General features: G+C 71.5%; 48 protein-coding genes (1 of these 48 running past the window's edge). 30 read left to right on the top strand and 18 right to left on the bottom strand.

Features of this window, described 5'->3' with window-relative positions; translation table 11 throughout:
- From OHA98_RS14485 to OHA98_RS14510, 6 genes are all read right to left on the bottom strand, one after another.
- Positions 1-821, bottom strand: the 5' portion of a protein-coding gene (locus tag OHA98_RS14485) for an STM4011 family radical SAM protein (RefSeq protein WP_266925876.1). Its footprint begins 109 nt before the window's first position; only the first 821 of its 930 coding nucleotides appear in the window; the start codon lies at positions 819-821; its stop codon lies off the left edge, out of view.
- Between the two features lie 8 nt (positions 822-829).
- Positions 830-2,194, bottom strand: a complete 1,365-nt coding sequence (locus OHA98_RS14490) for an STM4012 family radical SAM protein (protein ID WP_266925878.1) — start codon at positions 2,192-2,194, stop codon at positions 830-832.
- Complete coding sequence (locus tag OHA98_RS14495) at positions 2,194-3,003, bottom strand: STM4013/SEN3800 family hydrolase (RefSeq protein ID WP_266927916.1); 810 nt, start codon at positions 3,001-3,003, stop codon at positions 2,194-2,196. Before OHA98_RS14495 ends, OHA98_RS14490 begins: the two co-directional genes overlap by 1 nt.
- 67 nt (positions 3,004-3,070) lie before the next feature.
- Positions 3,071-4,216: an STM4014 family protein gene (locus OHA98_RS14500; protein ID WP_266925880.1), complete on the bottom strand. Its 1,146-nt coding sequence runs from the start codon at positions 4,214-4,216 to the stop codon at positions 3,071-3,073.
- Positions 4,197-5,144, bottom strand: coding sequence for an STM4015 family protein (locus OHA98_RS14505; RefSeq protein ID WP_266925882.1), 948 nt, complete (start codon positions 5,142-5,144; stop codon positions 4,197-4,199). Before OHA98_RS14505 ends, OHA98_RS14500 begins: the two co-directional genes overlap by 20 nt.
- Positions 5,145-5,149: 5 nt before the next feature.
- The gene (locus OHA98_RS14510; protein WP_266925884.1) at positions 5,150-6,109 is read right to left on the bottom strand and encodes an STM4015 family protein; all 960 of its coding nucleotides are present in this window, start codon (positions 6,107-6,109) and stop codon (positions 5,150-5,152) included.
- A gap of 177 nt (positions 6,110-6,286) precedes the next feature.
- Between OHA98_RS14510 and OHA98_RS14515 the strand changes: the two genes are divergently transcribed.
- Positions 6,287-6,613, top strand: a complete 327-nt coding sequence (locus OHA98_RS14515) for a hypothetical protein (protein WP_266925886.1) — start codon at positions 6,287-6,289, stop codon at positions 6,611-6,613.
- 165 nt (positions 6,614-6,778) lie between these two features.
- On the top strand, positions 6,779-7,780 hold the full coding sequence (locus OHA98_RS14520; RefSeq protein WP_266925888.1) for a DUF6745 domain-containing protein: 1,002 nt from the start codon (positions 6,779-6,781) through the stop codon (positions 7,778-7,780).
- A 97-nt stretch (positions 7,781-7,877) separates the two neighbouring features.
- Here OHA98_RS14520 and OHA98_RS14525 read toward each other — a convergent pair whose 3' ends face one another.
- On the bottom strand, positions 7,878-8,489 hold the full coding sequence (locus OHA98_RS14525) for a TetR/AcrR family transcriptional regulator (RefSeq protein ID WP_266925890.1): 612 nt from the start codon (positions 8,487-8,489) through the stop codon (positions 7,878-7,880).
- Positions 8,490-8,844: 355 nt separating this feature from the next.
- Here OHA98_RS14525 and OHA98_RS14530 point away from each other — a divergent pair, with 355 nt between their 5' ends.
- The 3 genes from OHA98_RS14530 (at position 8,845) to OHA98_RS14540 (ending at position 12,571) form a co-directional block, all read left to right on the top strand.
- A complete protein-coding gene (locus tag OHA98_RS14530) occupies positions 8,845-9,471 on the top strand; it encodes an RNA polymerase sigma factor (protein ID WP_266925892.1) in 627 nt (208 codons plus the stop codon).
- The gene (locus tag OHA98_RS14535) at positions 9,468-10,271 is read left to right on the top strand and encodes a hypothetical protein (protein WP_266925894.1); all 804 of its coding nucleotides are present in this window, start codon (positions 9,468-9,470) and stop codon (positions 10,269-10,271) included. The genes OHA98_RS14530 and OHA98_RS14535 overlap by 4 nt, the downstream gene beginning before the upstream one ends.
- 266 nt (positions 10,272-10,537) lie before the next feature.
- On the top strand, positions 10,538-12,571 hold the full coding sequence (locus tag OHA98_RS14540) for a hypothetical protein (protein WP_266925896.1): 2,034 nt from the start codon (positions 10,538-10,540) through the stop codon (positions 12,569-12,571).
- A 195-nt stretch (positions 12,572-12,766) separates the two neighbouring features.
- Here OHA98_RS14540 and OHA98_RS14545 read toward each other — a convergent pair whose 3' ends face one another.
- The 4 genes from OHA98_RS14545 to OHA98_RS14560 form a co-directional block, all read right to left on the bottom strand.
- Positions 12,767-14,440, bottom strand: coding sequence for an alpha/beta hydrolase (locus tag OHA98_RS14545; protein ID WP_266925898.1), 1,674 nt, complete (start codon positions 14,438-14,440; stop codon positions 12,767-12,769).
- A gap of 175 nt (positions 14,441-14,615) precedes the next feature.
- Positions 14,616-15,863 carry a Glu/Leu/Phe/Val dehydrogenase dimerization domain-containing protein gene (locus tag OHA98_RS14550; protein ID WP_266925900.1) on the bottom strand — a complete coding sequence of 416 codons (1,248 nt, stop codon included), beginning with the start codon at positions 15,861-15,863 and terminating at the stop codon, positions 14,616-14,618.
- Positions 15,860-17,515, bottom strand: a complete 1,656-nt coding sequence (locus OHA98_RS14555; protein WP_266925902.1) for a thiamine pyrophosphate-binding protein — start codon at positions 17,513-17,515, stop codon at positions 15,860-15,862. The genes OHA98_RS14550 and OHA98_RS14555 overlap by 4 nt, the downstream gene beginning before the upstream one ends.
- Positions 17,516-17,610: 95 nt before the next feature.
- Positions 17,611-18,192: a carboxymuconolactone decarboxylase family protein gene (locus OHA98_RS14560; RefSeq protein WP_266925904.1), complete on the bottom strand. Its 582-nt coding sequence runs from the start codon at positions 18,190-18,192 to the stop codon at positions 17,611-17,613.
- 378 nt (positions 18,193-18,570) lie between these two features.
- Here OHA98_RS14560 and OHA98_RS14565 point away from each other — a divergent pair, with 378 nt between their 5' ends.
- From OHA98_RS14565 to OHA98_RS14600, 8 genes are all read left to right on the top strand, one after another.
- Positions 18,571-19,830 carry an MBL fold metallo-hydrolase gene (locus OHA98_RS14565; RefSeq protein ID WP_266925906.1) on the top strand — a complete coding sequence of 420 codons (1,260 nt, stop codon included), beginning with the start codon at positions 18,571-18,573 and terminating at the stop codon, positions 19,828-19,830.
- A gap of 148 nt (positions 19,831-19,978) precedes the next feature.
- Positions 19,979-21,346 carry an AMP-binding protein gene (locus OHA98_RS14570; RefSeq protein ID WP_266925908.1) on the top strand — a complete coding sequence of 456 codons (1,368 nt, stop codon included), beginning with the start codon at positions 19,979-19,981 and terminating at the stop codon, positions 21,344-21,346.
- Position 21,347: 1 nt separating this feature from the next.
- Positions 21,348-21,974, top strand: coding sequence for a TetR/AcrR family transcriptional regulator (locus OHA98_RS14575; RefSeq protein ID WP_266925910.1), 627 nt, complete (start codon positions 21,348-21,350; stop codon positions 21,972-21,974).
- A gap of 272 nt (positions 21,975-22,246) precedes the next feature.
- The gene (locus tag OHA98_RS14580) at positions 22,247-22,639 is read left to right on the top strand and encodes a hypothetical protein (RefSeq protein WP_266925911.1); all 393 of its coding nucleotides are present in this window, start codon (positions 22,247-22,249) and stop codon (positions 22,637-22,639) included.
- Between the two features lie 63 nt (positions 22,640-22,702).
- Positions 22,703-23,920: an acyl-CoA dehydrogenase family protein gene (locus OHA98_RS14585; RefSeq protein ID WP_266925913.1), complete on the top strand. Its 1,218-nt coding sequence runs from the start codon at positions 22,703-22,705 to the stop codon at positions 23,918-23,920.
- A complete protein-coding gene (locus OHA98_RS14590; RefSeq protein WP_266925915.1) occupies positions 23,920-24,846 on the top strand; it encodes a hypothetical protein in 927 nt (308 codons plus the stop codon). The genes OHA98_RS14585 and OHA98_RS14590 overlap by 1 nt, the downstream gene beginning before the upstream one ends.
- Positions 24,847-25,797 carry a ThiF family adenylyltransferase gene (locus OHA98_RS14595; protein WP_266925917.1) on the top strand — a complete coding sequence of 317 codons (951 nt, stop codon included), beginning with the start codon at positions 24,847-24,849 and terminating at the stop codon, positions 25,795-25,797.
- A 21-nt stretch (positions 25,798-25,818) separates the two neighbouring features.
- Positions 25,819-26,880 carry a TauD/TfdA family dioxygenase gene (locus tag OHA98_RS14600; protein ID WP_266925918.1) on the top strand — a complete coding sequence of 354 codons (1,062 nt, stop codon included), beginning with the start codon at positions 25,819-25,821 and terminating at the stop codon, positions 26,878-26,880.
- Here OHA98_RS14600 and OHA98_RS14605 read toward each other — a convergent pair.
- Entirely contained in the window at positions 26,869-27,342 is a 474-nt protein-coding gene (locus OHA98_RS14605; protein WP_266925920.1) for a MarR family winged helix-turn-helix transcriptional regulator, read from the bottom strand. The two genes, OHA98_RS14600 and OHA98_RS14605, sit on opposite strands and share 12 nt — an antisense overlap.
- 103 nt (positions 27,343-27,445) lie before the next feature.
- Between OHA98_RS14605 and OHA98_RS14610 the strand changes: the two genes are divergently transcribed.
- From OHA98_RS14610 to OHA98_RS14660, 11 genes are all read left to right on the top strand, one after another.
- Positions 27,446-28,954 (top strand): MFS transporter, encoded by a 1,509-nt coding sequence (locus tag OHA98_RS14610; protein WP_266925922.1) that lies wholly within the window; start codon positions 27,446-27,448, stop codon positions 28,952-28,954.
- Positions 28,955-29,271: 317 nt separating this feature from the next.
- Positions 29,272-30,414 (top strand): thiamine pyrophosphate-dependent dehydrogenase E1 component subunit alpha, encoded by a 1,143-nt coding sequence (locus OHA98_RS14615; protein WP_266925924.1) that lies wholly within the window; start codon positions 29,272-29,274, stop codon positions 30,412-30,414.
- Positions 30,411-31,442: an alpha-ketoacid dehydrogenase subunit beta gene (locus OHA98_RS14620; protein WP_266925926.1), complete on the top strand. Its 1,032-nt coding sequence runs from the start codon at positions 30,411-30,413 to the stop codon at positions 31,440-31,442. The genes OHA98_RS14615 and OHA98_RS14620 overlap by 4 nt, the downstream gene beginning before the upstream one ends.
- Positions 31,426-32,727, top strand: coding sequence for a dihydrolipoamide acetyltransferase family protein (locus OHA98_RS14625; protein ID WP_266925927.1), 1,302 nt, complete (start codon positions 31,426-31,428; stop codon positions 32,725-32,727). The genes OHA98_RS14620 and OHA98_RS14625 overlap by 17 nt, the downstream gene beginning before the upstream one ends.
- Positions 32,728-32,853: 126 nt before the next feature.
- The gene (locus tag OHA98_RS14630) at positions 32,854-33,999 is read left to right on the top strand and encodes a class I SAM-dependent methyltransferase (protein ID WP_266925929.1); all 1,146 of its coding nucleotides are present in this window, start codon (positions 32,854-32,856) and stop codon (positions 33,997-33,999) included.
- Between the two features lie 192 nt (positions 34,000-34,191).
- Positions 34,192-34,926 (top strand): Crp/Fnr family transcriptional regulator, encoded by a 735-nt coding sequence (locus tag OHA98_RS14635; protein ID WP_266925930.1) that lies wholly within the window; start codon positions 34,192-34,194, stop codon positions 34,924-34,926.
- A 374-nt stretch (positions 34,927-35,300) separates the two neighbouring features.
- On the top strand, positions 35,301-37,295 hold the full coding sequence (locus tag OHA98_RS14640) for an ATP-binding protein (RefSeq protein ID WP_266925931.1): 1,995 nt from the start codon (positions 35,301-35,303) through the stop codon (positions 37,293-37,295).
- 7 nt (positions 37,296-37,302) lie between these two features.
- Positions 37,303-37,737, top strand: a complete 435-nt coding sequence (locus OHA98_RS14645) for a roadblock/LC7 domain-containing protein (protein WP_266925933.1) — start codon at positions 37,303-37,305, stop codon at positions 37,735-37,737.
- 2 nt (positions 37,738-37,739) lie between these two features.
- Entirely contained in the window at positions 37,740-38,111 is a 372-nt protein-coding gene (locus OHA98_RS14650; RefSeq protein ID WP_266925935.1) for a DUF742 domain-containing protein, read from the top strand.
- Positions 38,089-38,712, top strand: coding sequence for an ATP/GTP-binding protein (locus OHA98_RS14655; RefSeq protein ID WP_266925936.1), 624 nt, complete (start codon positions 38,089-38,091; stop codon positions 38,710-38,712). The genes OHA98_RS14650 and OHA98_RS14655 overlap by 23 nt, the downstream gene beginning before the upstream one ends.
- Positions 38,709-39,290 carry a GAF domain-containing protein gene (locus OHA98_RS14660; protein WP_266925938.1) on the top strand — a complete coding sequence of 194 codons (582 nt, stop codon included), beginning with the start codon at positions 38,709-38,711 and terminating at the stop codon, positions 39,288-39,290. Before OHA98_RS14655 ends, OHA98_RS14660 begins: the two co-directional genes overlap by 4 nt.
- Positions 39,291-39,377: 87 nt before the next feature.
- On the opposite strand, the gene OHA98_RS14665 is transcribed toward OHA98_RS14660, so the two are convergent.
- The 5 genes from OHA98_RS14665 to OHA98_RS14685 all read right to left on the bottom strand — a co-directional run bounded on the left by OHA98_RS14665 (position 39,378) and on the right by OHA98_RS14685 (position 47,636).
- Entirely contained in the window at positions 39,378-41,360 is a 1,983-nt protein-coding gene (locus OHA98_RS14665) for a DUF2264 domain-containing protein (RefSeq protein ID WP_266925940.1), read from the bottom strand.
- 25 nt (positions 41,361-41,385) lie between these two features.
- Positions 41,386-43,800: a polysaccharide lyase 8 family protein gene (locus tag OHA98_RS14670; RefSeq protein ID WP_266925942.1), complete on the bottom strand. Its 2,415-nt coding sequence runs from the start codon at positions 43,798-43,800 to the stop codon at positions 41,386-41,388.
- A 34-nt stretch (positions 43,801-43,834) separates the two neighbouring features.
- Entirely contained in the window at positions 43,835-45,223 is a 1,389-nt protein-coding gene (locus OHA98_RS14675; RefSeq protein WP_266925944.1) for a M60 family metallopeptidase, read from the bottom strand.
- Positions 45,224-45,495: 272 nt separating this feature from the next.
- Entirely contained in the window at positions 45,496-46,590 is a 1,095-nt protein-coding gene (locus OHA98_RS14680) for a LacI family DNA-binding transcriptional regulator (protein ID WP_266927917.1), read from the bottom strand.
- A gap of 59 nt (positions 46,591-46,649) precedes the next feature.
- On the bottom strand, positions 46,650-47,636 hold the full coding sequence (locus OHA98_RS14685) for a hydroxyacid dehydrogenase (protein ID WP_266925945.1): 987 nt from the start codon (positions 47,634-47,636) through the stop codon (positions 46,650-46,652).
- A gap of 340 nt (positions 47,637-47,976) precedes the next feature.
- Between OHA98_RS14685 and OHA98_RS14690 the strand changes: the two genes are divergently transcribed.
- From OHA98_RS14690 to OHA98_RS14715, 6 genes are all read left to right on the top strand, one after another.
- Positions 47,977-49,017, top strand: coding sequence for a sugar ABC transporter permease (locus tag OHA98_RS14690; protein WP_266925946.1), 1,041 nt, complete (start codon positions 47,977-47,979; stop codon positions 49,015-49,017).
- Positions 49,018-49,129: 112 nt separating this feature from the next.
- Complete coding sequence (locus OHA98_RS14695; protein ID WP_266927918.1) at positions 49,130-49,990, top strand: carbohydrate ABC transporter permease; 861 nt, start codon at positions 49,130-49,132, stop codon at positions 49,988-49,990.
- 49 nt (positions 49,991-50,039) lie between these two features.
- A complete protein-coding gene (locus OHA98_RS14700; protein ID WP_266925947.1) occupies positions 50,040-51,713 on the top strand; it encodes an extracellular solute-binding protein in 1,674 nt (557 codons plus the stop codon).
- Positions 51,710-53,176, top strand: a complete 1,467-nt coding sequence (locus tag OHA98_RS14705; protein WP_266925948.1) for a M1 family metallopeptidase — start codon at positions 51,710-51,712, stop codon at positions 53,174-53,176. Before OHA98_RS14700 ends, OHA98_RS14705 begins: the two co-directional genes overlap by 4 nt.
- The gene (locus OHA98_RS14710) at positions 53,173-55,386 is read left to right on the top strand and encodes a right-handed parallel beta-helix repeat-containing protein (protein ID WP_266925949.1); all 2,214 of its coding nucleotides are present in this window, start codon (positions 53,173-53,175) and stop codon (positions 55,384-55,386) included. The genes OHA98_RS14705 and OHA98_RS14710 overlap by 4 nt, the downstream gene beginning before the upstream one ends.
- Before the next feature lie 41 nt (positions 55,387-55,427).
- Positions 55,428-56,618, top strand: a complete 1,191-nt coding sequence (locus tag OHA98_RS14715; protein WP_266925951.1) for a Gfo/Idh/MocA family protein — start codon at positions 55,428-55,430, stop codon at positions 56,616-56,618.
- 132 nt (positions 56,619-56,750) lie between these two features.
- Here the strand turns inward: OHA98_RS14715 and OHA98_RS14720 are convergent, their stop codons facing one another.
- Entirely contained in the window at positions 56,751-57,650 is a 900-nt protein-coding gene (locus tag OHA98_RS14720; protein ID WP_266925953.1) for a transketolase family protein, read from the bottom strand.
- Positions 57,651-57,671 lie beyond the last annotated feature (21 nt).

The following is a 57,671-nucleotide window of genomic DNA, read 5'->3' on the forward strand; positions in this document are numbered from 1 at the left end:
AGCACACCGCCCGCGAACACGTCGTACAGCGGCAGCGTCTCCAGATGCACATAGCCGATGTGGCAGTCGCACACATCGAGCGGGCAGCCCCGCGGACCGAGCGCCCGGCGGTAGCTGCCGTCGTAGAGACTGCCCAGCTCCGCGCGGACGAAGTGACACCGCCGCACCGTGCCGTCACCGTCCACGGAGATGACCGACTCTCCCGTGCGACAGGGCAGCCCGGCCGACCGGTGCGGATGCCTGCTGTACGGGAACAGCGGGTCCAGCGCCGTCCAGCGGTCCGCCTCCTCGTCCGTGTAGGTGTGCCCCTCGGCGGCGTTGACCCAGAGATAGACCTCGTCGGGCAGCGCCGCCCGCAGCCGCCGCGCCTCGTCGAGATGGGCGTCGAATCCGACCACACCCACGCTGTAGCGCACCTTGCGAGCGGTGAGCTCCCGGCACTTGCCGAGGAAACGCTCGTACGGCGTCTGACCGGGGTGGTACGTGCACCACAGCGCGACCCGGTCCGTATCGGCCCCGGCCAGCCAGTCGGTGCGGCCGCTCAGATTGGTCTGGATGGCCACCCGGGCGATGTGCGGCAGCCGCGACAGCTCGACCAGCGCCCGCCGGTACCAGGACCTCACCAGACCCTCGCCCCACGGTGTGAACAGGACGGACAGCCGGTCGCCGGTCTGCGCCGCGGCCCACGCGGTGAACCGCTCCAGAGCCGCCCGGTCCGCCGTCAGCTGTTCCCGGCTGTCACGCCGCTTGGCGAACGGGCAGTACGGACAGTCGTAGTCGCAGGAGGCCAGCGGGCCCCGGTAGAGAATCGTCAGGTCCATGGCGGGCCTCACTTCCGTTCGTACGCGGCCATCGCGGCCCGTACCGCGGGGGAGAACAGCTCGGGGCCCAGCGCGTCGGAGTGGGCCAGCCCCTCGGGGGAGAGCCGCAGCAGATCCCCGCCGGCGCTCCCGTCCAGCCAGCCGCGCGCCGCGAAGCGGTCCAGCTCGGCCGGGAAGTCCTCGCGCGGATCCGTGCCGAACCGCTGCCGGTACTCCTCGGGCCGCAGACCCGCGGCCTGGAGCAGCGACTGGAGGAGATGGCGCCTGCGCGCCTCGTCGGTGTCCACATACCGGCCCACCTCGGCCCGGGAGAAGTCCTCGGTCGCGGTGAACCCGTCGATGATGCCGCGGATCTCCCGCATCTCCACCGCGTAGTCGAAGGAGTAGTGAAGCGACGCGGTGTACGAGCGGGCTCCGCAGCCGAGACCGATCATGCCGTCGGTCTGGCAGGCGTAGTCGTCGGGGCCCTCCGCCGGGGCGTCGGCACGGCGGAACATCCGCATCGACACCTGCTCGTAGCCATGGGCCAGGAGATGGTCGCGTCCGGCCCGGTAGAGCCGCAGCCGCTGTTCGTCCCAGGAGTCCGCGGCACGCTCCTCGGCCGCCGGGTCCGCGGCCGTCCCGAGACGGCCGAGGCCGGTCAGCGGGCGTACGTACAGCGGATAGAGGTAGAGCTCCTCGGGGCGCCAGGCCAGCGCGGCGTCCAGGGAGGTGCGCCAGCTCCGCTCGGTCTGCCCGTCGATGCCGTAGATCAGGTCGATGTTGAGGACCGGCACCCGGGCGTCACGGATCCGGCCGAGGGCCGCCTCCACATCGGCGCGGTGCTGCGGGCGGACCGCCGCGCGGGCCTCGGCGTCGACGAAGCTCTGCACACCGATGCTGATCCTGGTCGCGCCGCGGTCGGCGAGCACGGCCAGCCGGTCCGCCGTCGCGGTCGACGGCGAGGTCTCCACGGACAGCGGCACCGCGCGCAGGTCGGCGCCCATCCGCTTCTCCGCGATGTCGCAGAGCCGCTCCAGCTCGCCGGCGGTCAGGAAGGTCGGCGTACCGCCGCCGAACGCGGCGGCGGCGAACCGCACCGGCTCCTGATCGCCCAGCGCGTCCCGGACGGCGGTCGCCTGCCGGTCCAGCGCGTCGAGATAGCGCGTGGTCAGCTCCTCGGGCGCACCGATCCGGGTGAAGAGATTGCAGAAGCCGCAGCGGACCTCGCAGAACGGTATGTGGAGATAGAGGGAGAGCGCGTCCTTGGGCTCCGCCGCCCACAGCTCACGCAGCGCGGGCCGGCCGGTGAGCGGCCGGTAGGCCGTCTTGTGCGGATAGGCGTAGACGTAGCTCTCGTACGGCCTGACGGCGGGCAGGGTCGGGCTGGTCATCATGCGTCCCCGGGCTCAAGGAAGAAATGGGCGTACGGCACCGTCCAGACGGCTTCGTGGCCGAGCCGGTGGCCGGTGAAGCCGTCGTCCCCGTAGGCCGTGCCATGGTCGGAGCAGACGATCGCGAAGCAGCGGCGGCGGCTGCTCGCCGCGGCGAAGAGCCGGCCGATGTGCCGGTCGACGTACTCCAGGGCGGCGGCGTGCGTGGCACGGGAGTCGCCCGCCTCGTGGGTGGCGCCCGGCCGGTGGAACCAGTTGGGCTGGTGCAGCGCCGACACATTGACGAACAGGAAGAGCCGCCGCTCCGGCGGGAGTCCGGCCACGACCTCCTCGGCGCGGGTCACCTGCTCCTCGAAGGAGGTGGGCGAGGCGACACCGAAGCCGGGCTCCCAGTGGCTCTCCTGGAACATGCCGGGCAGCACCGATCCGAGCGGCCCCTGCCGGTTGAAGAAGCCGACGCCGCCGATGCACACCGTGCGGTAGCCCTCGGCGGCCAGGGCGGACACCAGGTCGGGGGTGTCGAAGACGAAGGTGCCGTCCGCCGTCGTCTCACTGCCCGCGAACCGTGCCGCGAACAGCCGCGGATGCGGCCCCGGGGAGGCGGGGGTCGGCAGGAACCCGGCGAAGATCGCCTGGTGCGAGGCGTAGGTGAAACTCCCCGGCGCATGCCGCTTCTCCCAGACACCACCGGGCAGATGCCGGGCCAGATGCGGGATGCGTCCGGCGGCGGCCAGCTCCACGGCGACGTCGTAGCGCAGGGTGTCGAGAGTGACGAGCAGCAGATCGTGACGTCCGACGATCCCGCTCATGGCGGGTTCCCCGGTGTCCGGGGCACCGGTGTCCGGGGTGTGGCCGTCAGGGGTGCGGCGGGCGGGGTCAGGGGGCAGCGATGACACGGTGGTTCCTTGCTCTGTCCAGTACGGCGGCGACCTGCGCCGCATAGGTGTCCAGTCCTTCGGCGCCGCTGCCCGGCAGTCCGGTCAGACCGGGCAGCAGATCACCGAAGGCGTTGACCTCGCCGATGGCGAACCGCCGCCAGCCGGTGGCCGGCAGCAGATCGACGCCCACGCACAGCGTCCGGGGGAAACAGGCGGCGGCGCGCTCACACATCGCGAGCGCCTCCGGCCAGCTGCCGCCCGCCGCCGCGACAGCGGCCCGGACCTCGTCCAGATCGCCCCGGACGCCGCCGAGATGCAGATTCGTCATCGGGGACCGGCTGGTCCGCACGACGGCGTGCGTCGCGCGGCCGGCGACGACCACGACCCGCAGATCCGCGGCCCGCCCCCGCTGGGAGGCCTTGGGCAGCCAGCGCTCGACATGCAGTCCGTCCGGGGCGAGCGCGTCGACGATCGCGGCCACCTCGTGCTCCGTCTCGTACCGCCGCACCCGGAGCGAATTGAACAGCCGCCCCTCCGCGTCCCGTTCCACCGAGGTGCTCGCCCGGACCCGGCCGGGACCGGCCGTCTCCACGGCCAGCACCCCCGAGGCGGACGAGCCGTGGGCGAGCTTCACGAACACCCGCGGCATGCCGCGTGCCGCCATCAGCTCGCGCACATCCTCCCAGCCCCGCACGACCGGTGCGGCGGGACCGGACGTCGGTGACGCAGGCACGGCGACTCCGGCGCCGTCCAGCACGGCATGACACAGCCGCTTGTCGAACAGCGCCGCGATGTCCCCGGGATCGCCGAGCAGGGTGGCGCCCGCCGCCGAAGCGGCCCGCGCCACCTCCCGCACGGCCTCGGTGAACGCCGCGTACCAGCGTGAGGTCCCCTCCACGCGCGAGGGATCATCCACCCCGCGCAGCAGCCGCTCCACCTCGGCGTCCTCACCGGGCGAGTCCATCCGTACGGTCTCGCCCGGCCGGAACGTCACCTCACCGGTCAGCACCTGGAGCCAGGACACGACACGGACGCCGGGCAGCCCGGCGGCGCGCACGGCTTCCCGGAAGAAGGCGACGCGCCGGTTGTCCGGATTGCCGACGACCGCGAGACGTGGCGCGTGGCTACTCGCTGACCGCGACATACCGTTCCTCTTCGTCCTCATCCACGTACTCCGCCTCGCCACTGACCGAGGCGGGTGCGCAGGCCGCGCGGATGCGGTCGAACACCTCGTCGCTCAGGTAGTGGTGATCCAGGTCGAGCGTGGACAGATGGGTCAGCGGCTGCCCGGCCAGGAGCGCCGCCCCGCCGAGGTCGCCGAGGGTGCCCATGGAGAGCGACAGCGACTTCAGCTGGGCCACGACGGGAGCCGAGGCGACCGCCGCCGCGATCTCGTCCTGGATCTCGCTGTTCTGCAGCCCCAGATGGCGAAGCCGGGGGAACGTGCCGCCCGACAGCAGCGGGCCCAGGTCCTCGACCGTCGCGTCGCCCCCGTACCACGTGGACCCGAACCAGATCTCCAGCCGCTCCAGAGCCGGGAGTTCCGAGGAGGTGACCGCCCGCACGACATGGCCGGGCAGCCCACCGGACTCGAAGCACAGGGACCTCAGGCTCTCGTGGCGCACCGGAGAGAGCCGCAGCCCCGCCGCCCCCGCGGTCTCCCCGCAGCCGCGCACCAGCAGCTCCTCCAGGAGCGGAAAAGCGGTGAGCACCGGGGTGATGTCCGACATCATCAGCCAGGAGATCTCGCACTGCTCGCTCTCCACATCCGCGAGGAACAGGGCCCGCAGCGCGGGGAAGCGGTCCGCGTGTCCGGCGATCAGCTCCACCACGGGTTCGATGCCGGTGTAATTCCCCTGCCACCACGGGCCGATCACCAGCGCCCGTACCTGCTCGGTGTCGACCGTGTCCAGGAAGTGCTGCCACAGCACGGGGAACGTCAGGGAACCCTGCCAGCCGCAGTCCAGCCGCCAGGCGACCGTGTGCGCGGGCGGCAGCTCCGAGGGGTCCCCCTCGCCCGGCTCCGGAAGCGTATGGACGCGCAGGTCGAAGAAGAGCTCGCTGTCGGTCATCGTGGTCACTCCGCCACGGCGGTGTAACGGCCCTCGGGGCCACCGTCGCCCCAGGGCTCGCTGCGCTCGGAGAGGTCGACCCGGACCCCGTGGGGCACCAGCGAGTCGGTGATCCGGCGTTCCATCGCCTCGGAGAGGAAGTGGTGGTGCAGGTCGAGCACTTCGAGGTGGGTGAGCGGCTGGCCCTCCAGGAGCGCCGCGGCGCCCTCGTCGCCGAGCGTGCCGTTCGACAGGTCCAGCGTGCGCAGCCGGGCGACGACCGGGGCCGAGGCGACGGCCGCCGCGATCTCGTTCTCCACCTCGCTGTTGCGCAGGCCCAGATGGTGCAGCCGGGGGAAGCGGGTGCCGGACAGCAGCGGCGCCAGGTCCGCCACGTCGGCATCGCCGCCGTACGCCGAGACCCCGAGCCACAGGTCGAGCTTCTCCAGCGCGGGCAGCTCGCTGTCCAGCACGCCCCGTACCACCTGCACGGGCAGACCGCCCGCCTCGATGGTGAGCGAGCGCAGCCGCTCGTGCCTGGTCGCCGGGAACTCCAGGTCGGTGCCGCCGCGCACCCCGAACTCCACCAGCGAGGGGAACGCGGTGAGCAGGGCGGTGACGTCCGACTGCTCGATCCAGGAGATCTCCGCCTCCTCCAGCACCAGGTCCCCGACGAAGATCCCCTCCAGCGAGGTCAGCCGGCCGGCCGCGGCGATGACAAGGCCGATCGGCACGGAGGACGTTTCCTCGTACGACTCGCCCCACTGGCCGATGATCAGAGCACGCACCCCGGCCGGATCGACGGCGTCCAGGAATGCCGCGAACTCCTGCTCCCAGGTCCGGTCGGCGTCCTCGTCGTCGTACGGATCGACGCTGATCCGCCATGCGGCGGCGTCGGCGGCCGGACGGGGTGCTTCGGAGGCGTCACGCTGGAAGTCGACGGCCGGAAGGCCGCACAGCTCGCTGAGATGGTCCACACCGGACATGGCCCTGAGCTCCTGATGCTGGGAACGGGTTGTTGTCCGCAAGGTCTATCAAGCCCCACTGACAACGCGGTGACCGGGACCTGTCCGGGGTGCCGCCGCCGGTCGATTGTCAGACCCTGCCCTTAGCGTTTTCCTCGTGTTCGGCACAGCGGGTGCCGCGACCGAGGGGAGACGTCTGTGTACCGGCAGGGCGATGTACTGATCATGGCGGTGGAGGAGTCGGCGGTGCCCGCCCCCTTCCTCAAGGCGTCGGGCGAACTGCGCGACGGGCGGGGGCGCCTGGTGCTCGCCCTGGGCGAGGTCACCGGGCACGCGCACGCCGTGCAGGGGCCCGGCCGGCTGATCCGGGAGGCCGGTCCGTTCGGCCCGATGCTCCTTCATCTCCCCGAGGGCGGCCGGGTGGTGCACGAGGAGCACGCGGTGATCCCGCTGCCGAAGGGCTGGTTCCGGGTCGTGCGCCAGCGGGAGTACGCGCCGGGGGCGATCCGCATCGTCGCGGACTGATTCCGCCGGACCGGCAGGCGCCGGCACGACGCGGGCAGACGAGCGAGCACCGGGAACCGGGCTCCGCGGACCGGGGGCCGGACACCGGCTCCGCTGCCGGGAACGCGATTTCCGCGATTCCACGGACGAGATACGAGACACGAGAAACAGGGGACGGGACAACCGATGCAGCATGTGAACTCTTGGCGGACCGTGGCGGCGGCGACGGGCAGGGCGGACCGGGCCGCGGCGGAGGAGGGCGTGCGGCTCGCCTACCGCAGCGCGGGCCTCGCCGAGCCGGGACGGATCATCTGGGCCGACTCGCCGCGCGCGGCGGTCGGCGTGGTGGAGAAGCTGGCCGACGCCGGCCGTTCGGTCCGCGATGACATCCGCACCCGGCCCTGGGCCGAGGAACGCCGCCGGATGTACGACGAGTTGGGCCCCGCGGGCTGGTCCGCGCTCTGGTCCGCCACCGGGGCCCAGCTCTGGGAGACCACGGCGGCCCTCGCCGAACGGATACGGACGGGTGTCGTCGCGGACCTCGCCGCACGGCCGGAGGACGAGTCCGGTGTCCGGCTGCTGCTGCTCGACGCCGTCCTCGGACAGCACGACGCCGCCTGGCTCGCCGCCTTCGACGGGCGCGGCGAGCGGTTGACCGGCCTCGCGGAGGTCGCCCGCAACGCTGGCTGGTGGTGGCCGTACGAGAACGCCGTGGTGATCAGCGAGCGCCCCGAGGCGCTGCACCGGGACGAGGCGGGACGACTCGACCACGGGGACGGTCCGGCCCTCAGCTACGCGGACGGCTTCGCGCTGTACGCGTGGCGGGGGATGCCGGTTCCCGCCGAATTCCTGGCGGAACTGCCGGCCCTGACCCCGGAGCGGATACGCGCCGAGGAGAACGCGGAACTGCGCCGCGTGATGCTGGAGTACTACGGCTACGACCGCTACCTCACCGAATCCCGCGCCGAACCGGTCCACCGCGACGAGACGGGCATCCTCTGGCGGATCGCGCTGGACGGGGACGAGGACGTGGTGATGGTCGAGGTGGTCAACTCCACTCCCGAACCGGACGGCACGCACCGCACCTACTGGCTGCGGGTACCGCCGTCGACGCGGACGGCGAAGGACGGAGTCGCGTGGACCTTCGGAATCGACGGCGCGGCCTACGCGCCGGTGCGCCAGACCTGATCCGGGACGCCCCGGGCCGTGCCGGGGCAGTGGAGGGAAAGGCGCGGGAGAAGCGGGGGAGAAGCGAGGGAGAGACGGGAGAGGCGGGGGAGAGGCGTCAGGCCGTCAGGGTCGCGTGGTCGATGCCCAGTTCGCGGGCGAGTGCCTCATCGGTCCACCGCAGCATCGTGGTCCGGGAGAGCGGACCCGCGTACGACGTCATCTGCACGGCCAGGCCGTCGAGCAGGGCGGTCAGACGCCAGGCGACCGACTCCGGGTCGTCGCAGTGGAACTCACCGGCGGCGGCGCCCTCTTCGATGACCGCGGCCAGCTCGGCCTTCCACCGCTGGTCGAGCTCGCCCGCCACCTCGCGCAGCGCCGGCTCGCGCAGGGAGGCCGCCCAGCCCTCGATCCACAGACGCCAGCCCTTGGCCTGGCCGGTCGGCGCGTACCAGCGGACGGCCGCCCGCAGGCGCCGCACCGCGCTGGTGCGGCGGGCCAGCAGCTTGCGCAGATGGGCGAGGTCGGCCTCGGCCGCGTACGCGAAGGCGGCGGCGACCAGTTTCTCCTTGGTCGAGAAGTGGTAGAGCACCAGCGCGTTGCTCACCCCCAGTACGGAGGCCACATCGGCGATCCGTACGGAGGAGACCCCGCGCACCTGGATCTGTTCGACCGCGGCGCGCAGCAATTCCTCACGCCGCTCCGCCACGCCCAACCGCACTCTTGCCACGCGGCCACCCTAACCAATGCCCGGACCGTGTCCGGAAAGCGAGGTTCGGCTCGTCGCCGGCCTCCGGAAGCCTCTTCGCCCCTCCGGGAGCGTGGCATCACGCGTCCGGTGCGGGACCGGCGCGGAGGCGGCGGAGGCGGCGAAGGCCGGTTCCACGCTTCCGCCATGGGCCGCAGGGGCGCTCGGACGCCCCTGTCGCAGGCCTGATCCGTAAAAACACCAGGTCCTCGCTGTGACGTTTCTGTGTGCCGCCACGCAGAGGTAGGCGAGGGACGTCGGCCCCGGGGCGGGCGGACGGGGCGAATTGTGTCGCGTCGGCATGCGCCGGCGAGGCGATCGGTACGAAGAGGAACGTGTGGCCAAGGTCGAGGAACAGCGCCGCGGGCAGGTGTACGACGCCGAGCTCGGGGCGGCCGTTGAGCGGGCCCAGCAGGGAGACGAGGAAGCGTTCGCAGCGGCCTACCGGCTGACCCATCCCGGTCTGCTCGGCTATCTGCGGGGAATGGTCGGCGATGACGCCGAGGACGTGGCCTCCGACGCCTGGCTGGAGATCGCCCGCGATCTCTGGCGGTTCCGGGGAGACGGCGCGGGGTTTCGCGGCTGGACCGCGACGATCGCGCGGAACCAGGCGCTGGATCATCTGCGCAAGCAGAAACGGCGCCCCGGAACCGCCCTGCTGGAACAGGACATGCTCGAACTGCCGGGCGGTCACGACACCGCCGCGTCCGCCTTGGAGACCCTCTCCACACAGGAGGCGCTGGAACTCATCGCCACCCTGCCGAGGGAGCAGGCGGAGGCGGTCCTGCTGCGAGTCGTCGTCGGACTCGACGGCCCCGCGACGGCGCGCGTGCTCGGCAAGCGGGTCGGTGCCGTCCGCACGTCCGCGTACCGGGGACTGAAGAGACTCGGCGAGCAGTTGACCGGTAACAGAGTGCTGGGTGCGTCGCGCGGGCGGCGGAGCGGGCGGGGAGACGAGGCATGACACAGGAACCGCGGCACGGGTCCGGGGCATCGGTGCCACCCGGGCCGGACGGGGCGGGGGCAGCCGCCCGGAGTGCGGAAGAGGCCGGGCGGGATGCGGAACAGCGGGCACTCGCCGCCTTCCGGGAGGCGCGCGGCCAGTGGCCGGACGGGACGGTGCCGCCGTGGCGCAGACGCGGGCGCGACGACTGGCGGCCCGCGCAGGGGCGACGCGGTGGAATTCCGGTGCGTGCGGCGATCGGCGGCTTCGCCGTCGCGGTGACGCTCGGCGGGGCCGCGCTGGCCGCCGGTTCGGGCGCGCTGCCGACGCCGTTCGGCGACGGGGGACCCGGCGGCCGGGCCCCCGTCCGGCCCGCACACAGCGCGTCGGCCCCCTCGTCCGCCGGTCCGGAATCACCTCGCCCGGGTACGCCCCCGCCCCGCACCGGCGCCACGGGTCCGGGGCCGACCGGACCGACCGACTCCGGACGCCGCGCCGGTGGACCGGGGCAGGCACCGGACGGCGCGGCGCGGGCACCGGGCGACACGGCGCTCTGCCAGGTGTACGAGCGGTCGCGCGGCATCGGAAGGGCCGGAGACCCGACCGCCCTGGAGCGTCTGGAGAAGACCGCCGGAGGCGCGTCGGAGGTGGCGGGCCACTGTGAGGCGCTGCTCCGCCGGGCGGCCGACGGCACGGAGGGGAAAGCGGGCGCCGGCAGCGGTGCGCGGACGGGCCCGAAGCGCGAACCGGGGCCGGGAGCCGGGCGTGAGCCGGCACCGAAGGCCTCGGGCGCCGCCCGTGCCGGCCCCGCCGATCGCTGAGGCGGGACGAGCGGACGGGCGGACAGGTGGGACGAGGGACGAGCGGACGCGTGGACGGGCGGGACGAGGGACGAGCGGACGCGTGGACGGGTGGGACGAGGGACGAGGGACGAGCGGACGCGTGGACGGGTGGGACGAGGGACGAGGGACGAGCAGGTCCGGCGGGACGCTTCAGGGGTGCGGGGCGGCCGCAGGAATTCCGCCCTCGTCGAGGAGCCCGCCGCGACCGGTGTGATGGTTTCGTCCCGGCCGACGCTGGGCTGTACATGAACACGAAATTCGAACATGTGCCCGATATTGCGCGTCGTCTCGCCCTCGTCCTGGCTCTTGCCGCCGTGCCTGTCGCCGCGGTCTCCCCGGTGGCCCACGCCAAGGGAGCCGAGGCCGCGGAGGTCGTGGTGAGCGCACCGGACAGGTACACGCCCGTGCAGGACGTGCTGTACGCCGCCGGGGACACCGGCTATCTCCACCGGCGGGAGACGGACGACGGATCCACCGCTCCGTACCAGTGGCGCGGATACGACGGGTCGGAGCGGACCGTCGAGGGCTTCACCGGTCAACTGCCCGGCCAGCAGGGCTACTACGGAGCCGGTACGGACATCCTTCCCGTGCCCGTCGGCGCGAGCGGCGTGGTGCAGCTGCGCGACCCGGCGACCGGGGAATCGACGCCGCTCACCGTGCCGGACGGTCAGTACACCGTGGCTTCCTTCGGGCGGACGGTACTGACGTTCTCGTACAACGAGGTGTGGCAGGTGGACAAGCTGCACATTCTCCGGCTCCAGGACGGCACGACCACCGACACCCCGGTCGACCCACCGTCAGGACTGCGATTCGACCGGTACCCGGTCGCCGCCGGGGACGGGCAGCTGGCCGTCGTGAAGTTCACCCGCGGGCACACCCTCGGCATCCTCGACCTGACCAGCGGCACGCTCACCGCCGTCCCCACCCATGTGGTCGTCGACGAGTCCTGGTCCATCCAGGCCGCCGTCTCTCCCACCCACATCGCCTGGTACCAGCAGGGCATGAGCCAGGCACGGGTGATCCGCCGTGACGACCCGGCCGGGACACAGACCGCGGTCGCCGTACCGTCCTCCGGCGAAGGCACCCCCGTCGTCGGACTGGCCGGGGACTGGCTCCTCACCGCCTACCGGCCGCAGACCCCCACCGAGCAGAACCCTCCCGCACGTCGGGGAGGCCCGCTCAGAGCGACCCCGATCGCCGGCGGCACACCGCTGACCCTGCTGGCCTCGGCCCAGCCCGGCCTCGCCCAGATCCCCGGCGGCGGAGCGGTGACGGTCGGCGGCGCGGACGCCGGTGACTGGGCGGTGCGCCGTATCGAGACCGCGTCGGACGGCCGCCCGACGCTGCGTACGCTCTCCGAGGTGCCCGCCGCACCCGCCGTACTGCGCGGCATCGCGCTGGCCGGCGGCCAGTTGGTCACCAAGGAGGAGGACAGCGCACCGCGGCCCTCCTACCAGACGCGGAAGGTGACCCTGACGGGAACGCCGTCGGCCGGGGAACGCTCCGAAGTCACCACCGCCCCTCTCGGCGACAACTACGGCCAGCCGCTGGGCGCGGGCGACGGCTCCGTCGTCCACGTCCGGTACGACGAAGCCACCCAGCGGGATGTCCTCGTCCGCGCCTCGGCGACGGGTACACGCACCGAGGTCGTCCCCTTCGACCGCGTCATGCCGCCGACCTCCGGCCGCGGTCTGCGTGACGCCGCCGGGAGGTACGCGGTCTACGGAGGCGGCGACGAGCGGATGGTCGTCGACTTCGAAGCGGCCGACGGCGGCGCCGTGGTTCAGCAGCTGAAGACCCCGGCCGCCGCGCTCCAGGGGACCACGCTGTGGACCACCGACGGCACCGCGGGACGGATCGAGGCCCGCGACCTGGTCTCCGGCGCCGTCACCCCGTACACGGTCGGCGCCCCGTGCGTGATCCGTGACCTCCGGGTCGTCGGGCGCTGGGTGTACTGGGACTGCCTGGGCCAGGACACGACCGGCGACCTGTCGACCCCCTTCGGCGTGTACGACCTGAAGACCGGTGACGGCATCAGTCTGCCCAAGCGCGGAAAGCTCGGGGACGGGTTCCTCGTCAACCACGACACGGCCGCCGGCGAGCTGCGGCTCACCGACTTCCGCACCGGCACCGCCGCCGCGCCCCGGACGCTCACGGACCTGCCCGCCGTACCAGGCTGGAAGAACTACGACGTGGACAAGTTCGGCGACGGTATCGCCTGGCTGGACGCCGACGGCACGGCCCACGTCACATCGAGCGGTACACCCGCCCGGAGCTGAGTTTTTGATCCGGGCGCGGGCGGCGGCACCTGCCGCCGTCCGCGCCCTGCGGCGCCGATGACGTACGAGGGGGCGGGACCCCGCCAGGAGGTCCCGCCCCATTGTTCCAACGGGTCATGCGCCAACGGCCGTGCGGCGACGGTGCGTCAACGGTCCCGGGCGACGGTCACATGCGCCGACGGGCCGCTTCCGGGCTCAGAACCGGTCCGGGGCACGCAGGGGGAGCGGAGAGCCGGGGAGCACGTCCCGCGTCCGGTTCTCGCGTGCCTCCGCGTTCTGGCCGGCCGTCGCCTCGCAGGTCACGTCTTTCGCCGGGAGCCTGCCGGTGAGCAGGTAGCGGGCGACCGTGCCGTCCGTGCACGCGTTGCCGTTCGGGTAGACGGCATGGCCCTCGCCGCCGAGGACGGTGAGCATGCTGGAACCCTTCAGGTCGGCGTGCAGGGCCTGACCGCTGGGCAGCGGGGTCTGCGAGTCCCACTCGTTCTGGACGATCAGGGAACCCACCTTGTTGTTCACCTCGGTCGCCGGTTCCACGGACTTGTCCCAGAACGCGCAGGGCTTGATGCTGGACGCGAAGTCACCGTAGAGCGGATACCGGCCCTTGTCCTCGATGGCGTCCCGGCGGTAGCTCTCGGAATCGCGGGACCACGCCGCCGAGTTGTCGCCGCACACCACGGCCCAGAAGCTCGCCGACATGTTGTCGGACGGCGCCTCGGCGGCATCGGCGGCGTCCGCCGTCCCGGTCCCTGCGGATCCCGCGAACGGAGCGAGCTTCTTCACGGAGGCGGTCCTGCCCGCCGCCGCCTTCTTCAGCTCCACGACCCCCTCGGTGGCGTATTCCGGGGTGAAGACCGCCACCCGCATACCGCTGCGGATGTCATCGCCGGTGAGCGGCTGCCCCTCCACCTCGATGGGCGTCTCGTCGGCCTGTGCCACCAGGTCCCAGAGGGTCCGGTCGACCTCCTTCGGGGTGTCGCCGAGGCCGTACTTCGCCGAACGCCCGGCGGCCCACTCGGTCCACCGGTCGAACGCGGGCTCGGCGCCCTCGGCCCACCACTGGATCATCCCTCGCCAGGCGCGCGCCGGATCGACCGCGCTGTCCAGCACGAACCGGTCGGCCCGGCCCGGGAAGAGCTGGGTGTAGACGGCGCCCAGGTAGGTGCCGTACGAGTACCCCAGGTACGAGATCTTCTTCTCACCGAGGACCGCCCGGAGCAGATCCATGTCGCGGGCGGTGTTGCGCGTGGTGATGTGGGGGAGCGTGTCGCCCGCGTTCTTCCTGCACTTGTCCGCGACGGTGCGCGCCCAGGCGACGTCCTTGTCGAACGTCTCCTCCTTGTACGGCCGCAGCCAGTTCTCCTCCTCCGGCTCCAGGCCGCAGGAGACCGGGCTGCTCCGCCCCACCCCGCGCGGGTCGAAGCCGATGAGGTCGTACTTCTGCCGGGTGGATTCGGGCAGACCCTCCTTCATCCCCAGCGGCATGGAGAGCCCCGGCCCCCCGGGGCCGCCGGGGTTGGAGAGCAGGACACCGTGCCGCTTGCCGGGCGTGGTGCTCCTGATCCGCGATATGGCCATGTCGATCCGCTCGCCCCCGGGAACCCGGTAGTCCAGCGGGACCTTGATCGTGGCGCACTCGAACTCCGCAGGGGAGTCGGCTTCGCACCGCTTCCACCGCGGCTTCTGCTTCGCATACCGGTCCAGCGCGCTCCGGGCGGCGGGCGAGGAGGCGGCGGCCGAGGAAGCGGCGGGCGAGGAGACGGCCGACGGGGTGCCGGCCGGAGCGGCCGTGGCCGTCGAGGTGGCGAGCGCGGGAGCCAGCGTTGCCGTGACGCTCACGGCTAACAGGGGCACGAGACGTCGTCTGCGCACGAAATTCGATCCTTCCGGTCATGTGTTCGGACAGGAAAGATCCTTCAGGAACCGGCCACGCCCGCGGATCCCTCGTCGAGGCGCACCTCTCTCCACCCTGGGAATGACACAACATCCCTGGGTGGTCCCCTGGTTGTAGGGGAAGGACGGCTGACGGTCGGTTTCCGGCCCCGGCCTACCGGTACCAGCCGAACCGCTCCGCCATCAGCGGCAGGCGCTCTGCGACGATGGCGTGTGCCGCGGCCCTGGGTGTGGAGCCGTCGGCGTCCGCGCGGGCCAGCATCCGGTCGATCAGGTCCCGCATCGCGCGACGGGTGTGCGCGAAGGCCTGGCCGGCGTCGGGGCCGATGTCCCCGAACAGGGTCCACCACCACCAGGCGTTCGTCCCGGAGTTGACCACGACATCGGGCAGCACTGTGATCCCCCGCGCCGTCAGCAGTTCCTCGGCCTCCGCGAGCACCGGCATGTTCGCGGCCTCCACGACCCAGCGCGCCGTGATGCCGGCCTGGTTCGTCGCGTCGACGGCGTACGAGACGGCGGCCGGGACCAGCACCTCCGCTTCCACCGTCAGCCAGGCGTCGCGCGGCAGCTCCAGGTCGCCTTCGCGCAGAACGCCGCGGTCCACCGTCCCATGGGCGTCCCGCGCCATGAGGAGTGCCTCGATGTCCAGACCCTCCGGGTTGGCGATCGTGCCCTTCACATCGGCGACGGCGACGACCTTCAGGCCGGCCCGCGCGAGAAAGCGCGCCGTGGCTCCGCCCATGGTGCCGAGCCCCTGGACGGACACCCGGGTGTTCTCGTACGGAACGCCCGCGCGGTCCAGCGCGGCGAGTGCCGACTCCGCGACGCCGCACCCTCCCACCAGTTCGTCGAGTCCGATCCCGTCCACGGTGACCGCGAAGGCGGCGGCCAGCCGTTGCCGGGCCGCCGTCTCGTCGTCCAGGAGCGGGTAGACCGCCTGGATGGAGGAGACGAGCCCGGCCTCCGCCGCCGCCCGGTCGACGAGGTCCTGGGTGAGTCCGAGGTCCTCACCGGTCGTCCAGACGTTCTCGATGTAGGGGCGCACGGCCCGCAGGTAGCGGACGAGGACGCCGTACGCCGCCGGGTCGCGCGGGTCGCAGTCGATGCCGCCCTTGGCGCCGCCCAGCGGGATGTAGCGGGCCCGGGTGTCGGCGGCGTCGTAGTGCAGCGCCTCCTTCATCGTCATGCCGCGGGCCAGTCCCGCGACCTCCGCCCGGGTGCAGCCCTCGCGCATCCGCAGTCCGCCGCTGGAGACGCCGCGCACCAGCCGGTCGACGACCAGATAGCCGTTGCGGCCGGTGACGTGGTCCGTCCAGGTGAGGGAGATCAGGGGGTCCTGAGGATGCGGTGCGGCAGGTGCGAGGGGTACGGCGGAAGGGGTCGACGCCGTCGGTGCGCTCATCGGACAGGCTCCTCGGTCACGGTGATCAGGGTGGGCCCAGGGGTGGCCAGGGCCAGGGAAAGAGCGCGGGCGAGGGCCGCGGGGGAGTCGGCGTGGCTGCCGCGGCCGCCGTAGGCACGGGCCAGTGCGGGCAGGTCGACGGGGGGCAGGTCGACGGCGACCGGGTGGTCGCCGCGGGCCGCCATTCCGTCGCGGATCTCGCCGTAGCCGCCGTTGTCGAAGACGACGACGGGCAACGGCAGCCCCAGCTGCGCCGCGGTGGCCAGCTCCTGCACGGAGAACTGCAGGCCGCCGTCACCGCTCAGTGCCACGACCTGGCGCTGCGGGCAGGCGGTCTTCGCCCCGATGGCGGCGGGCAGCGCGTACCCGAGCGTGCCGAAGCCGGTCGGGTGCAGGAAGCGCCCCCCGGGGCCGACCGGGAGATGCGGCAGCGCGCCGTAGTAGCAGCACTGGGCGCTGTCGGAGGTGAGGACCGCGTCCGGGGCGAGCACCTCGCGTACGGCGCGGAGATACGGCAGCCATCGGGCGTCGCGGTCCGCCGTCTCCGCGTCCCGCCCCGCGCGCAGCGCCGCCACCGGGCCGGCGGGGTCCGGCGGCCGGACGTCCCTGCCGGCACGGTCCGCGGCCCCGGAATCCCCGTCCGACGGTTCCGCGAGCACCTCCAGCAACGCCGCGACGGTGCTGCGGGCATCGCCGGTCAGCGGGTGCTGGGCGGGCGGTCCCGTGTACATCTGCGCCGGGTCGAGATCGATCCGGATCAGCGTCCCGGAGAGGGCGGGCGGCGCGGACCAGAGGTCGGACTCGGCCAGCTCCGTGCCGATGGCGAGCACCGCGTCGCAGCCGGTCAGCCACCGCTGGACGGAGGGGCTGTGCAGGGACACCCCCAGCGCCAGCCGGTGCGTCTCGTCGACGATGCCCTTGCCGTTGGCCGTGGTGACGACGGGGGCGCCGAGCCGTTCGGCGAGGGCCAGACACCCGGCCGCCGCGTGCCGGGCGCCGCCGCCGAGCACCAGTGCGGGCCGCTCGGCCGACCGCAGGACCCGCGCCGCGTCGCGCACCGCGTGTCCGCCCGCGCCCGGCCGGGCCATCGGTGGGGCGAGCCGGACCGGTCCGGCCGGCTCCACGGCCTCCAGCAGGTCGAGCGGCACCTCGATGTGGACGGGGCGCGGGCGCTCGTGGCGCATCAGGGTGAACGCCCGCGCCACGGCGGAGCCGATCTCCTCGACCGAGGACACCCGGTGGCTGAACGCGGCGACTCCCCGCAGGGCCTCGGTCTGGCTGCGCATCTCGTGCAGCAGACCGGTCGCCTGCCGGGGGTGACGCAGTGGCATGCCGGGCGACACGACCAGCAGCGGAACGCTGTCGGAGTAGGCCTGGCCGACCGCCGCGGCGATATTGAGCAGGGCCGGACCCGTGGTGGTGATCGCCACCCCGGGCCGCCCGGTGACCCGCGCGTACGCGTCGGCCGCGTATCCCGCGCCCTGTTCGTGGCGGGGCGCGACATGGCCGATGCCGTACGGCCCGAGATGCCGGTAGATCTCCAGGTTGTGTGTGCCGGGGATGCCGAACGCCTGCGTCACGTCGTGTGCCGCCAGCGCGCGGACGATCGCCTCGCCGCCGGTCAGCGACGTGCGGCCGGTCTGACCGGACATGCTGCCTCCCTCCGCGAACGGGTCGCGTTACTGAACCGTCAGTCAGTATCGGGAAGTGCCGGCACCCCTGTCAAAGCGATTACGGCCGCATGTGGTCACCGCTGACCGGCGGCTTTGCCCTGTGCCGGACCCCGCACCTCGCAGTGGTCCTTGAAGCCCTGGCTGGTCAGACCGAGGGCGGCGTTGGTGCGCGCGCGCATGTTCTCGACGGAGATCATGGTCGTCAGCTCGACCAGCGCCGCCTCGCCCAGCGAGGTCCGCAGCCGGTCCACCAGTTCGTCGCCGACCTGTGGCGGGGTGGCCGTCATGGCCTCCGCGTACTCCATGACGTCACGTTCCAGCGGGCTGTAGAGCGTGCTCCCGCGCCATTCCGGTACGTCCCGCAGCTTGCGGGCGTCCATCCCCCGCTGCCGGTTGGTCCAGTAGCCGAAGTCCATGCACCAGCCGCACCCGACCGACGAGGCGGTCACCATGACGGCGAGTGCCTTGAGGTCCGGGTCCAGGGCCTTCCACCGGCCCACGGCCAGTTCGAAGCGCAGGCCGGCCCACAGCACCCGGGTGTGGTGGGCGGTGGCCCGCACGGGGTCGATGACCTTGCCGTACGTACGGTTCGAGTACCAGGACACGCAACGGTAGAGGACGCCGCGGGGCGGGTCGAGCGAGATACGAGCTGTCATGACCGGTCTCCTGATGAGCTGCGGCGCGGGGCCTGCGCCCCGGGCGCCGGATACGGACGCTTCACCGAGGGGACGTACGGCGGCCCGCAGGATGTGACATCGGGCGGCGGACGGGCGGAATCCTGCGGTGGGTACGGACGTTGGAGTCGGCATGACGGAATGCGAACCCGCGCGGGAGGCGCCGCCGCGACTCATCGGCGAACGGGACGGCCGGGTGCTGCCGGCCCCGCCTGCCGGCCAGGTGTACGGGCGGCCGCGTGCCTGAAGGACCACCGGCCGCTCACGGCACCGGGTGCGCTGCTCCGTTCACCGCTCTGCTCTCGCCCTGTCGTACAGCCCGACGATAATGAAACGACACCGACTCCCTCAGGAGATGCTGTGACCGGCGCCGACTACTTGCTTCCGTTCCGTACGAAACTGCGTTCGATGCGTACCGAGGCCTTCGGTGCCGATCCGGCCGGAGCCAGGATGGAGCGCATCCGCCGCTCGCCCAACTTCGCCGACGGAGTGTTCCAGAACCCGGTGGGGGCGCGGACCAGACCGTCCGGCTCCACGCTGGAGTTCGCCAAGATCTATTTCCACAAGGAGCAGCGGGCCCGCAGGGCGCCGGCCGGCACCGTGCCCGTGCACCCCACCACCCTCGCCGATCTGGCCGAACCGCCCGCCACGGGTCTGCGGCTCACCTGGATGGGCCACTCCAGCGTCCTCGCCGAGATCGACGGCCGACGGGTCCTGTTCGACCCGGTGTGGGGCGAGCGCTGTTCCCCGTTCGCCTTCGCCGGGCCCAAGCGCCTGCACCCGGTGCCGCTGCCGCTGGCGGCGCTCGGGCCGGTCCATGCCGTCGTGATCTCCCATGATCACTACGACCATCTCGATCTGCCCACGATCCGGGCCCTGGCGGGCACGGACACGGTCTTCGCCGTCCCGCTCGGTGTGGGGGCCCATCTGGAGCGGTGGGGGGTGCCCGCCGACCGGATGTACGAGCTCGACTGGAACGAGACCGCGAAGGTCTCCGGGATCAGCCTGACCGCCACCCCCGCACGCCACTTCTGCGGCCGCGGGCTGCGCAACCAGCAGCACACCCTGTGGGCGTCCTGGGCGGTCGCGGGACCCGAGCACCGGATCTACCACAGCGGCGACACCGGCTATTTCCAGGGCTTCGAGGACATCGGTGCCGAGCACGGCCCGTTCGACGCGACGATGATCCAGATCGGCGCGTACAGCGAGTACTGGCCTGATATCCATATGACACCCGCCGAGGGCATGCGCGCCCACCTGGACCTCCAGGGCGGCCGGCCCGACGGGGTGATGCTGCCGATCCACTGGGCCACGTTCAACCTCGCTCCGCACCCGTGGGCCGAGCCCGGCGAGGGCACCCTCGCCGCGGCCGACGACGCCGGCCAGCGGCTCGCCCTGCCCCGTCCGGGCGAGCCCTTCGAACCGGCGGGGCAGTACGTTCCCGTCGAGCCCTGGTGGCGTGCGGTGGCGCCGCAGCCGATCGAGTACCGGCCCGCCGGGGCGGCGCGGACGGCACAGGACGTGCCCGGGATCGCGCCGGGCGAGTCCGGGACGGGGCACGGGGCGGCCCCTGCGGCCGAAGCGGATTCCGGGCGGGCGGAGGTCGCCCCGACGCCGTAACGGCCGGGGACGGACACAGGACGGCCGCAAGGTACGGGGCCGGCCGCCGGAAGGCACAGTTTTGAGCAGTCCGGAAAGGGCCGGCTGCGTACGCTCGGCTCTCGCGTGCCGGTGGTGACCGGTGGGCGGGAACCGAGGGGGCCGGAGAATGAGCGACACACTGCCCGGAACGAGCCGTGCGGGAGTGGGGGATGCCGGGGACCGCATCGAGTTCGCGTCGCGCGACGAGATCACCGCGCTGCAACTCACCAGGCTCCGCGGCACCCTTGCTCACGTCTACTCCCGGGTTCCCCACTACAGGTCCGTCTTCGACGGAGTGGGCTTTCATCCCTCGGAGCTGCGCGAGCTGTCCGATCTGGCCCGGATCCCGTTCACGACCAAGGAGGACCTCCGGGCGAACTACCCCTTCGGCATGCTGGCGGTGCCGCGGCGGGACGTGGCCAGGCTCCACGCCTCCTCGGGCACGACGGGGCTCCCCACCGTCATCGGGTACGACCGGGAGGACATCTCCATCTGGTCCGACGTCATGGCCCGTTGCCTGCGGGCGGGCGGGGTGAGACCCGGTGACACGGTGCATGTCGCCTGTGGGTACGGGCTGTTCACCGGTGGGCTGGGCGCCCACTACGGGGCGGAACGGCTGGGGTGCACGGTGGTTCCGGCCTCGGGCGGAATGACCGAGCGGCAGGTCCGGCTGATCGCGGACTTCAGACCGGACGCCGTCGTGGTGACGCCCTCCTATCTGCTGGTCCTCGCCGACGCGATGAAGGCCGGCGGGATGGATCCGGCGGCCTGCTCCCTCTCGTACGCCCTGCTCGGTGGGGAACCGTGGACCGAGGGCATGCGCACCGAGATGGAGCAGGCCCTCGGTCTGGAGGCGACCGACCTCTACGGCCTGTCGGAAGTGATGGGCCCCGGGGTCGCCTGTGAATGCGTCGAGGCCAAGGACGGCCTCGTGGTCTGGGAGGACCACTTCTTCCCCGAGATCGTGGACCCGGTCGACGGAACCCCGCTGCCGGACGGGCAGTTCGGGGAACTGGTGCTGACGACCCTGAGCCGGCGGGCCATGCCGGTGGTCCGCTACCGCACCCGCGATCTGACCCGGCTGCTGCCCGGTACGTCACGGTCCATGCGGCGTCTCGAGAAGATCGCCGGACGCAGTGACGACATGATCAGTGTGCGGGGAGTCAACGCCTTCCCCTCCCAGTTCGAGGAGCAGATCCTCCGGGTCCGCGGTCTGGCCGCGCACTACCGGTGCGAGGTGAGCAGGGTCGGACGGCTGGACGAGGTGACCCTGCGGGTCGAGGCGGCGGAAGGGCGGGCGGGCGACGGGGAGGCCGGGGACGGTGGGGCCCGGATGGCGGCCGAACTGCGCAGACGGGTCAAGGACGGGATCGGTATCTCGGTGGGCGTCGAGATCCTGGCGCCGGGGACCCTGGAGCGCTCGACGGGCAAGGCCGACCGGGTGCTGGACCACCGCGGGCACACCGGAGCCGTGGCCGGTCCGGCGGGCAGTTGACGTGCTGCCCGCCGCATCGGCGCGCGGCACGGGCGGCCGGTCCGCCCCGTACACCGTGGAAACGCTGCTCGCCGTCTCCGTCGAGGTGTTCAACGAACGGGGCTACGACGGGACGACGATGGACGATGTGGCCCGCGCGGCCGGAATCTCCAAGTCCTCCCTCTATCACCATGTGCGGGGCAAGGAAGAACTTCTCGAACGTGCGGTCCGGCGCGCCCTCGAAGAGCTCTTCCGGGTCTTCGACGACGCGGAGGCCCAGCGGGGCCCTGCCGTGCTGCGGCTGGAGTACGTCGCCCATCGGGTCGTCCGGATGCTGGTCGCCGAACTTCCGTATGTCACACTCCTGTTGAGACTGCGGGGCAATACCGGCGCGGAGCGGGCGGCACTGGCCCGGCGCCGCGAGTTCGACCGCCGGGTCACGGGCCTGGTGGAACGGGCGGTGGCCGACGGGGACCTGAGTGATGCCGTCGAACCCCGGCTCGCCACCCGACTGCTCTTCGGGATGATCAACTCGGTGGTGGACTGGTACCGCCCGCACATCGCCGCAGCCGGTCCGGCGGCCGTCACGGGGCGCGAACTCGCCGACGCCGTCGTGCGCCTGGCCTTCCAGGGCCTGCGCCACACCTGAGCCCGGCGGTCCGCCCGTTCTCCCCCACCGTGAGCGCTGCCGTGCGGTCCTGAAAGGGCCCGTGCGGCAGCGCGCTTTCCGCTGCCCGGACATTCCCGGGACGGCCGGCCCATAGCCAGAATTGAGCATCAGGCGCGTGACGCAGGTCGCAGAAGACCTTGCCGATTCTGCTCAGATTTGAGCAGGGAAGCGGTTCCGCCGCATGGCACGGTTCGTACCGACCGACCAATTGGTCGGCTCACGGAAATCCAACGCAGAAACGCGGGAGTGAGATGTCGGTATTCGAGTCGGAGAAGGCGGCGGCCGAGGCGCTGGGGCGGCTGATCACCGAACTGTGGGAGCAGGAGGGCGTCCGGGCCGGACTGCGCGACAGCGGACTCACCGTGCTGTTCCGGCACACGAAGCCCAACTGTCCGGTCTTCCTGTCGGCCGACGGGGTCGTGACCGGGGATGAGGCGCTCCGGCCCGCGAGCCACACGCTGAAGCTCACCAGCAGTACCGCGCACGCGCTGTGGCTCGGTGAGATCCCGGTGGCGAGCGCGCTGACCGGAGGCAGGGTGACCATCTTCGGAAAGATGGCCGCGGTGCCGGACCTGATGAACATTTTCGGCCCGGCCTTCGAGCTGTACCCGAAGATCGCCGCAGACCTGAAGATCGCCGGCTGACCCCGCTGCCGCGATCCGCGCACATCCCCGGTGGCCTGCCTCAAATTCGAGAAGAGGAAAACTGTGACGACTTTTGCACCCTCGGCGGAACTGAACTTCGACGTACTGCCGGCGGAGGTCGAGAAGTACCGCGACACGATCCGTGAATTCGCCCAGAACGTCATCCTTCCCCGTGCGATGACGAACGATCAGGCGGCGCACGACGAGATGGACTGGGACATGGTGCAGCAGGGCCATGACCTCGGTCTGATGCGTATGGGGATACCGACGCAGTTCGGCGGTCTCGGCCTGGGGGCGCTCGGGGCGTCCGTGGTCATGGAGGAACTGGCGGCGGCGGACCCGGGTGCCGCGCTGATCTTCGGTGGCAGCGGCCTGGCGCAGGCCCCGATCCTGTACTCCGGGGACCCGCACCTCCAGGCCCGGTACCTTCCGCTGTTCACCGGTGACAAGCCCGTCCTCGCGTGCAACGCGGTCACCGAGGAACTGGTCGGCATGGACCTGATCGTGCCGGACAACGCCATCCACGCCCGGTCCATGACCACGGCACGCCGGGAGGGCGACCACTATGTCCTCAACGGCCGGAAGCGGTTCATCACCAACGCGCCCGTGGCCACGTTCGCCTCGGTGCCGGCGAACATGGAGGGCCACCCCGGCTCGACCGGACTGACCTACTTCATCGTCGACCTGGACCAGCCCGGCGTCACCCGGGGCCCGGTGGCGGACAAGATGGGCTACCGCACCGCGCTGGGCGGCGAGCTCGTCTTCGACAACGCCGTCGTGCCCGCGGAGAACGTCATCGGCGGGGAACTCGGCGGCTGGAACCTCAACATCGCGCAGAGCAACATGTGCCGCGTCACCTGCGCGGCCATCGCCACCGGCATCGCCAGGCACGCACTGGAGAAGGCGATCACGTGGTGCGGCGAGCGCATCCAGGGCGGCAAGCCCCTCTACAAGCACCAGTTCACCGCGGGAAAGCTCGCGAGGATGACGGCGAGCGTCGACGCCGCACGGCTGCTGTACCTGCACGCCGCGAACAAGGCCGACAACCGGATGCCCGCCCCGGAGTACGAGCCCGCCGTGGCCAAACTGATCGCGGACCGTACGGCGATCGATGTCGCGGACGCCGCGGCCTCCCTGATCGGCGCACGCGGATTCGTCCGGGACCACGGCATGGAGAAGGTCCTGCGGGACGCCTACGGCCCCCGCATCTACGAGGGCACACCGGAGGCCCTGTCGATCCTGATCACCGAAGGCATCTACCGCACCGAGGACGAGGACTGATGGCCACCGCGGCCGTGGTGGCCGAGCCGCGGGCGCACCCGTCGGCGGTCCGGTTCGCCGAGGACATCGTCCGGCTGCACCGCCGGCTGAGCTTCGCCGGGCTGCCGGACGCCGTCGGCGGGCAGCCGCTGTACCTCCGGGAGTCACGCGACGGCGATCTTCTGACCCTCGCGGTACGGGAGTCCCAGCTGCCCCGGCGGTACGTGCTGGGCATCCAGGGCTTCCGGCTCGCACAGTTCCTCGAAAGGGGCTGGGTCTGCCGCAGCCATCTGCACCGGCTGGCGGCCTTCCACGAGCCGCTGCGCCCGCCGCATCCCGTCGACGACGTCCATGTCGTCGCGCTGTCCCCGGCCACCGGGAAGATCCTCGGATACACCTTCCTGGCCGGGTCGCTGGACGCGGAGCCGCTGCCGCTGGACAGCCCGGCGCGTGCCCGGCTGTCGGTGGAGCGCGACCACGGCCTGGACCTGCTGGGCCGGGCGGCGGCCCCGGGCTGGACGACGCACCGGGTCTACGAGGCCAAACGCCAGCTGCGCGCCGCGGGGATGCCCCGGGGCGTGCTGGCCACCCGGATCCCCTGGCACGTCATGGCCGGCATGGGCCGCTCGCTGCTCGCGCTCGGCGGCCCGCGCGGCCGGGTCATGGTGGCGGGGGACGCGAAGGAAGGCGGTTCCTTCCGGCATCTGGAGCTGATGGGCCTCGATCTCGACATCGTGCACGGCCCCCCGCCGAACGTGCCCAGGACGGATCTGTTCTGGCCGCTGTTCGACACGGACCTGCACGCGAAACCGTTCCTGGCCCGGCTGCCCGGGACCTTCGCGGGCGATATGGGCGCCATCGAGGGATACCTCGCCGACGCGGACGACGACCGGTCCATCCGCGTGCTCATGGAGGAGCGCGCGGCGAGCAGGGAGGCACGACGCTAGATGACCGAACTGAGGACAGATCCGCAGACCGCCGCACGCAACGGAACGGACCGGCCACCGGCCCCGGAGGACTTCTACGGCGAACTCACCCGCCGGAACGCCGGTGTGGTCACCGGGGCACAGCAGGAAGTGCTGCGCACGGCGACCGTGCTGATCGCGGGCTGCGGTTCGATCGGCGGTGCGGCCGTGGTGCCGCTGGCACGGATGGGCGTCCAGCACTTCCTGCTCGCGGACTCGGGGGAGTACGAACTGAACAACCTGAACCGGCAGCACGCCACGGTCCGGGACCTCGGGCGGAACAAGGCCGAGGTCGCCGCGGAACGCATCCTGGAAGTCAATCCGCATGCCGAGGTACGCGTCTTCACCGAGGGCGTGACGGCGGCCAACGCCGCCGAACTCGCCGGAAGCTGTCAGATCGTCGTGGACGGTGTGGATGTCACCACGATGTCCGGGGTGCGGGCGAAGTTCCAGCTGCACAAGAGGGCGGCCGCACTGCGGCTGCCGCTGGTGACCGGCTGGGACATGGCCGGCGCGCTGTACGCCCAGTACTTCGACTACCGGAAGATCGAGAAGCCGTTCAAGGGTGTCATCACCGAAGGGGATCTGGACCGGCTGAGCACCTGGGAGCTCATCTTCCGGATGGTGCCACTGCGCCGGATACCGACCGAGATGCTCGCCGAACTGAGCCCGAACCTGGAGAACCGTACCTACAGCGTTCCCCAAGTCGCCTACACGGCTGTGCTGTTCGGTTCGATCGCCTCACACATGGTGGCGAAGCTGCTGGCCGGCGAGGAAGTCCGGGAGGAAGTGGTCCTCGATGTGCACAGGGCGGTACGCCCCGCCGCGGCCAGTTCGGCCCTGCTGTTCAGAAGGCCTAGGGAAGCGCGCCGGATGGTGCAGGCACTCGCCCTGCACCGGCTGCGGCGGCTGCTCGGAAAGAAACCGACCTGACCCGAGGAGGGGAGATCCGGCATGAGGTCTCTTCGGCACGACGAAGAGCACGACGGCAGGAGGGCGACGGCGGGGGAGGAGAGAGTGCTGGCGTACAGCGCGATTCCGGCAGAGGCGACCGTCGCACTGGCGCCGGAGGAACTGGGCTGCTTCGTGCGGGAGGCCGCCCGGATCCGGGCGGCCCACGTGCAGGACACGCTCGACAACCCCCGCGTTCTGGCGGCGGCCGAGATAGCGGCGCAGGGCCTGCCGGACCGGCTGCTGGCGCGCCTCATCGAGCTGCGGACGCTGAGCGGCTCCGGCGCGATTCTGATCAAGGGGCTCCCGGTGGACGACGCCCTGCCCGACACCCCCGCGGGGGTGCCCGCCCCGCCCGCCTGGCCGGCGCTGGCGGTCAGCACCCTCGCGCAGCTGAGCATCATGAGCGTCCTCGGCGACACCATCTCCTACGCCGACGAGAAGGGCGGCAGCCTGATCCAGGACGTCTGTCCCGTGCCGGGGGCGGAGGCCCGTCAGGAGAACACCGGGAGCCAGCTGCTCGAACTGCACACCGAGGACGGCTTCCACCCGTTCAAACCGGACTTCCTCAGTCTGTACTGCCTGCGTGGCGATCACGACCGGGTGGCCGGTACGGTCACCGCGTCCATCGGGAGCGTCCTCGGCCGGCTCCCGGAGCGGTGCCGTCAGGTGCTGAGCCGGCCGTTGTTCCGCATCCGGTACAGCAGTTCGTTCGTCGGGGACGGGCCGGAGTGCCGTACGCCGGACATGACCGTCCTGAGCGGGCCGCCGCACGACCCCGATCTGTGTGTCGACTTCCACGCGATGGAGGGAACCACACAGGAGAGCAAGGAGGCTCTGGAGCTCCTCTACGAGGCCATGAAGGACGAACTGGCCGGAGTGGTGCTGGCGCCGGGCGACATGATCGTCATCGACAACCGGGTCGCGGTGCACGGCAGGACCGGGTTCCGGCCGAAGTACGACGGCCGTGACCGCTGGCTGCGGAGGTGTTTCGCGGTGGCGGACCTGCGTCCTTCCCGGGCCCTGCGTGGCCGCGGTACCAGGGTGTGTGCCTCAATCCTCTGAGCGGGCGGCGGAGTTCGCGCCGATGACCTCCGGGCCGGGCCCGCGCAGTATCGCCCCGAGACTGCGCAGGGTGTCGGTCTGGCCTTCGGTGAGCCGGCCGAGCAGCGCGTCGCGCAGAACCTTCTCGCTGGTCAGGCGGGCCTGAGCGAACTTCTCCCGGCCGGCCGCGGTGATCTGGACCTCGGTGCCCCGGGCGTCGTTGGGCGCCGAGTTCCGGACAGCCAGACCACGGTCCTCCAGCGCGAGCACGATGCGGGAGACCCGCGGCTGGCTGAGGGTGACCTTCGAGGTCAGTTCCGAGACACGGATGCCGAGCGGCCGGGCGGCGAGCTGGGCGAGGACCTCGAACCAGCTGATGCACAGCTCATGGCGTTGCCTGAGGGTGCTGTCGAGCTGTTCCGACACGTCGTGGTAGGCGAGGGACAGTCCGGCCCAGGCGTCAAGATCGGGGGATTGCGACACCCGCGCATTCTAACTCAGCTTGACCCATGCGTGCGCATGAATCTACCGTGCTGTGCGACGCCACGCATGTGTGGTCCAACTGGCTGAGAAGGGAAGGCCTTTGATGGCTGAGACAAGAGATGGGGTGCCTGGAGAGGCGTCCGCGCAGGGCCATCCGCGACGCTGGCTGATTCTCGCCGCGGTGGGAGCCGCACAGTTCATCGTGCTGCTCGACTCGACCATCGTCAACGTCGCCTTACCCTCCATCCAGCGCGACCTCGACGCGTCGACCAGCAGCCTGCAATGGGTGATGAACGCCTACATCCTGCTGTTCGGCAGTCTGTTGCTGCTGGGCGGAAGGGCCGCCGACATCCTGGGCCGGCGGCGGGCGTTCGTGGTCGGGCTGGTCGTCTTCACCCTCGCCTCGGCCGCCTGCGGACTCGCCTCGTCCTCCGAGATCCTGGTCGGAGCGCGGGCACTTCAGGGAATCGGCGCCGCACCGCTGTCGGCCGCCGCGCTGTCGATCGTGGTCTCCGTGTTCCGGGAGCCGAAGGAACAGGGAATCGCTCTGACGGTCTGGAGCGGCCTGGGAGTCATCGGCGGCACGGTCGGAGTCGTGCTCGGTGGCGCCATGGTCGACTGGGCGGACTGGCGGTGGGCGTTCTGGCTGAACGTCCCCATCGGCATCGCCACCCTGGTCGCCGCGATGAAACTCGTACCGGCCCTGCGGCCGGGTGACGGCACCGCCCGGCCCCGGTTCGACCTGCCCGGAGCGGTCCTGGCCGTCGCCGGACTGCTGATGCTCACCTACGGTCTGATCGGGGCGGCCGAGAACGGCTGGACCTCCATGCGGACGCTCGGCCCGATCGCCGGCTCGCTGATCGTCCTGGCCCTCTTCGCCGTGGTGCAGCTCCGCACCCAGGACGCGCTGATGCCGCTGCGGCTGCTGGCCATCGGCAGGTTCACGGTCAGTGGCCTTGGTCTGCTGCTGGCCTCCGGGCTCATGATCACGGTCTTTTACATGGTCAGCGTCTACGAGCAGGAAGTGCTCGGCTACAGCCCGCTGGAGGCCGGACTCGGGATGCTGGGCATGGGCATCGGGTCGACACTGATGGCCTTCGGTATTCCGGCGGTCCTCAAGAAGCTCGGGCTGGAGCGTACGTATCTGCTGGGTTCCGTACTGCTGCTGGCCGGCTCGCTGCTGCTGGTGGACCTTCCCACGAGCGGTTCGTACGTCACTGTGCTGCTCCCGGGCACCACGGTCATCGGACTCGGACTGCCCGCCTGTTTCGTGTCGCTGACGACCATGGGCGTGATGCAGGTCGAGGAGTCCGAGTCGGGGCTCGCCTCGGGCTTCCTCAACACCCTCCTCCAGGTGGGCGCCGCCCTGGGAATGGCCACGGTCGTCACCCTGGCCGCCGCACACACCACGACACAGGTGGGAGAAGGGCACGGGCTGCGCGAGGCGATGGCCGCCGGGTACAGCTGGGGCTTCGTCGCACTGGCGGGGGTGGCGGGCGTCAGCGTCCTGGTCGCCCTGGGCTTCGTGATCGGTTCGCGGAAACCGGCGCGGGCCCGCCCGGCCACGGGGAGCAGCGAATCGGTGCCGGTGGGGTCCGACGCGGACGTGTAGGCGAGGGGCCCGTCAGCGCGGGCCGGTACGGGAAGGACCGGCGCGAGGGAGGCCGGGGCGCCGCCGCGCTCCGCCCCTTCGCGTCTGCACTGCCGCAGTTCCGGCACGTCGCCGACGGATCGTCACGCAGCGGTCCAGTAGCGAAAATTGACACATTTCATTGTGGTGCAGGCCTCACTTACGGCAGAGGGGAGTGCTCAACATTGAGCACGCCGCGCGGATGTCCGCTGGCAGTCTGTTCATGCCGCCGGATCAGCCACCCCACCTGTCCTCTGGAGCGAAAGGTTGTTCCGGAAACACCATTCGGAGACTCTTTGATGACGCAACTCCACACCGCCACCCACCCGCACGAGGCCGACGCGGCGGCGTTACGAGCCCGCGAAGCGCTGCTGCCCGAGGTGAGAGCGCTTCGCGTCCTGGGCACCGAGCAGGCCGCCGGGGCGGATCCGGACCTGCTCCTGTCCTTCCACCGCCGGCTGGTGACCGGTCGCCGGTTCAACGAACAGGTGACCACACTGACCCGGCAGGGCATGCTGGCCGGCTACCCCTCCAGCACGGGCCAGGAGGCCTGCCAGATCGCGGCGGCCCAGGTACTGCGACCGCAGGACTGGCTCTTTCCCACCTACCGGGACGCCCTCGCCGTCGTGGCGCGGGACATCGACCCCCTCCAGGTCCTCGGGCTGATGCGGGGGGACTGGCACAACGGCTATGACCCCCGGGAGACCCGGACCGCCCCCCTCTGCACCCCGCTGGCGACCCACCTGCCGCACGCGGCGGGACTGGCCCACGCGGCGCGCCTCGCGGGCGACGACGTGGTCGCCCTGGCACTCACCGGCGACGGGGGAACCAGCGAGGGGGACTTCCACGAGGGGCTGAACTTCGCCGCCGTCCAGCGGGCACCGGTCGTCTTCCTCGTGCAGAACAACGGCTACGCCATCTCCGTACCGCTCCACAAGCAGTCCGCCGCCCCGTCGCTGGCCCACAAGGGAGTGGGCTACGGGATGCCCTCGACACTGGTGGACGGAAACGACGTGCTCGCCGTGCACACCGCTCTCGGAGCCGCGGTGGAACGGGCACGGGGCGGGGGCGGCCCCACCCTCGTCGAGGCCCTGACCTACCGGATCGACGCGCACACCAACGCGGACGACTCCACGCGCTACCGCCCGGACTCCGAGGTCGAGCGGTGGCGCCGGCGCGACCCCGTCCTCCTGCTGGAGCGCGAACTCCAGGAGCGGGGGCTGCTGGACGAGGCCGTGCGCGAGAAGGCGGAGGCGGAGGCCGACGCGCTGGCAGCGATGCTGCGCCGACGGCTGGGCGCCCCCGCCGGCCTCGATCCGATGGACCTCTTCGAGCACGTCTTCGCCGAGCCGACCAGCCAACTCCTGGAACAGCGCGACATGCTGAGCGAGGAACTCCGGCTCGACGCGTCGCAGGGCCCGGCCGGAGGTGCGCACCGATGACGCGGACCAGCATGGGCAAGGCCCTCAACACGGCCCTGCGCGACGCCCTCCGCGAGGACCCGGCGGTGCACATCCTGGGCGAGGACGTGGGCGCACTCGGCGGGGTCTTCCGGGTGACCGACGGCCTGGCCGCGGAGTTCGGGGAAAGCCGCTGCGCCGATACGCCCCTCGCCGAATCCGGCATTCTCGGCTCCGCGGTCGGTATGGCGATGTACGGGCTGCGGCCCGTGGTGGAGATGCAGTTCGACGCCTTCGCCTACCCCGCGTTCGAGCAACTGGTCAGCCATGTGGCGCGGATGCGCAACCGCACGCGCGGCCGGCTCCCGCTGCCCCTCACCATCCGCATTCCCTACGGCGGGGCGATCGGCGGGGTCGAGCACCACAGCGACTCCTCCGAGGCCTACTACATGCACACCCCAGGCCTCCAGGTGGTCACCCCCGCCACGGTCGCGGACGCCTACGGCCTGCTGCGCGCGGCCATCGCCTGCGACGATCCGGTCGTCTTCCTGGAGCCCAAGAGCCTCTACTGGTCCAAGGCCGACTGGTCCGAGGACCGGCCCGGGGAAGTGCCGCCGCCCGGCCGGGCCGTGGTGCGCCGGGAGGGGCGCTCCGCCACCCTCCTCACCTACGGTCCGGCCCTGCCGATGTGCCTGGAGGCCGCCGACGCGGCCCTGGCCGACGGACGCGAACTGGAAGTCGTCGATCTGCGGTCGCTCGTCCCGTTCGACGACGAGACCGTCTGCGCCTCGGTGCGGAAGACCGGGCGGGCGATCGTGGTGCACGAGGCGGCCGGATTCGGTGGGGCGGGAGCGGAGATCGCCGCACGGGTCACCGAACGCTGCTTCCACCGGCTGGAGGCCCCGGTCCTGCGGGTGACCGGTCTGGACATCCCGTATCCGCCACCGATGCTGGAGTCCCATCACCTGCCGAACGCCGACCGGATCCTCGACGCGGTGGAGCGGCTGCAGTGGAGCGATGAGCCGGCCGGCCGGACGGGGGAGCGAGGCCGTCATGCCGTCGACGCGTGAGTTCGCGCTGCCCGACCTCGGCGAGGGCCTGGTCGAGGCGGAAGTGGTGAAGTGGCTGGTGCGGACCGGTGACCTGGTCGCCGTGGACCAGCCGGTGGCCGAGGTGGAGACGGCGAAGGCCCGCGTGGAGGTGCCCTGTCCCTACGGGGGCGTGGTGGCCGAACTGTGCGTCGCCGAGGGGGCGACCGCCGAAGTGGGCCGGCCGCTCATCCGGGTGGCCGTCGAGGAAGTGGACCCTGCCGGTCCGGCCGCGGCGGAGGAGTCCTCGGGCCAGGTGCTGGTCGGATACGGCACCTCGGGCCCGGCACGCCGACGCCGTACGGGCGTGGCAACGGCCGGCGGGCCGCCGACGCCCGCATCGCCGGACGTGATCTCCCCTGTCGTGCGGCGCCTGGCCCGGACGCACGGCGTCGACCTCGGTGGCCTGTCCGGCAGTGGGCCCGGCGGTCTGATCCTGCGCCACGACGTCGAGGCGGCGATCGCGGCGGACAAGGACGGGAAGGACAGGAAGGAAGGGACGGGCGAGAAGGACGGGAGGAACGAGAGGGACGGGAGGAACGGGAAGGGCCGCACGTCGGAGCCTGCCGGACAGCCGGCCGAGCGGCGTACCGCGCTGCGGGGCGTACGAGCGGCGGCGGCGGAGAAGTTCAGCCGGAGCCGGCGCGAGATACCGCATGTCACCTGCTGGAGGGACGTCGATGCCACGGGGCTCCTCGCCGCGCGGGAGCAGCTTGCCACGGCCGACGGGCCCCGGATCGGCCTGCTGGCCCTGCTGGCCCGGATATGCGTCGCGGGGCTCGACCGCTTCCCGCAGTTCAACTCCCGTGTGACGCCCGAGGGCGACGCGATCGTGCGGTTCCCGGAAGTCCACCTGGGCTTCGCGGCGCAGTCGTCCCGGGGCCTCATGACGCCGGTCGTACGGGGCGCGCGGCGGATGCCCATGGAGACCCTGGCCGCCGAACTGGGCCGGCTCACACAAGCCGCCCGGGAGGGGAGGCTGACTCCCGCCGAGCTGACGGGCGGCACGTTCACCCTCAACAACTACGGCGTGTTCGGAGCCGACGGCGCCACCCCGATCCTCGACCATCCGCAGGCCGCGATGCTGGGGATCGGCCGCATCACTCCCCGACCGTGGATCCATCGGGGCGAGATGACCGCACGCGACGTCGTGCAGCTCTCGTTCACCTTCGACCATCGTGTGGGCGACGGAGCGGAGGCGGGGGCCTTTCTCGGATTCGTCGCCGCCCATGTGGAGCGGCCGGCCCTCCTGCTGCGCCATTGCTGATGCCCCGCTCCCACGACCGGGCGCGGGAGTTCCCACCGGAAGCACTCGTCTCATCGAGCGCTCCGCGATCCGGTCCGCCGCTCGCCAGGAGCTTCCCCATACATTCGGTGAAAGGAACGTTCTGCCATGCCCTTGCCTTCGCTCGTCTCCTTCAGGAAAGACGACAGCGTCCGCCCGCTCGTCGACTACACCAAGCTGTCGGCGGACGGGGCCGCTCCTTCGGAGATCCGCGCGGCGCACCAGGTGTACGAGCACCTGGTGTCGCTCTGGGCACCGTCCATCATCGAGGCCGCCCACGACCTCGGCTTCTTCGTCGAACTCGCCGACGGGGCGCGCACGGCGGACGAGGTCGCGCATGCCCGTGGGACCGACCGCCGGGCCACCCGCGTCATGCTCGACGCGCTGTACGCCTACGGCCTGGTCGGCAAGTCCTGCGAGGGGTCCGTCCCGCACCGCTACGTACTTCCCGACGCCTGTCGGGGGGCACTTCTGCCGGGAGGCTTCTTCAGCCTGGTCGGCAAGATGGCCCATGACCGGAACGTGGCGTGGAACGCGTGGAGCGATCTGGCCCGGACGGTGCGCCGGGGCACGTGCGACGAGTCGGGGGAAGACCTGGCGAACGGGATATCGGAGACCGATTACGAGGACCTGGTCACCGGCATCAACTTCTGGGCACCCCCGATCGTGGACACCCTCGCCAACTGCCTCGCGGACAGCGGCTGGAAGGCCGGCGAGGCGGTGTCCGTACTCGATGTCGGATGCGGGACCGGACTGTACGGACAACTGCTGCTCCAGCGTTTCCCGCAGTGGCGGGCGGAGGGCATCGACGCCCCGCGCATCGTGCCGCTGGCCGACGCCCAGGCGAAGCGGCTCGGTGTCGAGGACAGGTTCACCGGCACGGTCCAGGACATCTGGCGGGGCGGCTGGGGGGAGGGGGCCGACCTGATCCTGCTCAACAACATGATCCATCTGCAGACCGCAGAGTCCGGGCGGAAGCTGTTGCGGACCGCCGCCGACTCGCTCGCCCCGGACGGACTCGTCTGCATCGCCGACCAAGTGATCGTCAACGATGAGGAGTCACCGCAGGACCGCTTCGCGATGCTCTTCGCCGCTTCCATGCTGGCGACGGGCGGAGGGGACGCCCACTCCCTGGACACCTGCAAGGAATGGTTCGCGGCGGCGGGTCTGGAAATGGTGGCGGTCCTGGACGCGCCGATGCACCGGGTCGTCATCGCGGGGCATATCGGTCGGACCGGTTTCCCGGCCCGCTGAGACTTTCCGGCCCTTCCGCCGGAAAACACGGGGGTGGTGGCATCCGAATTCGGACAGGATGCCGCCACCCCCGGCGAGCGGCCGGGCGGAGATATATCGTGCCGACATAATTGTGCGGCCATTCGGATGTCATGGGTCACGAGGGGGAAAACCTCCGGGCGCCGCAGCGGTGCACGGACATATCTGGATAGTGTGCAGGTTGAACGCGCCCATGCGAGTGGGCCGTTCGGCGTGAATGACACGGGGGATGGGATGAATGTAGAGCATGATTTCTGTGAGGGCGTGAAAGAGTATTTCGACAAAGAGGGATTCGTTGCTCCGCTTGTTCGCCTGGAAAAGGGGCAGTTCCTCTACACCTGCGGGGCACGGGACAGCAGCATCTACGTGGTGGTCGACGGCAGGGCGAAGACGCTGGGCCTCACCAGCAACGGAAAGACCTGCTTCCTGGACATCCACCTTCCGGGCGATCTGTTCGGGGAGTCCTGTCTTGTGCTGGGGGAGCGGACGGAGACCGCGGTCGCCATGGCGTCCCATACGATTCTCCACCGGTTTCCGCGCGAGCACTTCTTACAGGCGCTTGCGGCCAAGGGGCTGGATGTGCAGTTCATGCAGCATCTCGCACGCAATTGCTACGAACAGCAGAAGCGGATCGCCCAGTTGGTGACGATGGGCAGTCAGCAGCGGCTGGCCGAGGCGCTGCTGCGGCTCGCTCATCGAGCCGGCGTGGGAAACGGCGACGTGGTTCGCATCAACTGCCGTGTTACGCAAGGGGAACTTGCCGAGATGGTGGGCACCACACGCTCCCGGATAGGGTATTTCCTCAAGAACTTCCGCGACGAACGCATCATCTACCTGACCGGTGACCGAAAACTGGCGGTCAATACGCGCAAGGTCAACACCTACCTCCAAGTGGCTTCCCTTTCCTGACCGGCACGAAGGTGTGTGCGGCAGGGGTGCTCGCCGTGGTGAAGGCCTCGGTGCCGGGTGGGGCTCCCGGCCGGCCGGATGCGGCCGGCTTCCTGCCGTCCGGCGTCCGTGGAACCCGGAGTGCCGGCCCGGGTGTCAATGCGACGTAAATCGGTCGCTCGTGCGAGAGATCATACCAGAGCGGGACGGATGGCGGGCAAGTTCGACAACTGCCCGTCGCACCTGCGTGATTGACGACTACCGTGTGTGTCCGGTGATCAACGGTGGGCTCATGCTCCGCGAGCCCGCCCGACCGATCCACCGAGCCTGACCGACCACCGTAGGTGCCACCGCATGAACGCCGATTCCTGGTGTCCCACGTACCGAGGACGCTGATGTCTCAACTTCGCGCATCCGACGCGCGACCGGAACGCCGAGAGGGCGGGCGGCACGGACGCCCGGGTGCACGCTCCCACTCGGCCACGAGCAGGCCCCGCGCCGCGCAGCCGCCCCCCGATGTCCGTATACGTTCTCAGCTGCTGCGCACCGCCCTGCTGCCGACGATCGCCGCCCTGCTGAGCGGTGCCGCGGCTGTCATCTTCACCATCCGCTCCAGCGCCGTCAGCCCCTCCGGCAGCCTCTGGGCCGCACTCGGCGGATCGGCGGCGCTCGCCGTCGCGGCCGTCGCCGCGGCCTGTCTGGGGGCCGGCCGGGTCGCGTCCGGAGTGCTCGACCGGGCCCTGGACCTCCGCCGTACCGGCGCCCAGGCGCAGGCGGAGCTGGAGCAGGTGATGGAGCGGCTCCGCAACGGCGAACCGGTGGGCGACCGGCCGCTGCCACCGGAGCCCGCCCCGGGCGGCGACGCCTTCGACCTGCTCGGCCAGGAGATGGGCCGCTCGCACGAGGTGGCCGTGGCCGCCGTCGTCGAGGCCTCCCAGCTCTTCAGCAACGCCGGCAACGAACAGAAGGTCGAGGTCTTCGTCAACCTCGCCCGGCGCCTGCAGTCGCTCGTCCACCGCGAGATCCAGATCCTCGACGAGCTGGAGCACGAGGTCGAGGACCCCGACCTGCTCAAGGGCCTCTTCCACGTCGACCATCTGGCCACCCGGATCCGCCGCCACGCGGAGAACCTCGCCGTTCTCGGCGGAGCCGTCTCCCGCCGGCAGTGGAGCAACCCGGTCACCATGACCGAGGTGCTGCGCTCGGCGATCGCCGAGGTCGAGCAGTACCCCCGGGTGAAGCTGGTGCCGCCGATCGACGGCACCCTGCGCGGGCACGCCGTCGCCGATGTCATCCACCTGCTGGCCGAACTCGTCGAGAACGCCACGGTGTTCTCCGCCCCGCACACCCAGGTGCTGCTGCGCGCCCAGCACGTCACGGCCGGGCTGGCCCTGGAGGTCGAGGACCGCGGGCTCGGCATGCCGGTCCATGAACAGCAGCGTATGAACGCCCTGCTCGCCGATCCCGACCGGGTCAATGTCGGCCATCTGCTCCAGGACGGCAGGATCGGCCTGTTCGTCGTCTCGGCGCTGGCCCGCCGCCACGGCATCGCGGTCCGCCTCCAGAGCAATATCTACGGAGGCACACAGGCGGTGCTGGTCCTGCCGCAGGATCTGCTCGGCATCGACATCGACGGCCCGGCGACGCCCGACGCCGCCCCCGTCCCACCGCCGGGGGCGGTCCACCGGCCACCGGCCCAGGACGTCACCGGGGCGCGGCAGCCACCGTCGTTCCCCTCGGAGCAGTACCCGCCCCGGCTGCCACAGCCCCCGCAGCAGCCCCTGCGCGAGGGCCAGGGCCCTCCGCTGCCGCTGCGCGCGGAACACGGTGAACGCGCGGAACACGCGGAACGCGTCGAACGCGTCGAAGGCTCCGAACACGCCGACCGGCCGTCGACCGCAGAGCTCCGCCCCGAGCTGCCCAGGCGGGCCAACCAGGAGAACCTGGTCCCCCAGTTGAGGGAGGCGCCCGCCCCACGCGTCGAGGGCGAGCCTGCCCTGCACGATCCGGGGCTGATGGCGGCCTTCAGGCGGGGGGTCGGTCTCGCCGAGGCGCAGTCCGCCGAGGAGGGCGGCGGAGCCGCGTACGAGGCGGGCGGCGCATTCGGGACGCCGGCGCCCAGCGCGCTGGACGCCCCGCTGGAGACCCTGGCCCCGTTGCCCGTACGGGGCCAGAGCCCGCACTCCGTACCGGATCAGCCCGTACCGGATCAGCCCGTACCGGATCAGCCCGTACCGGATCAGCCCGTGGCGGAGCAGTACGCACCGCAGCCGCACGCGCCGGAGCAGTACGAGCCGCACCACTACGTACCCCACGAGCGAGAGCCCTTCCTCCCGGACATGGGCCCGGTCGTTCCGAACCCCCGAGAAGACACCACTTTCAAGGAGTAGATGCACCATGGCGAGCGAAATGCCGTCCGGTCAGGTCTCGGACCTGGACTGGCTGCTGAGCGGGCTGGTCCAGCGCGTGCCCTATACGCGCAGCGCGGTTCTGCTCTCCGCCGACGGGCTGGTGAAGTCCGTCCACGGGATGGACCCCGACAGCGCCGACCACATGGCGGCCCTGGCCGCCGGGCTGTACTCCCTGGGCCGCAGCGCCGGGGCCAGGTTCGGCGACAACGGAGGCGTACGGCAGGTGGTCGTCGAGCTGGACGCGACGCTGCTGTTCGTCTCCACCGCCGGATCCGGCACATGTCTCGCCGTCCTGGCCGGGCGCGAGGCGGACGCCGCCGTGCTCGGCTACGAGATGGCCATGCTGGTCAAGAGCGTCCGGCCCTATCTGGTGACCCCGCTGCGGCAGACGGCCGGGGCGCCGTTCACTCCGGGGCTGTGAGGATGCCGGCCCCGCAGGACGGACCCCTGCTGGACGATGCGGCCGGCCGGCTCATCCGCCCGTACACCGTGATCAACGGCCGCACCCGGCCGTCGGCCACACTCGACCTGCTTTCCCTGATCATGGCGACCGGGAGCGAGCCCCGGGGCCATCTCGGCCCCGAGCACACGGAGGCCCTGGCTCTGTGCAGGGAGCCGATGTCCGTCGCCGAGATCGCCGCACTCCTGCGACTGCCCGCGGTCGTCACCAAGGTCCTCCTGTGCGACCTGGTCGACTGCGGAGCCGTCACCGCCCACGCCCCCGCCTTCCATGACCTTCCCACCGACCGATCCCTGCTGGAGGCAGTGCTCGATGGTCTACGACGACAGCTCTGACAGCACCGGAACCTCCGCGTTCTTCCCCGTCGCCCTCAAAGTCCTGGTCGCGGGAGGCTTCGGCGTCGGCAAGACGACGTTCGTGGGGGCGGTCAGCGAGATCGCCCCGCTGAGCACGGAGGAGCTGCTGACCCAGGTCAGCGCGGCGACCGACAGCCTCGAAGGCGTCGAGTCCAAGACGGCCACCACCGTGGCCATGGACTTCGGCCGGATCACGCTCTCCGACCAGCATGTGCTCTATCTCTTCGGCACACCGGGCCAGGAGCGCTTCTGGTTCATGTGGGACGAACTCTCCCAAGGCGCGCTGGGGGCCGTCGTGCTGGCGGACACCCGTCGCCTGGCGGAATGCTTCGCCGCGGTCGACTTCTTCGAGCGGCGCGGGATCGGATTCATCGTCGCCGTCAACGAGTTCGACGGTGCCTACCGCTACGAACCCGACGAGGTACGGGCCGCGCTCGACCTCGGACCCGAAGTGCCGGTCGTCCTCTGCGACGCCCGGATCGCCAGCTCCGGCACGGGGGCGCTGGTCACCCTGGTCCAGCACCTGATCAACGCCACCTCGGCCCCGGCCCCGCTCCAGACTTTCGGAGCCCATCCATGAACCACTACTCCGGCGGCCGCCTCCTGCTGACGCCGGTCGACCGGGACGGCCTCGTCCGCGCGGAGCGGCTGCGTGCCCTCGGTCTCGGGGAACGGGCCGACACCTCGTTCGAGAGCTTCGACGCCTTCGCCGACAAGGTCGCCGAAGTGACCGCGACCCCCTTCTCGATGGTCAACTTCATCGACGAGAACCGGCAGTTCTTCGCGGGTCTGCACACCCCGGCGGGCAACCGGCGCGGCACCGACCTCGGCGCCGCCGCGGCGGGCAGCGGCCGCAGCGCCCGCTACATGGCCCGCGACCACGGCTACTGCCCGCACGTTCTCGTCCGGCGCAAGGCCCTCGTCCTGGACGACGTCTGCGACTACCCGCGCTTCGCCGGGAATCCGGTCGTCGACGAGATAGGCATCCGCTCCTACCTCGGAGCACCCCTCATCGACCGCACGGGCATCGCCCTGGGAACCGTCTGCGCCGTCGACACCGTGCCGCGCCCCTGGGGGCGGGCCGGGCTCGCCACCATCAAGTCGCTCGCCCAGGAGATCGTCGTCCAGATCGACCGCAGGGGCGCACCCCCGCGCTGACCGCGCCGGCACCACGCTCTCCTCCGCGCCCTCCGCGTCCACAGCTCCCACCGCTCCCCATCCGCTCCCGGCCCCGGCCTGCCGCCGTCAGTCCGTCACTTCGACCGTCGTGCCGTCCAGGAAGGCCAGCACCACCGACGTCCCGCCGGCGGCCACCCGCACCGAGACCGAGTCCCGCAGCGCCCGCGGATGCAGGGTGTCGCGGGAGAGCGCGATCAGGGACACCTGGATGCTCCGCCCGCCCGGATGCCGGTCCCGGCGCAGATACGGGATCGCGGAATACGGTCCGTACGCGTTGGACTGCACATCCCTGGCCACTTCCGCCCTGGCCACTTCCGCCCCGGCCGCTTCCGCCCTGGCCACTTCTGCCCCGGCCCCGTCGACGCCCGTCGCGCCCTCCCAGCCGTACAGCGCGACCACCGCGCTGCTCAGCCCGTCGGCCGTACGGGCCATGGCCCACCCGGGCCCGGACGTCGCCACCGGGCGCTCCGTGTGCGCCACCGCGTGACCGCCCTCCCGCACCGCCGCCCCCTCGGGCGCGTCGATGTGGTGGACGCGGATCTCCCACGGGCCGTGCAGCACACTCGTCGTCGCGATCCGGTACCTCTGCTCGTCGCCCGGCAGCCGGGCCGCGTACCAGGAAGCCGCAGTACGCCCCTCGCAGCGCAGCGGGTGGACGCGGCCGCGGCGGCTGGGTGTGCCGTCCGGGGCGAGCAGCGCCAGGTGGTTGTCGATGCCCCGGGCCGCCGCGTGCGGGGCCGATTCCGGCGCGGTCGCGCTGGAGTAGGCGAACTTCGCGTAGTGCGGGTCCTCCTCGCCGTCCGCCGGGTCGCCCGCGGGGTCGTACGGCGGATTGTGGTCGCTGCCGTGGTTGACCAGCCGGACGATGCCGTCGTGCCGGGTGCCGTGCAGCAGCCAGCCGGGCGCGGGCAGCGCGGTGTACCGGTCCGACTCCTCGACGGGCAGCGGCAGTTCGCGCGCCGTCCACACCGCGTGGTCCGCCGGGAGCAGCAGCCCGAGGAAGCCCTTGCTGGCCCAGTACGGGGACGCGGGCCCCGAGTACGGCTGGGTGGACGGCAGGAACGTGTCGTACCAGCCGAGCGTCAGCAGCCCCCGCTCGTCCGGTACCCCGCGCTCGGCGAAATGCCGCATGGTGCCGGAGGCGAGCCGGCGCGTGAGACCCGGCGCCAGCGGGGTGCAGTCGGCCAGCGCCCCCATCCACACCGGAGCGAGAGCGGCGAACCGGTACGTCAGCGAGCGCCCCTGGTGCACCGGAGCGCCGTCGGCACCGAAGAAGTGCGGGTAGTCCTCCAGGAACCGGCTGAGCCGATCCCGGTAGACGGCGGTTCGGCCCCCGTCGTCACCGGGACCCACCATCCGCGACCACAGCAGCGGATACAGATGCATCGCCCAGCCGATGTAGTAGTCGAAGTTCCGCCCGTCCCCGTCCGTGTACCAGCCGTCACCGGCGTACCAGTCCTCGATCCTGTCGAGGTTGGACTCGATGTCGGAGCGGCTGTGGGGAGCGCCCACCGAGGCGAGGAACTGCTCGGACACCACCTGGAACAGCCGCCAGTTGTTGTCCCAGGTGCGCCCGCCCACGAACCCGGAGAACCAGTCGACGACCCGCTCCTGGACCCGGGCGTCCAGCCGGTCCCAGATCCACGGCCGGGTCTCGTGCAGCGCGACCGCGATCGAAGCGGCCTCCACCATCTGCTGCGAGCAGTCCGTCAGCTCCGGCCAGGACTCGCCGCTGTCGCGGTCCGTGCCGGAGGCGAGTCCCGTCGCGTACCGCTCGATCAGCGCCGGGTCGACCGCCCCGCCCGCCCCCGCGATCCGGCACGCGGCGAGCAGGAAGGAGCGGGCATACCCCTCCAGTCCGTCCGAGACGACCCCCGACCAGCTCGACCGGCCGGGCAGCCGGTACTGGGCGAGGCCGGGGGTCGCGTAGGGCACCAGCGCGTCCAGCATCCGGTCCGCCGTCACCTCCCAGTGGGCCCGGGTCCAGCCGGTGCGGGAGGACAGGAGCCGGTCGGGCGGCGGCAGACGCAGATGCGGGGCGACGGACATGGTGGTGCTGCTCCTCTGGAGTGGGTTACTGGACGAGTTCGGCGCGGTGGGTGTGGCCGCGGGAGCCACCGACCGCCACGGTGAGGACCGGGCGGCGGCCCGGCACCACGCTCACGGTGTCATCGGCGCTGTCCACCGTACGCACGCGGTGCGGCAGCTCGACGGTGAGGCCGGTCAGGGTGCGGCCCGGGTCCGACACGGCGACCGAGATCCGGGGGCCGCGCCGCTGGACCAGGACCGAGGCGGGACCGGACGAGGTGATCCCGCCGACCGTGCCCGCGGCCCAGAAATTCACCGCCGTCAGCCCCTGCCTGCGCACCTCGACCGCCTGCGCGCCCGCGTCGTTGACGAGGACCCGTACGGGCCGGGAGTGCGACCAGACGGCCGTCGCGGCGGCCGACGCCCCGGGCAGCAGCACATAGGCGTACCGCGCGTCGGTGGGGGAGACCCCGTGGTCGACCCACAGGGTCAGATAGCGACGGGTGAGCGGAGTGTCCGAACCGCCCGTGTCCGCACCGGTGTTGAGGGCACGCCAGGTGCCGGTGCGTTCCTCGCGCAGGGTGCGCAGCGCGGCGCCCTCGGGCAGCACATAGCCGCCCACCCCCTCGATGTGCGCCCAGTGGGCCCGGCCGAACTCCTTGGACCAGCCCTGCGAGGACGGCTGCCGGACGCCGTCCACGACCAGCCGGTGCCGGCCGTCCGCACCGAGGCCGCGGTTCTCGACGATCGTCTCGACCGGCTGTCCGTCGCCCGAGGTGATACCCGCGCCGAGCGCGATCACGGCGTTGTCGAGCAGGAACCACGACTTCCTCGCCCGTAGCGTCGTACCCGGGGCACCGGTCAGTTCCATCGCCGCCGCGCCGTACCGGGAGTGGAGGACCGCGCCGCCCGCGACCGCGTTGGACGGCCGGTAGGTGGAGGTCCCGCCGCCGGTGCCGAGATCGGTGCGTCGCCTGGTGTCGACGGTGGTGCCGGGCAGCCGGTAGGGATCGACGGTGGGCCAGAAGCCGTCGTTGAACTGCCCCAGGTCGTCGGCGTCGTAGAGATAGGTCATGCCGTCGCCGGTGTACCAGCCGTGCAGGTTCTCGCCGTTGCCCGCCTCGTAGGCCGAGATCCGCTTCGAGGAGAGCGACAGGGTGTACGCCCAGCGCGGCTGCCGGTGCACCACCCGGTCCATGTCGGCGAAGACGAACAGGCCCGTGGTACGCGGTGCCGCGTCAACGCCGCTGTCGTTCAGGACGGCCTTGGCCAGGGCCAGTTGGGGCAGCGAGGCGAAGGCGGTGAACGGCGCGGTCCGGTTGCGGGTCAGCCAGCCCTTGACGACCGAGCGCCACCTGTCGGCGTACGCGGCGGGCGCGCCCGTCGCCAGCAGCAGGATCGCGGACACGGCCGCCGCCCCGTCCCGGTGGTCGCCGGCCCGCTCCCGGGAGATGGCGCGGCCGCGCACCGCGTCCATCATCAGACCGTCGAAGAGCACCGGAGTGAAGGACCGCTCGACGGCCTCGTACATCACCGAGACCGCCGGGTCCGCGACGGCCCACGGCGAACCGGCCAGCAGCGCCAGCAGATGGGCGGATCCGCTCAGCAGGACGGTGCCGTACGAACCGGTGTACGCGACCACGTCGTGCTGGACGAACGAGCCGTCCTCGTAGAACCCGTCACCCGAAGCGGCGTACCGGAAGAGGCTGTTGCGTCCCGCGTCGCGTACGTCGGAGAGGGCGTCGCGGGCGGAGACCAGTTTGGCCCCGTCCCGTCCGAGCAGCCCCCGCAGAGCGACGATCACCGCCTTGTCCGTGCGGTTGGCGCCGGTCTCGGCGAGCGTGGGCGAGTTGGTGCGCCGGTCCGCGTTCGGGCAGAACCGGTCGACGACCGCCAGATGGTCCGCCAGATCGGCGGCGGGCAGCCGTTCGCGCAGCAGTACACAGCAGTCCATCAGGGCGCGCGGTGCGCCGATCTCCCAGAACCACCAGTTGCCCTTCTGCGGCTTGGTGGGGTTGTACGCGGTGTCGTGGGCGAAGCGGAGGGCGGCGACGAGGGCGTCGGCCACCTCCGTGTCGGCGGCGAGCGAGGTGCCGGGGGTGGCCCAGGCGGTGGCGATCGTGCGCAGCCGGGTGTAGCTCTGGCCGAAGTTGCCGGGGTCGGTGACCGGCGCGAGGTCGGGCCACAGCGCGGTCCGGCCGGCGGTCCGGTCGAGGGTGTTCCACAGACCGCGCGCCGTGGAGTCGAGCGTGGCGACCGCGGTGGCGAAGTCGGCATCCGCGGGATCGAACGCGCCCCCGGTCAGGAGGCTTTCGGCCCGCCCGAGAAGGGTGACGAAGTCGTCCGGCTCCGGCGCGGCGGCGCTGCGCCCGCCGGCGGAGGCGGGGCCGGCCGTCGCGACGAGCGCGGTCGCGGCCGTGGCGCCGGTGGCGGCGAGAAGGGTCCTTCTGCTCATGTCCATGTGCTGGCTCCTTGCCGGCTCTCTTCCCGCGTGGTCAGTCGCTGAGGGTGCTCGGGTCCACGGGCGGCTTCGGCAGGTTCAGCGCCGCCAGCTCCGCCCTGCCGATGGCGTCGACCGGGAAGGCCCAGGTGGTGAGGAAGAAGTCGGTGAGGTCATGGCCCGCGACGCGGCTGGAGTAGGTCGCCAGTGCCCGGTAGCGCTTGTCGTTCTCCGTGTAGTCGGACTGCGGGTTCTCCTCGCGCACCAGCTTGTGCAGCCGGGGCCAGAAGTCGTCGCCGAAGGCGAGTTCCAGCTGCCGGAGCGGGACGAGCTTCTCGTAGGCGCTGAAGGACTTCTCGTACGTCAGTCCGGCCGTACCGAACTTGGCCCGGGAGGTCTGGAAGACGGTGAGCCCGGTCGCCGGGTCGACGGTGAGCAGGTTGGAGGGCTGGTCCAGGGCGCGCTGGGCCGCCAGCGAGTAGATGTTCACCGTGACCTCGGTGAGCCCGCCCGGCTTGTACGCCATCTGCTGGTGGAGGTGCCCCAGTTCGTGGTACAGCCCCCAGCCGCGGGTGCGCAGTCCCTCCACGGTGGTCGCCCGGTCGAGGTAGGCGCGCGGGAAGCCGTTGTACCCGTGTGTGGCGTAGGCGCCGACCCCGGTGGGCACCTTGCTGACCTCGGTGAAGTGGTACGGGCCCGCCTTGCGCCGGTGCGCCGGCTTCGAGCCGTCCAGCCCGCTGACCCGCGCGGCCGAGTCGATGATCCGCTCGACCAGCCGCAGCAGGGCGGCGTGGTCCTCGCCGCGGTACAGGAGCGCGCCCTCACGGGTGAGCGTCATGATCGTGTGCGGGGCGTGGAGCTCGACGTACGGGGAGTCCGTCAGCGTGTCCAGCTGCTGCTGGAATCCGGCCTCGCGGGTGCTTCCCAGGGTGAAGACGGGCATGGCCACGGAACCGGACCTGAACAGCACGCCCGCCCGCTCGCCGCTGCCGGTGAGGGTGAGATAGACCGGGCCGCCGTGCGGGTCGGTGACGGTGTTCGCGCCCGCGGTGAGCGGGTAGCTGCGCGGTTCCTTGATCTCGCCGTAGTAGTCCCAGGCGCCGATCCAGAGGGTCGGTACGAGGCCGTCGTGCGGCTGGACGGTGAGGCTCAGGGCGGTGCCCGGCGCGACATAGCGGCCGGTGGGCTGGAACTCGCTGCCGCGCAGGGCCTGGGCCAGACGCAGCCGCTCGGGCTCGGCCGCGGGGCGGGCGGTCACGGTGACCCGGACCGGCCGGTGGGCGGCCGCCGTCGCGGAGCCGCGGGCGGCCGCCGGTGCCGCGGCGGCGCCCAGCGCGGCCAGGGCGCCGGCACCGGCTGCCGCGGCGAGGACGGATCGGCGGCCGACGGGGGTGGCTGCGGCGGCAGCGGTGGCATCCGTGGCGGCTGAGGCGGAGAAGCGCATGCGGAACTCTCCCTGCAGAAATGAGTGAGGGGCCAAAGCGTGCGGGGGTGATGAACCCGCCGTCAGCATGTAAGCGGTTGCTACAAAGCCGCAAGAGGAGTCGGGAAGTTACTACGATTTACTATGGCCGAGTGGGGGCCGGAACCCGGTAAGCGGTCTCACCGATCGAGGCCGACGGCCGACGGCCGACGCGGGTACGGGCACGAGCACGGCCGTCGGGCACGTCCGTGCGGCCGCCGTCACCTGAACCGAGCACCTGCCCCGCCCACCGGTCACGCCCTGCTGCCGCGTCCCGCCCTCGGCGCCACCGAGTCGCGCACCACGATGTGGGTGCCGAGCCGCAGCGCACCCGTCGTCGGCTCGCGCCAGTCGTCCTCGTCGTCGCCGGAGACCGCCAGGCGCACCGCCTGCCGGCCCATCTCCTCCAGCGGTACATGGACCGTGGTCAGCCGGGGCCGCAGCTCCTGGGCGACCGGAATGTCGTCGTACCCCACCAGGGAGATGTCCTCGGGCACCCGCAGCCCGGCCTCCTCCAGGGCCTGTGCCGCCCCGGCCGCCACCATGTCGTTGGCGGCGAAGACGGCCGTGAAGTCCGGACCGTCCCGCAGGAGTTCGGCCATCCTCCGGTATCCGAAGCCGCGGCTGAACGCGCCGGGCTGCGCCAGGTCGGGGTCCTGGGGCACGCCGCGCAGCTCCAGGGCCCGCAGATGTCCGGCGAGCCGGTCGCGGGTGGTGGAGAGCTTGGGCGGGCCGCCCAGATAGAGGATCCGCTCATGACCCTGCATCAGGAGATGGTCGGTGATGGCGAAGGCGCCGCCCTCGTTGTCGTACTCCACCGCCGCGGTCGGGGCGGGATCGTCGAGCGGCGGTCTGCCGCACAGCACCAGCTTCGAGCCGCCCGCGTCCAGCTCCCGGGCCCGGCGTGCCAGTTCGGAGGTGTAGCCGCGGTCGGCGATGCTGCCGCCGACCACCACGACCGCGTCGGCCCGGCGCTCGTGCATCAGGTCGATGAAGGCCAGCTCGCGCTGCGGGTCGCCCTGGGTGCAGCAGACCAGGCAGAGCCGGCCGCCGAGCGCGGCCTCCCGCTCCACGCCCCGGGCGATATAGGCGTAGAAGGGGTCGATGACCTCGTTGACGATGATGCCGACGGTGCGGTTGGATACCCCGGCCAGCGCGCGGGCATGGGCGTTGACCACATAGCCGAGCTCGCGCATGGCGGACTCGACCCGCTCCCGGGTGGCCTCGGCCACCGGGTAGTTGCGGTTCAGGACCCGGGAGACGGTCGCCGTCGAGACGCCTGCGCGCCGCGCCACATCCGTGACCGTCGCCCGCCGCTGTCCGTCCGCGGCCGTGCTCTGCCGGCGCATCCGGCTCACCCCCTGGCTGTTGTGTGACGCCGAGCCTAGAGCCTGCGGGGCGGTGGGGTTCATGCGATCCTCCCCAGGTCGGCCCGGTGCACCGGGTGGGCGAACGGTGATCCGCCCGCGTACCGGGCGAGTTCGTCGACGGCGAGCGCGCCCAGGCGCCCGATCTCGTTGCCCTGGGCGCCCGCCAGATGCGGGGTGATGAAGACGTTCGGCAGGTCCCACAGGGGGTGGTCCGGCGGCAGCGGCTCGGGGAAGGTGACGTCCAGGACCGCGTCGAGCCGCCCGCTGACCAGGTGCGCGGTGAGCGCCTCGGTGTCCACCAGCGGGCCGCGCGCGGTGTTGACCAGCAGGGTTCCGGGACGCATCAGCCCGATCCGGCGGGCGTCGATCAGCCCCTGGGTCTCCGGGGTGTCGGGGGCGTGCACGGTGACCACGTCGCTCGTCGCCACCAGCGTGTCCAGATCTGCCGGTGTGACGCCGAGGCGCTCCGCCTCGGCCGCCCCGACATAGGGGTCGTACAGGAGCACCTCGGCATCCAGCACCCTCAGCAGCTCGATGACCCGGCGGCCGATCCGGGAGGCGCCGATCACGCCGATGGTCAGCCCGTGCGTGCCGAGCCAGTGCTGCCGGTCGAGGTCGGCTCCGGTGCGATGGGTGCGCCGGGTGCGGAACAGCTCGGCCAGCGGGAAGACCCGCTTGGCGCCCATGATGATCGCGGCGAGCGTGTACTCCGCCACCGGCACGGCGTTGGCGACCGCCGCGGAGGAGACGACGATGTCGCGGTCGAAGGCGTCGGGTGACAGAAACGTCTTCACCGTGCCCGCCGCGTGGATCACCGCACGCAGCCGGGGTGCCCGTGCCAGCAGCGCCGCGTCCACGGGCGGGCAGCCCCAGCCGGTCAGCAGGACCTCGGCCCCGGCCAGTGCCGCCGCGGCCTGCGGTGAGTCGAACTCGCTGATCACCGTGGGGTTGTGCAGTTCGGCGATCTCTTCGAGCCGGGCCCGTACGGGGGGCGGGAAGACGTCGTCCAGCAGCCCGGGGCTCATGACCAGGACCGTGCGCGGCCGCTCGGGGGGCGGTGTCGCGGCATCGGCACCGGATCGAGCCGGTGCCTCTTCGGTGGTTCGCACCCTGCCTCCGGACAGTAATCGCGTTCTATGGAATGACCGGCACGCTAGGGACATGGGTGGCCGAGCGTCAAGCGACACTCGAAGCTGATTGCCCTAGTTAGTGGTCGATTTGATGGTTCTGTGCCCCCGGAATTGATCTCGTGATGATCCCGGATCGCAGCCTTTTCCTCAGATCTCTTGACCTTTGGGTTAACCGCTTACTAACTTGCGGCCGCAGAAGGCTCACCACGCGCCACCCAGCCGAACAGGACGCACCATGGCTGAAACAGCACCTCCGCTGCCGCGGGAGAAGCGGTCAAAACGGCGGCAGGGGGCCGAAGCGCCCGCCCCGCCGACCGCCCCGTCGCACGCCGGCCCGGCAACCGCACCCGTACAGCACCGCCTGACGCTCAGGCAGCGCCTCAAGCGGGACCGCGTGATGCTCCTGCTGACGCTGCCCGGACTGCTGTACTTCATCGTCTTCCACTACGTCCCGCTGCTCGGGTACGTCGTGGCGTTCCAGGACTACCAGCCCTACCTCGGCTACATGCACAGCGTCTGGGTCGGCTTCTCCAACTTCACGGCGGCGTTCGGTGACGCGGCCTTCTGGTCCGCGACCTTCAACACCCTGGAGATCGCCCTCGTCCAGCTGGTGTTCTTCTTCCCCATCCCGATCGCCCTGGCCCTGCTGCTCAACAGCATCGTCAGCGAGCGGCTGCGGCGCTTCGTGCAGAGCGTCGTCTATCTGCCGCACTTCATCGGCTGGGTCATCATCGTCTCGATCTTCCAGCAGATCCTGGGCGGCGCGGGGCTCCTGCCCGACGTACTGGGAGGGATGGGGCTCCCGCGCTACGACATGATGAGCGACCCCGACGTCTTCCCCTGGCTGCTCACTCTCCAAGTTGCCTGGAAGGACGCCGGCTGGGGCACGATCATCATCCTGGCCGCGCTGCTGAACATCGACAAACAGCAGTACGAGGCCGCCGCGATCGACGGCGCGGGACCCCGGCGCCGCCTCTGGCACGTCACCCTGCCCGGCATCGCACCGGTCCTGATCCTGCTGCTCATCCTCAACCTCGGGCAGATCCTTTCCGTCGGCTTCGAGCAGATCCTGCTCCAGCGCGACGCGGTCGGCCCGGACGCCGGTGAAGTCCTGGACACCTACGTCTACTACCACGGCATCAAGGACAACGACTGGGGCGTCGCCGCCGCCGTCGGACTCGTCAAGGCGGTCATCGGCACCGCACTCGTCCTGGGCGCCAACAAGTTCGCCCACCGCCTCGGCCACGAAGGGGTGTACCGCGGTGCTGACCGCTGAGAAGCCGCCCGCCAGTCCCGTCCCCAGCACGGAACCGGCGAAGAAGACCACCCGCAGCGCCCGCAACGCCCGCTCCGGGCGCGCAGCGAAGTCCGACGGCCGCCCGCCGTGGATGGAACGGCCCACCCGGCTCGGCCAGTTCGCCAAGGGCCTCGCCATCGTGGTCGTGGTCGCCGCCGTCGCGTATCCGCTGCTCGGAGTGATCGGCACGAGCTTCGCCTCGCAGAGCGACATCATCCGCTCCACCGGCCTCGTCCTGTGGCCCGACCACCCCACCCTGGACGCCTACCGCACCATCTTCACCGGCGGCGTCGTCAGCCGGGCGCTGCTCGTCAGCATCGGCATCACCCTCGTCGGCACACTCGCCAGCCTGCTCGTCACCGTCGGCATGGCCTACGGGCTCTCCCGCCGCGACGTCACCGGCTCCCGCTTCATCCTGATGATCGCGCTGTTCACCATGCTCTTCAACGCGGGCATCATCCCCAACTTCCTCCTGGTCAAGGGTCTCGGCCTGTACGACACCTACGCGGCGCTCGTCATGCCCACCCTGGTCAGCGCCTTCAACCTGGTCGTCCTGCGGTCCTTCTTCATGAACCTGCCGGAGGAGCTGTACGACGCGGCGAAGGTCGACGGCGCCGGGGACTTCCGCATCCTCGTACGGATCGTCCTGCCGCTGTCCAAGGCCGTCCTCGCCGTGATCAGCCTCTTCTACGCGGTGACCTACTGGAACGCCTTCTTCAACGCGCTGCTGTACCTCAACGACTCCGACAAGTGGCCGCTGCCCATGGTGCTGCGGACGTACGTCCTCCAGGGCCAGAGCCTCAACAGCGCCTCGGCCGGCGAGGCCCTCGCCCCGCAGCAGGCCGTGCAGATGGCCGTCCTCGTGATCGCCGTCGTACCGATCCTGCTCGTCTACCCCTTCCTCCAGCGCTACTTCACCAAGGGCGTGCTCACCGGCGCCATCAAGGGCTGAGCGCGACCGCCCCGGACCTTTCCTCCTCCCCTTCTCCCAAGGAGATCCTGTGTCGAGCTCCACCCCCATCAACCGCAGATCCCTGTTCCGCATGGGTGCGGGCCTCGGTCTCGGGCTTGCCGCCGCCCCGCTGCTCGCCGCGTGCGGCGACGGCGGCACCGTGGCCAAGGCGGAGGCCAAGAGCGCCTCGCTGCTGCCCACCACGGCGATCCGCAACATCGGCCTCAAGCCCGACCTGGCCGCGACCGCCGCCGGCGTACCGCAGGGCTTCTTCGGCTACCCGGCCAAGCCGCTGCGCGCGACGAAGAACACCCTGCTCAAGGGGGCCGCCCCGATCAGCGCCACCATGGAGACCTTCTCGCCGCCGCCGCCGGCCCGGGGCAAGAACGCCGCCTGGCAGAGCATCGAGAAGCTTCTCGGCGGCCAGGTGAACATCACCGCCGTCCCCGCCGACGACTACGGCACCAAGTTCTCCACGATGGTGGCCAGCGACAGCCTGCCCGACCTCTTCATGTACCCCGAGGTCGGCGGCGTCGACAACAAGTCCGCCTTCCTCCGGGCCAAGTGCGCCGACCTGACCCCGTACCTCGCCGGGGACAAGATCAAGGACTACCCGAACCTGGCCGCGATCCCGAAGGGCGCCTGGCAGGCCGCGATCTTCGGCGGCAAGCTCTACGGCATCCCGATCGCCCGCACCGGCACCGGCGGCGCCGGCTTCTACCGCCACGATCTCTTCGAGGAGATCGGCATCACGAGCCTCGACCAGATCACCGGCCTCGACCGCTTCGTCGAGGCGTGCAAGGAGCTGACCCGCCCCAAGAAGGACCAGTACGCCATCATCGCGGGCGCCAACAACGTCCTCGCGATGTCGGCCGGAGCGCCGTACTCCTGGCGGCTCGACGCGAAGACCGGGAAATTCACCCTCGATCTGGAGACCCCCGAGTACCGCAGCGCCATCGAGACGGCACGCTCGCTGTACAAGTCGGGCTGCTACTACCCCGGCACCCTCCAGATGTCCGGGGCGCAGAAGGCCCAGTACACGGACATGTTCAAGAACGGCAAGGGGGCGTACGTCTACGACGGCATGCCCACCTACCTGGCGCCCGGTGTGGGCTACATCGCCGCGATGAAGGCGATCGACAAGACGTACGACCCGCGGCCCTTCGTGCCGTTCGGCGAGAGTGCCGTCGCCTGGATGGACAACGTCAAGCTGGAGAACACCCATGTGAAGAAGGCGTCCGGCGAGCGGGTGCGACAGATCCTCGCGCTGGCCGACTTCGCCGCCTCGCCGTTCGGCAGCGAGGAGTACACGCTGATCAACTACGGCGTCGAAGGAACGGACTTCACCCGCGACGCCAAGGGCAACCCGGCGCTCACCAAGCAGGGCACCCAGGACGTCACGGTGCCGTGGAAGTTCATGGCCTCCGCCGTCCCCGCGATCTACAGCGCCGACTCCGAGCAGGGCGTGCGCCACGTCCACGAGGCGTTCACCACGATGGTCCCGATGATGGAGCAGGACCCGACGCTCCAGTACTCCTCTCCCACCTGGGACTCCAAGGGCTACGGCAGCCTCTACTCGTTCAAGCAGGACGCGCTCAAGGACATCGTCGCGGGCCGCAAGCCCATGTCCGCGTACGACCAGCTGCTCAAGGACTACCTGGCCAAGGGCGGCGAGCAGGCCCGCGGCGAGTTCGAAGAGGCCTTCCAGAAGGGGAAGAAGTGACAACGCGACGCTCACTCCTCGGGCTCGGCGGCGCGGCGGTCGCCGCGGCCGTGGCCGTACCCGTCCTCGGTACGCCCGCAACGGCCCGCCCGCACCGCTTCGACCCGAGGCCCGGCTCGGACGGAGTCGGCGACCCGCTCTTCCCGACGCTCGGCAACGGCGGCTACCAGGTCCTCCACTACGACCTCACCTTCGACTTCACCCCGGTGACGTACGACTTCACCGGCGTCGTGAGGATGAGCGCCCGCGCCACCCAGGACCTGTCCGCGTTCAACCTGGACACCGACGGCCACACCATCGAGGCCATCACCGTCCAGGGACGTACGGCCACCTGGGAACTGACCGCCGGCCAGAGCGGCCAGGAACTCACCGTCACCCCGGCCCGCGCCCTGCGCGACGGCCAGGCGTTCACCGTCGAGGTCCGCTACCGGGGCAACGGCAAGGCGCCCCGGCTCGGTCTCACCGGCTGGAAGTTCGGCACCGACGGCGGCTTCGCCTCCGCCGCCCAGTCCTCCCGCGCCGACACCTTCCTGCCCTGCAACGACACCCCGTCGGACAAGGCGACCTGGACCTTCCACATCAGTGCCCCCAAGGGCTTCGTCGCCACCGCCAACGGCGAACTGCTGCACCGGACCCCGCGCGCCGACGGCTCCACCGTCTGGCACTTCGCGCTCCGCGAGCGGATGGCGACCGAACTGATCGGCATCGCCGTCGTCAAGGGCACCTACCTGTACGGCACCGGCCACCGCGGACTGCCGCTGCGCCACATCGTGCCCCAGGGCCTGGAGGACACCTACGCCCCGATCGTCGCCCGCACCGCCGACCATCTGGCCTGGTGCGAGGCGAAGTTCGGCCGCTACCCGTTCTCCGTCTACGGCGTCCACATCTACGACGGCTACACCGACGCGCTGGAGAACCAGACCCTCTCGCTCTTCTCCACCAACTGGTTCAAGCCCAACGCCAACGGACAGCCGGGCTACGAGACCACCATGGTCCATGAGCTGGTCCACCAGTGGTGGGGCGATTCCGTGACCCCCGCCGACTGGCAGCAGGCCTGGCTCAACGAGGGCCCCGCCGTCTACTACGCCGCCCTCTACGGCGAGGAGCGCGGCTGGTCCGTCCTCGCCGACAAGATGAGGGCCACCTACGGCAAGCTCGACGCGATCCGCGCCAAGGACGGCCCGCCCGGACTGCCCAAGGCGCTCGGCGGCACCAACATCTACGACGGCGGCGCCCTGGTCCTGTACGCCCTGCGCCGGCAGATCGGCGACCGGGACTTCGACCGCGTGATGCGGCTGTGGCCCCAGCGGCACAAGGACGGCAACGTCTCCAGCGAGGACTTCATCCGGCACACCGTCAAGGTCACCGGCAGGAAGTCGCTCGACCCGTTCCTGCGCGACTGGCTCTTCGGAGCCGTGAACCCGCCCATGCCCGGCCACCCCGACTGGAAGGCCACCGCGTGAACCGCACCGCGCACCTCCTGCGGGGAACCGCCGCAGCCGTCACCACCACCTTCCTCGCGGCACTCCTCGCGGCCCCCACCGCCCAGGCCGCCCCCGGGACCCGCACCCTGTACGCGGGCCCCGACGGGCGCGGCACCTCCTGCACGGCCTCCAGGCCCTGCTCCGTCGAAGGCGCCCGGGTCCGGGCCCGCACCGAGGGCGGCCGGGACGTCCGGGTACTCCTCAAGGGAGGTACGTACCGGCTGACGGAGCCGCTGGAGCTCGGCGCCGAGGACTCCGGGAAGAACGGCCGCACCGTCACCTGGACCGCGGCCCCCGGCGCCCGTCCCGTCCTGTCCGGCGGGCGCGACCTCACCGGCTGGCAGCGCGACGCCGACGGCACCTGGACCGCCCCCGTCCCCGAGGGCGTCACCCCGCGCCAGCTCTTCATCGACGGACGGCGGGCCGTCCGGGCCCGGGGCGAGGCCTGCGCGGCCGCCGTCTGCGACGCCACGACGACGGGGATGACCGGCGCCGGCGCCACCGGCATCGCCCGGTGGCAGCGCCCCACCGACGCCGAAGTGGTGATCCGGGTCCGCTGGCGCAACTACCACTGCCGTATCGCGGGCGTCAGCGGCGACGTCATGACCTTCGCCCAGCCCTGCTGGACCAACTCCGCGAGCGGCACCGACCGCACCGGTCCCTCCTGGGACTCCACCACGGTCGACTCCGCCCGCTACAGCGGGGTCGCCTTCTTCGAGAACGCTCCCGAACTCCTCGACACACCCGGCGAGTTCACCTGGAACTCCGAAGCCCGCACGGTCACCTACCTGCCGCGCGAGGGCGAGAACATGCGCCGCGCCCAGGTGGTCACCCCGCACACCGAACAGCTCCTCGTCATGGACGGCGCCCACGACATCACGGTCAGCGGCATCGGCTTCGCGTACGCGGCCTACCGGCAGCCCGGAACCGACGAGGGCTACGCGGGCATGCAGGCCGGTCTCACCCTCACCGGCGCCACCGGCCCCGTCGACCACGCGGGCCGCTACTACACCAAGCCCGCCGCGGCACTCACCGTGCGCGGCGGCCGGCGTGTCAGCATCGACGGCGCGCGCTTCGAGCACCTCGGCGGGGCGGGCGCGATCCTCGAAGCCGGCACCAAGGACAGCGCCCTGACCCGGTCCTCCTTCACCGACCTGTCCTCCGGCGCGGTGTACGTCGGTGACACGGAGCCGCTGCCCGGTACGGCGCTCGCGGGCGAACGGAACACCGTCGCGTACAACACGATCCGCCGCTCCGGCGTCGAGTACACCGACTCGGTGGGCATCTGGGCCGGATACGAGGCCGGGCTGACCGTCGACCACAACACCCTGGAACACCTGCCGTACTCCGGCATCTCCGTCGGCTGGGGCTGGAACCAGCCCGAGGCCCAGAAGTCCGTCCTGCGCGACAACAAGGTGACGGACAACCGCATCACCGACGTGATGGAAGTGGCCCAGGAGCAGCACGACGGCGGCGCGATCTACACCCAGGGCGCCCAGCCCGGCACCCTCCTGTCCGGCAATTACATCAACCGCTCCGCCTTCGGCAACACCGAGCGCGACGGCAACGGCATCTACCTCGACGAACAGTCCTCGCACATCCTCGTCGAGAAGAACGTCATCACCCGTATCGGCTACAAGTGGGTCTCCAACTGGGCGGACTACGGCATCCGGAACACCGCCCGCGGCAACTGGACCGACACCGCGGCACCCGCCCTCGGCGGCACCGGCTCCGTCATGACGGACAACCTCACCGGCCTCGACCGGCTGCCGGCCGCCGCACTGGCCGTCGCCTCCCGGGCCGGCGCCCACGGCGGACGCGTCGAGCAGCTGCGCACCGACCTGGCCCGTACGGGCACCGCGACCCAGTCCTCGACCGACGGGACGGCCACCGCCGCCCTCGCCCTGGACGCGGACACCAACACCGACACCCGCACCCTCGCCGAGGCGGGAGCCTGGTGGCAGGTCGACCTCGGTACGAAGCGGCGCGTCCGTCAGATCGAGATCTGGAACAACGCCTCCTCCACGACGGCCGACTTCGACGTCATCACGGACGACGGGTCCGTCCACGTCGGCGGAAAGTCCTTGCGCCCGACCGTTCTGGACCTGGACAGCACCACCCGCACCGTGAAGATCAGGGTCGCGGGAACCGGACGCGTCGCCCTCTCCCAGGTCCTCGTCCACCCCTGACACCGGCCACCACGCACCACTGAACAACGAAGGAAGACCTCATGACCGACCTCCGTATCGGCGTGCTCGGCTACGGCCTGCGCGGCTCACTCGCCCGCACCGCCCACCGGCCCGGCTCCGGCGCCCGCGTCACCGCGCTGGCGGAACCGGACCCCCGCGCCCGTACGGAGGCGGCCGCGGCCTTCCCGGGCGCGGCCATGTCCGCCGGCCACCGCACGGTCATCGAGGACCCGGACATCGACGCGGTCCTGGTCCTCACCCCCGACCACACCCACGCGGACCTGGCCTGCGAAGCACTCCGGGCGGGCAAGCCGGTCTTCGTCGAGAAGCCCCTCGACATCAGCGTCGAGCGCTGCGACACCATCCTGCGCACGGCGTACGAGACCGGGACCCGGCTCTACATCGGGCACAACATGCGCCACATGCCCGTCGTCAGACTGATGCGCGACCTGATCCGCGACGGCGCCATCGGCGAGATAAAGACCGTCTGGATCCGGCACTTCGTCGGATACGGCGGCGACTGGTACTTCAAGGACTGGCACGCCGAACGGCGTTACACCACCGGGCTGCTGCTCCAGAAGGCGGCCCACGACATCGACGTCCTGCACTGGCTGGCCGGCGGCTACGCCAAGGACGTGCAGGCGCTCGGCGACCTGATGGTCTACGGCGACAACCCGCACCGGCGCGAGCCGGGGGAGCCCAAGGCGGACGACTGGTACACCAAGGACGGCCACTGGCCCCCGCACACCCAGCGGGCGCTCAACCCCGTCATCGACGTCGAGGACGTGTCGCTGCTCAACATGCGCCTCGACAACGGGGTGCTGGCCTCCTACCAGCAGTGCCATTTCACCCCCGACTACTGGCGCAACTACACGGTCATCGGCGACGCGGGCCGCCTGGAGAACTTCGGCGACGGCCCCGGCGGCTGTGTGAAGGTCTGGAACACCCGGCGCTCCGGCTACCGCCCCGAGGCGGACGAGACCCATGAGATCCCCGCCGCCGAGGACAACGCCGGGCACGGCGGCGCCGACCCGCTGCTCGTGGACGAGTTCCTGCGATTCGTCCGGGAGGGCGGCCGTACCGACACCTCACCGGTGGCGGCCCGGATGGCGGTCGCGGCGGGCGTACGGGCCACGGCCTCGCTGCGCGACGGCGGCACCCCGGCCACGGTGCCCGCACTGGACCCGGAACTGGCGGCGTACTTCGAGCGGGGCCAGGTACGCGCGGACTGAGAACGGCCCGCGCGGGGCTTGCGGCGTGGCGAGACCGGGACGGCCCATCGACCGTGCGTGCGGACAGTCAGCGGTGTGACCCGCGCTCGCGGCGCGGGCCGCTCCCCGCGTCCGCCGCCGGCCGTCCGCCGCTCAGGCCGGCAGGAAGCCCGTGATCCGCTCGCGCAGACCGTGCGGGTCCAGTCCGTGCGCCGCCAGATGCTCGTCCATCTGCCCGTACCGCCGCAGCTCCGCCCGCCCCACCCCGAGGCCGAGCACCCGGTGGGGCAGCTCCGCGAGCGCGTCATTGGCCGCCGCCGTCGAGGTGCCCGCCAGATACGGCTCCACGATCACCACATCGGCGCCGGGACCCGCACCGACGGCCCGCCGCAGGCCGGCCGCGTCGAAGGGGCGCACCGTCGTGGCGTACAGCACGGTCACATCCAGGCCCTCGACCGCCGCCAGGACGTTGTCCAGCATGGGCCCGACCGCGACCACGGTGCCGCCCCGCCCCTCCCGTACGACGGTGAATCCGGTCCCGGTCACGGGCCGCCCCTCCCGGTTCGACTGGAGGGAGAGCCGGACATACACCCGGCCTTCCCCCGCCACCGCCCGCCGGAGCAGGGTCTCGGCCTCGTCGGGGTGGCCCGGCACCAGTACCGTCCAGTCGTCGAGCGTGTCCAGGAGCGCCACGTCGCCCGGGGACATATGGGTGAAGCCCCCGGCCGGCCAGTCGTACGACGCACCGGCACTGACCAGGACCGCGCCGAGGTTCTGGTGGCCGAGGTCCAGCTTGACCTGCTCGAACGGCCGCTCCACCAGGAAGCTGGCGAAGGTGTGCATCAGCGGCCGCATGCCCGTCAGCGCCATTCCGGCGCCCGCCCCGATCAGCAGTTGCTCCCGGATGCCCACATTGATCACCCGGTCCGGGTGGTTCCGCTCGGCCTGCCTGAAGCCGTCGCGGCTGATCTCGGCCAGCACCAGGGCCAGCCGGGGGTCCTCGTCCAGGAGCTGTGAGGTGGTGGCGATGAAACGGTCGCGCATGGTGTCCATGAGGGTGTTCCTCCGTTGTGG

The organism is Streptomyces sp. NBC_00654 (assembly GCF_026341775.1).
Classification (GTDB): Bacteria; Actinomycetota; Actinomycetes; order Streptomycetales; family Streptomycetaceae; genus Streptomyces.

Excerpts from the sequence above, each read along its gene's own strand:
- OHA98_RS14490 (WP_266925878.1), bottom strand. The coding sequence starts at position 2,194 with ATGACCAGCCCGACCCTGCCCGCCGTCAGGCCGTACGAGAGCTACGTC.
- OHA98_RS14495 (WP_266927916.1), bottom strand. The coding sequence starts at position 3,003 with ATGAGCGGGATCGTCGGACGTCACGATCTGCTGCTCGTCACTCTCGAC.
- OHA98_RS14500 (WP_266925880.1), bottom strand. The coding sequence starts at position 4,216 with ATGTCGCGGTCAGCGAGTAGCCACGCGCCACGTCTCGCGGTCGTCGGC.
- OHA98_RS14505 (WP_266925882.1), bottom strand. The coding sequence starts at position 5,144 with ATGACCGACAGCGAGCTCTTCTTCGACCTGCGCGTCCATACGCTTCCG.
- OHA98_RS14510 (WP_266925884.1), bottom strand. The coding sequence starts at position 6,109 with ATGTCCGGTGTGGACCATCTCAGCGAGCTGTGCGGCCTTCCGGCCGTC.
- OHA98_RS14520 (WP_266925888.1), top strand. The coding sequence starts at position 6,779 with ATGCAGCATGTGAACTCTTGGCGGACCGTGGCGGCGGCGACGGGCAGG.
- OHA98_RS14535 (WP_266925894.1), top strand. The coding sequence starts at position 9,468 with ATGACACAGGAACCGCGGCACGGGTCCGGGGCATCGGTGCCACCCGGG.
- OHA98_RS14540 (WP_266925896.1), top strand. The coding sequence starts at position 10,538 with ATGAACACGAAATTCGAACATGTGCCCGATATTGCGCGTCGTCTCGCC.
- OHA98_RS14550 (WP_266925900.1), bottom strand. The coding sequence starts at position 15,863 with ATGAGCGCACCGACGGCGTCGACCCCTTCCGCCGTACCCCTCGCACCT.
- OHA98_RS14555 (WP_266925902.1), bottom strand. The coding sequence starts at position 17,515 with ATGTCCGGTCAGACCGGCCGCACGTCGCTGACCGGCGGCGAGGCGATC.
- OHA98_RS14560 (WP_266925904.1), bottom strand. The coding sequence starts at position 18,192 with ATGACAGCTCGTATCTCGCTCGACCCGCCCCGCGGCGTCCTCTACCGT.
- OHA98_RS14570 (WP_266925908.1), top strand. The coding sequence starts at position 19,979 with ATGAGCGACACACTGCCCGGAACGAGCCGTGCGGGAGTGGGGGATGCC.
- OHA98_RS14580 (WP_266925911.1), top strand. The coding sequence starts at position 22,247 with ATGTCGGTATTCGAGTCGGAGAAGGCGGCGGCCGAGGCGCTGGGGCGG.
- OHA98_RS14590 (WP_266925915.1), top strand. The coding sequence starts at position 23,920 with ATGGCCACCGCGGCCGTGGTGGCCGAGCCGCGGGCGCACCCGTCGGCG.
- OHA98_RS14595 (WP_266925917.1), top strand. The coding sequence starts at position 24,847 with ATGACCGAACTGAGGACAGATCCGCAGACCGCCGCACGCAACGGAACG.
- OHA98_RS14600 (WP_266925918.1), top strand. The coding sequence starts at position 25,819 with ATGAGGTCTCTTCGGCACGACGAAGAGCACGACGGCAGGAGGGCGACG.
- OHA98_RS14610 (WP_266925922.1), top strand. The coding sequence starts at position 27,446 with ATGGCTGAGACAAGAGATGGGGTGCCTGGAGAGGCGTCCGCGCAGGGC.
- OHA98_RS14615 (WP_266925924.1), top strand. The coding sequence starts at position 29,272 with ATGACGCAACTCCACACCGCCACCCACCCGCACGAGGCCGACGCGGCG.
- OHA98_RS14620 (WP_266925926.1), top strand. The coding sequence starts at position 30,411 with ATGACGCGGACCAGCATGGGCAAGGCCCTCAACACGGCCCTGCGCGAC.
- OHA98_RS14625 (WP_266925927.1), top strand. The coding sequence starts at position 31,426 with ATGCCGTCGACGCGTGAGTTCGCGCTGCCCGACCTCGGCGAGGGCCTG.
- OHA98_RS14630 (WP_266925929.1), top strand. The coding sequence starts at position 32,854 with ATGCCCTTGCCTTCGCTCGTCTCCTTCAGGAAAGACGACAGCGTCCGC.
- OHA98_RS14640 (WP_266925931.1), top strand. The coding sequence starts at position 35,301 with ATGTCTCAACTTCGCGCATCCGACGCGCGACCGGAACGCCGAGAGGGC.
- OHA98_RS14645 (WP_266925933.1), top strand. The coding sequence starts at position 37,303 with ATGGCGAGCGAAATGCCGTCCGGTCAGGTCTCGGACCTGGACTGGCTG.
- OHA98_RS14650 (WP_266925935.1), top strand. The coding sequence starts at position 37,740 with ATGCCGGCCCCGCAGGACGGACCCCTGCTGGACGATGCGGCCGGCCGG.
- OHA98_RS14655 (WP_266925936.1), top strand. The coding sequence starts at position 38,089 with ATGGTCTACGACGACAGCTCTGACAGCACCGGAACCTCCGCGTTCTTC.
- OHA98_RS14660 (WP_266925938.1), top strand. The coding sequence starts at position 38,709 with ATGAACCACTACTCCGGCGGCCGCCTCCTGCTGACGCCGGTCGACCGG.
- OHA98_RS14665 (WP_266925940.1), bottom strand. The coding sequence starts at position 41,360 with ATGTCCGTCGCCCCGCATCTGCGTCTGCCGCCGCCCGACCGGCTCCTG.
- OHA98_RS14670 (WP_266925942.1), bottom strand. The coding sequence starts at position 43,800 with ATGGACATGAGCAGAAGGACCCTTCTCGCCGCCACCGGCGCCACGGCC.
- OHA98_RS14675 (WP_266925944.1), bottom strand. The coding sequence starts at position 45,223 with ATGCGCTTCTCCGCCTCAGCCGCCACGGATGCCACCGCTGCCGCCGCA.
- OHA98_RS14680 (WP_266927917.1), bottom strand. The coding sequence starts at position 46,590 with ATGCGCCGGCAGAGCACGGCCGCGGACGGACAGCGGCGGGCGACGGTC.
- OHA98_RS14685 (WP_266925945.1), bottom strand. The coding sequence starts at position 47,636 with ATGAGCCCCGGGCTGCTGGACGACGTCTTCCCGCCCCCCGTACGGGCC.
- OHA98_RS14690 (WP_266925946.1), top strand. The coding sequence starts at position 47,977 with ATGGCTGAAACAGCACCTCCGCTGCCGCGGGAGAAGCGGTCAAAACGG.
- OHA98_RS14695 (WP_266927918.1), top strand. The coding sequence starts at position 49,130 with ATGGAACGGCCCACCCGGCTCGGCCAGTTCGCCAAGGGCCTCGCCATC.
- OHA98_RS14715 (WP_266925951.1), top strand. The coding sequence starts at position 55,428 with ATGACCGACCTCCGTATCGGCGTGCTCGGCTACGGCCTGCGCGGCTCA.
- OHA98_RS14720 (WP_266925953.1), bottom strand. The coding sequence starts at position 57,650 with ATGGACACCATGCGCGACCGTTTCATCGCCACCACCTCACAGCTCCTG.